52 protein-coding genes (2 of these 52 cut by a window edge) are annotated in these 56,580 nt (G+C 71.9%); 26 read left to right on the top strand and 26 right to left on the bottom strand.

Annotated features, from left to right (window positions below):
* Positions 1–15, bottom strand: the beginning of a protein-coding gene (locus tag AB0K52_RS10375) for an arabinogalactan endo-1,4-beta-galactosidase (protein ID WP_363529112.1). 1,101 nt of this gene lie to the left of the window's left edge; 15 of the gene's 1,116 nt are visible here — the first part of the coding sequence; it begins with the start codon at positions 13–15; its stop codon lies beyond the left edge, outside the window.
* A gap of 67 nt (positions 16–82) precedes the next feature.
* Positions 83–2,062 carry a beta-galactosidase gene (locus AB0K52_RS10370; RefSeq protein ID WP_363529110.1) on the bottom strand — a complete coding sequence of 660 codons (1,980 nt, stop codon included), beginning with the start codon at positions 2,060–2,062 and terminating at the stop codon, positions 83–85.
* Between the two features lie 276 nt (positions 2,063–2,338).
* Between AB0K52_RS10370 and AB0K52_RS10365 the strand changes: the two genes are divergently transcribed.
* From AB0K52_RS10365 to AB0K52_RS10325, 9 genes are all read left to right on the top strand, one after another.
* On the top strand, positions 2,339–3,688 hold the full coding sequence (locus tag AB0K52_RS10365) for an extracellular solute-binding protein (RefSeq protein WP_363529107.1): 1,350 nt from the start codon (positions 2,339–2,341) through the stop codon (positions 3,686–3,688).
* Between the two features lie 21 nt (positions 3,689–3,709).
* The gene (locus AB0K52_RS10360) at positions 3,710–5,083 is read left to right on the top strand and encodes a sugar ABC transporter permease (RefSeq protein ID WP_363529104.1); all 1,374 of its coding nucleotides are present in this window, start codon (positions 3,710–3,712) and stop codon (positions 5,081–5,083) included.
* 2 nt (positions 5,084–5,085) lie between these two features.
* On the top strand, positions 5,086–5,982 hold the full coding sequence (locus AB0K52_RS10355; RefSeq protein ID WP_363529102.1) for a sugar ABC transporter permease: 897 nt from the start codon (positions 5,086–5,088) through the stop codon (positions 5,980–5,982).
* Positions 5,983–5,986: 4 nt separating this feature from the next.
* The gene (locus AB0K52_RS10350; RefSeq protein WP_363529099.1) at positions 5,987–7,108 is read left to right on the top strand and encodes a glycosyl hydrolase 53 family protein; all 1,122 of its coding nucleotides are present in this window, start codon (positions 5,987–5,989) and stop codon (positions 7,106–7,108) included.
* Between the two features lie 190 nt (positions 7,109–7,298).
* A complete protein-coding gene (locus tag AB0K52_RS10345; protein WP_363529096.1) occupies positions 7,299–8,300 on the top strand; it encodes a LacI family DNA-binding transcriptional regulator in 1,002 nt (333 codons plus the stop codon).
* 347 nt (positions 8,301–8,647) lie between these two features.
* Complete coding sequence (locus tag AB0K52_RS10340) at positions 8,648–9,142, top strand: flavin reductase family protein (RefSeq protein WP_363529093.1); 495 nt, start codon at positions 8,648–8,650, stop codon at positions 9,140–9,142.
* A complete protein-coding gene (locus tag AB0K52_RS10335) occupies positions 9,139–10,791 on the top strand; it encodes an AMP-binding protein (protein ID WP_363529090.1) in 1,653 nt (550 codons plus the stop codon). Before AB0K52_RS10340 ends, AB0K52_RS10335 begins: the two co-directional genes overlap by 4 nt.
* Positions 10,788–12,266 carry an FAD/NAD(P)-binding protein gene (locus AB0K52_RS10330; protein ID WP_363529087.1) on the top strand — a complete coding sequence of 493 codons (1,479 nt, stop codon included), beginning with the start codon at positions 10,788–10,790 and terminating at the stop codon, positions 12,264–12,266. Before AB0K52_RS10335 ends, AB0K52_RS10330 begins: the two co-directional genes overlap by 4 nt.
* A 9-nt stretch (positions 12,267–12,275) precedes the next feature.
* Positions 12,276–13,094, top strand: coding sequence for a class II aldolase/adducin family protein (locus AB0K52_RS10325; protein WP_363529084.1), 819 nt, complete (start codon positions 12,276–12,278; stop codon positions 13,092–13,094).
* A gap of 48 nt (positions 13,095–13,142) precedes the next feature.
* Here the strand turns inward: AB0K52_RS10325 and AB0K52_RS10320 are convergent, their stop codons facing one another.
* Both AB0K52_RS10320 and AB0K52_RS10315 read right to left on the bottom strand, forming a co-directional pair.
* A complete protein-coding gene (locus AB0K52_RS10320) occupies positions 13,143–14,051 on the bottom strand; it encodes a pyridoxamine 5'-phosphate oxidase family protein (RefSeq protein ID WP_363529082.1) in 909 nt (302 codons plus the stop codon).
* A 2-nt stretch (positions 14,052–14,053) separates the two neighbouring features.
* On the bottom strand, positions 14,054–14,977 hold the full coding sequence (locus AB0K52_RS10315) for an AraC family transcriptional regulator (RefSeq protein WP_363529079.1): 924 nt from the start codon (positions 14,975–14,977) through the stop codon (positions 14,054–14,056).
* Between the two features lie 210 nt (positions 14,978–15,187).
* Between AB0K52_RS10315 and AB0K52_RS10310 the strand changes: the two genes are divergently transcribed.
* Complete coding sequence (locus AB0K52_RS10310; RefSeq protein ID WP_363529076.1) at positions 15,188–15,757, top strand: CGNR zinc finger domain-containing protein; 570 nt, start codon at positions 15,188–15,190, stop codon at positions 15,755–15,757.
* Positions 15,758–15,827: 70 nt separating this feature from the next.
* Here AB0K52_RS10310 and gap read toward each other — a convergent pair whose 3' ends face one another.
* The 10 genes from gap to AB0K52_RS10260 form a co-directional block, all read right to left on the bottom strand.
* Positions 15,828–16,826, bottom strand: a complete 999-nt coding sequence (gene gap, locus AB0K52_RS10305) for a type I glyceraldehyde-3-phosphate dehydrogenase (RefSeq protein ID WP_363529073.1) — start codon at positions 16,824–16,826, stop codon at positions 15,828–15,830.
* A 48-nt stretch (positions 16,827–16,874) separates the two neighbouring features.
* Entirely contained in the window at positions 16,875–17,645 is a 771-nt protein-coding gene (locus AB0K52_RS10300) for a class I SAM-dependent methyltransferase (protein WP_363529070.1), read from the bottom strand.
* A 10-nt stretch (positions 17,646–17,655) separates the two neighbouring features.
* Positions 17,656–18,894, bottom strand: a complete 1,239-nt coding sequence (locus AB0K52_RS10295) for a multidrug effflux MFS transporter (protein ID WP_363529067.1) — start codon at positions 18,892–18,894, stop codon at positions 17,656–17,658.
* 19 nt (positions 18,895–18,913) lie between these two features.
* Entirely contained in the window at positions 18,914–19,552 is a 639-nt protein-coding gene (locus tag AB0K52_RS10290) for an NAD(P)H-binding protein (protein ID WP_363529064.1), read from the bottom strand.
* Positions 19,553–19,580: 28 nt separating this feature from the next.
* The gene (locus AB0K52_RS10285; protein WP_363529061.1) at positions 19,581–21,113 is read right to left on the bottom strand and encodes a 4-hydroxyphenylacetate 3-hydroxylase N-terminal domain-containing protein; all 1,533 of its coding nucleotides are present in this window, start codon (positions 21,111–21,113) and stop codon (positions 19,581–19,583) included.
* Between the two features lie 154 nt (positions 21,114–21,267).
* A complete protein-coding gene (locus tag AB0K52_RS10280; RefSeq protein WP_363529058.1) occupies positions 21,268–21,735 on the bottom strand; it encodes a hypothetical protein in 468 nt (155 codons plus the stop codon).
* Between the two features lie 131 nt (positions 21,736–21,866).
* Positions 21,867–22,688: a hypothetical protein gene (locus AB0K52_RS10275; RefSeq protein ID WP_363529055.1), complete on the bottom strand. Its 822-nt coding sequence runs from the start codon at positions 22,686–22,688 to the stop codon at positions 21,867–21,869.
* Positions 22,681–24,534 carry a 3-oxoacyl-[acyl-carrier-protein] synthase III C-terminal domain-containing protein gene (locus tag AB0K52_RS10270; protein WP_363529052.1) on the bottom strand — a complete coding sequence of 618 codons (1,854 nt, stop codon included), beginning with the start codon at positions 24,532–24,534 and terminating at the stop codon, positions 22,681–22,683. Before AB0K52_RS10270 ends, AB0K52_RS10275 begins: the two co-directional genes overlap by 8 nt.
* Positions 24,535–24,642: 108 nt before the next feature.
* Positions 24,643–25,281 (bottom strand): response regulator transcription factor, encoded by a 639-nt coding sequence (locus tag AB0K52_RS10265; RefSeq protein ID WP_363529049.1) that lies wholly within the window; start codon positions 25,279–25,281, stop codon positions 24,643–24,645.
* Entirely contained in the window at positions 25,256–26,398 is a 1,143-nt protein-coding gene (locus tag AB0K52_RS10260; RefSeq protein ID WP_363529046.1) for a DUF5931 domain-containing protein, read from the bottom strand. Before AB0K52_RS10260 ends, AB0K52_RS10265 begins: the two co-directional genes overlap by 26 nt.
* Before the next feature lie 98 nt (positions 26,399–26,496).
* Between AB0K52_RS10260 and AB0K52_RS10255 the strand changes: the two genes are divergently transcribed.
* Entirely contained in the window at positions 26,497–29,010 is a 2,514-nt protein-coding gene (locus tag AB0K52_RS10255; protein ID WP_363529043.1) for an Hsp70 family protein, read from the top strand.
* Positions 29,011–29,169: 159 nt separating this feature from the next.
* Here AB0K52_RS10255 and AB0K52_RS10250 read toward each other — a convergent pair whose 3' ends face one another.
* Entirely contained in the window at positions 29,170–30,105 is a 936-nt protein-coding gene (locus AB0K52_RS10250; RefSeq protein WP_363529041.1) for a DUF4349 domain-containing protein, read from the bottom strand.
* A gap of 311 nt (positions 30,106–30,416) precedes the next feature.
* On the opposite strand from AB0K52_RS10250, the gene def reads away from it, so the two are divergent.
* Positions 30,417–30,980, top strand: coding sequence for a peptide deformylase (gene def, locus AB0K52_RS10245; protein ID WP_363529038.1), 564 nt, complete (start codon positions 30,417–30,419; stop codon positions 30,978–30,980).
* Here def and AB0K52_RS10240 read toward each other — a convergent pair.
* The gene (locus tag AB0K52_RS10240; RefSeq protein ID WP_363529035.1) at positions 30,977–31,447 is read right to left on the bottom strand and encodes a hypothetical protein; all 471 of its coding nucleotides are present in this window, start codon (positions 31,445–31,447) and stop codon (positions 30,977–30,979) included. The genes def and AB0K52_RS10240 overlap by 4 nt on opposite strands.
* Before the next feature lie 100 nt (positions 31,448–31,547).
* Between AB0K52_RS10240 and AB0K52_RS10235 the strand changes: the two genes are divergently transcribed.
* The 3 genes from AB0K52_RS10235 (at position 31,548) to AB0K52_RS10225 (ending at position 34,036) form a co-directional block, all read left to right on the top strand.
* Complete coding sequence (locus tag AB0K52_RS10235) at positions 31,548–32,165, top strand: class I SAM-dependent methyltransferase (protein WP_363529032.1); 618 nt, start codon at positions 31,548–31,550, stop codon at positions 32,163–32,165.
* 116 nt (positions 32,166–32,281) lie between these two features.
* Positions 32,282–32,818 (top strand): tetratricopeptide repeat protein, encoded by a 537-nt coding sequence (locus AB0K52_RS10230; protein ID WP_363529029.1) that lies wholly within the window; start codon positions 32,282–32,284, stop codon positions 32,816–32,818.
* 57 nt (positions 32,819–32,875) lie between these two features.
* Complete coding sequence (locus AB0K52_RS10225; RefSeq protein WP_363529026.1) at positions 32,876–34,036, top strand: NUDIX domain-containing protein; 1,161 nt, start codon at positions 32,876–32,878, stop codon at positions 34,034–34,036.
* Between the two features lie 55 nt (positions 34,037–34,091).
* On the opposite strand, the gene AB0K52_RS10220 is transcribed toward AB0K52_RS10225, so the two are convergent.
* The 3 genes from AB0K52_RS10220 to AB0K52_RS10210 all read right to left on the bottom strand — a co-directional run bounded on the left by AB0K52_RS10220 (position 34,092) and on the right by AB0K52_RS10210 (position 36,337).
* On the bottom strand, positions 34,092–34,652 hold the full coding sequence (locus AB0K52_RS10220) for a hypothetical protein (RefSeq protein WP_363529024.1): 561 nt from the start codon (positions 34,650–34,652) through the stop codon (positions 34,092–34,094).
* A gap of 211 nt (positions 34,653–34,863) precedes the next feature.
* On the bottom strand, positions 34,864–35,652 hold the full coding sequence (locus AB0K52_RS10215; protein ID WP_363529022.1) for an oxidoreductase: 789 nt from the start codon (positions 35,650–35,652) through the stop codon (positions 34,864–34,866).
* 109 nt (positions 35,653–35,761) lie between these two features.
* The gene (locus tag AB0K52_RS10210; RefSeq protein WP_363529019.1) at positions 35,762–36,337 is read right to left on the bottom strand and encodes a TetR/AcrR family transcriptional regulator; all 576 of its coding nucleotides are present in this window, start codon (positions 36,335–36,337) and stop codon (positions 35,762–35,764) included.
* A gap of 162 nt (positions 36,338–36,499) precedes the next feature.
* On the opposite strand from AB0K52_RS10210, the gene AB0K52_RS10205 reads away from it, so the two are divergent.
* The 4 genes from AB0K52_RS10205 (at position 36,500) to AB0K52_RS10190 (ending at position 41,983) form a co-directional block, all read left to right on the top strand.
* Positions 36,500–37,318, top strand: coding sequence for an HAD family hydrolase (locus AB0K52_RS10205; RefSeq protein WP_363529016.1), 819 nt, complete (start codon positions 36,500–36,502; stop codon positions 37,316–37,318).
* A 191-nt stretch (positions 37,319–37,509) separates the two neighbouring features.
* The gene (locus AB0K52_RS10200) at positions 37,510–39,540 is read left to right on the top strand and encodes a translation factor GTPase family protein (protein ID WP_363529014.1); all 2,031 of its coding nucleotides are present in this window, start codon (positions 37,510–37,512) and stop codon (positions 39,538–39,540) included.
* 157 nt (positions 39,541–39,697) lie between these two features.
* The gene (locus AB0K52_RS10195; RefSeq protein WP_363529011.1) at positions 39,698–41,023 is read left to right on the top strand and encodes a M14 family zinc carboxypeptidase; all 1,326 of its coding nucleotides are present in this window, start codon (positions 39,698–39,700) and stop codon (positions 41,021–41,023) included.
* Between the two features lie 144 nt (positions 41,024–41,167).
* Positions 41,168–41,983, top strand: coding sequence for an HAD hydrolase family protein (locus AB0K52_RS10190; RefSeq protein WP_363529008.1), 816 nt, complete (start codon positions 41,168–41,170; stop codon positions 41,981–41,983).
* A 237-nt stretch (positions 41,984–42,220) separates the two neighbouring features.
* On the opposite strand, the gene AB0K52_RS10185 is transcribed toward AB0K52_RS10190, so the two are convergent.
* Both AB0K52_RS10185 and AB0K52_RS10180 read right to left on the bottom strand, forming a co-directional pair.
* On the bottom strand, positions 42,221–43,000 hold the full coding sequence (locus AB0K52_RS10185) for a methyltransferase domain-containing protein (RefSeq protein WP_363529005.1): 780 nt from the start codon (positions 42,998–43,000) through the stop codon (positions 42,221–42,223).
* A 195-nt stretch (positions 43,001–43,195) separates the two neighbouring features.
* Positions 43,196–43,891 carry an alpha/beta hydrolase gene (locus AB0K52_RS10180; protein WP_363529002.1) on the bottom strand — a complete coding sequence of 232 codons (696 nt, stop codon included), beginning with the start codon at positions 43,889–43,891 and terminating at the stop codon, positions 43,196–43,198.
* 143 nt (positions 43,892–44,034) lie between these two features.
* On the opposite strand from AB0K52_RS10180, the gene AB0K52_RS10175 reads away from it, so the two are divergent.
* Entirely contained in the window at positions 44,035–44,925 is an 891-nt protein-coding gene (locus AB0K52_RS10175; protein ID WP_363528999.1) for a LysR family transcriptional regulator, read from the top strand.
* Between the two features lie 136 nt (positions 44,926–45,061).
* On the opposite strand, the gene AB0K52_RS10170 is transcribed toward AB0K52_RS10175, so the two are convergent.
* A complete protein-coding gene (locus AB0K52_RS10170) occupies positions 45,062–47,539 on the bottom strand; it encodes an autotransporter-associated beta strand repeat-containing protein (RefSeq protein ID WP_363528996.1) in 2,478 nt (825 codons plus the stop codon).
* 154 nt (positions 47,540–47,693) lie between these two features.
* Between AB0K52_RS10170 and AB0K52_RS10165 the strand changes: the two genes are divergently transcribed.
* Positions 47,694–48,374 carry an NAD(P)-binding oxidoreductase gene (locus tag AB0K52_RS10165; RefSeq protein ID WP_363528993.1) on the top strand — a complete coding sequence of 227 codons (681 nt, stop codon included), beginning with the start codon at positions 47,694–47,696 and terminating at the stop codon, positions 48,372–48,374.
* Between the two features lie 72 nt (positions 48,375–48,446).
* Positions 48,447–49,373 (top strand): aminoglycoside phosphotransferase family protein, encoded by a 927-nt coding sequence (locus AB0K52_RS10160; RefSeq protein WP_363528990.1) that lies wholly within the window; start codon positions 48,447–48,449, stop codon positions 49,371–49,373.
* Between the two features lie 116 nt (positions 49,374–49,489).
* Here the strand turns inward: AB0K52_RS10160 and AB0K52_RS10155 are convergent, their stop codons facing one another.
* On the bottom strand, positions 49,490–49,738 hold the full coding sequence (locus AB0K52_RS10155) for a hypothetical protein (protein ID WP_363528987.1): 249 nt from the start codon (positions 49,736–49,738) through the stop codon (positions 49,490–49,492).
* Positions 49,739–49,968: 230 nt separating this feature from the next.
* Here AB0K52_RS10155 and AB0K52_RS10150 point away from each other — a divergent pair, with 230 nt between their 5' ends.
* Complete coding sequence (locus AB0K52_RS10150; protein ID WP_363528984.1) at positions 49,969–50,271, top strand: hypothetical protein; 303 nt, start codon at positions 49,969–49,971, stop codon at positions 50,269–50,271.
* 6 nt (positions 50,272–50,277) lie between these two features.
* Here AB0K52_RS10150 and AB0K52_RS10145 read toward each other — a convergent pair whose 3' ends face one another.
* Positions 50,278–50,727: a MarR family transcriptional regulator gene (locus tag AB0K52_RS10145; RefSeq protein WP_363528981.1), complete on the bottom strand. Its 450-nt coding sequence runs from the start codon at positions 50,725–50,727 to the stop codon at positions 50,278–50,280.
* Between the two features lie 163 nt (positions 50,728–50,890).
* Here AB0K52_RS10145 and AB0K52_RS10140 point away from each other — a divergent pair, with 163 nt between their 5' ends.
* Genes AB0K52_RS10140 through AB0K52_RS10130 form a run of 3 tightly spaced genes read left to right on the top strand, consistent with a single transcriptional unit; the run spans position 50,891 to position 53,609 of the window.
* Positions 50,891–51,766: an NAD(P)-dependent oxidoreductase gene (locus AB0K52_RS10140; protein ID WP_363528977.1), complete on the top strand. Its 876-nt coding sequence runs from the start codon at positions 50,891–50,893 to the stop codon at positions 51,764–51,766.
* A gap of 32 nt (positions 51,767–51,798) precedes the next feature.
* Complete coding sequence (locus AB0K52_RS10135) at positions 51,799–52,491, top strand: type 1 glutamine amidotransferase domain-containing protein (RefSeq protein WP_363528974.1); 693 nt, start codon at positions 51,799–51,801, stop codon at positions 52,489–52,491.
* A 29-nt stretch (positions 52,492–52,520) separates the two neighbouring features.
* Positions 52,521–53,609 carry an NADH:flavin oxidoreductase/NADH oxidase gene (locus tag AB0K52_RS10130; protein WP_363528971.1) on the top strand — a complete coding sequence of 363 codons (1,089 nt, stop codon included), beginning with the start codon at positions 52,521–52,523 and terminating at the stop codon, positions 53,607–53,609.
* A gap of 296 nt (positions 53,610–53,905) precedes the next feature.
* Here AB0K52_RS10130 and AB0K52_RS10125 read toward each other — a convergent pair whose 3' ends face one another.
* On the bottom strand, positions 53,906–55,483 hold the full coding sequence (locus AB0K52_RS10125) for an ABC transporter ATP-binding protein (RefSeq protein ID WP_363528969.1): 1,578 nt from the start codon (positions 55,481–55,483) through the stop codon (positions 53,906–53,908).
* 172 nt (positions 55,484–55,655) lie between these two features.
* Positions 55,656–56,580, bottom strand: the 3' portion of a protein-coding gene (locus tag AB0K52_RS10120) for an ABC transporter permease subunit (RefSeq protein WP_363528966.1). Its footprint extends 809 nt past the window's final position; 925 of the gene's 1,734 nt are visible here — the last part of the coding sequence; its start codon lies beyond the right edge, outside the window — the gene reads right to left on this strand; the stop codon is at positions 55,656–55,658.

Below are 56,580 nucleotides of genomic sequence, written 5' to 3'. Positions count from 1 at the left end.
TGTCCTTCGCTTCATTGCGATCACGTCCTTCAGAGGTGGGTCTTGCACTAGGGGCGGCGGCCCCGCGGGGCCGCCTCGGGCGCTAGGGGTGCGCGAGGACGACGACCTCCCCGGCGGGTACCGGGACGCCGCCCTCATAGGCGGCGCCGGTGAGGGCGTCGGTGCCCCGGAGATCCGGGACGTGCTGGTCCTGACCGGTGTGGTTGATCAGGAAACTCAAGGGGCCGCGGCGGACCGCTTCGAGTCCGTCCGGGAGGCCCTGCGGCCGTTGGACTCCGGCCGCGTCGAGCACTTCGGCGAGGAGGTCGCGCAGGCCGGTGGCGTCGTCGAGCGCGGTCGCGGCGTACCAGGCGGTGCCGGCGCCGACGCGGTTGCGGGTGATCGCGGGGCGGCCCGCGTCGGGGCCGTCCGCGAAGGCCGCCAGGACCTCGGCGCCGTCGAGGCGCACGTGCTCGGACCAGATGCGGCCGACCGGGCCCGAAGCCGAGTTCGGCGCCGCTGAGGTGAGGGCGAGCCGGGCGCCCTCGTGGAGCGGGTGGAACTCCTCGACCCACAGGCCGAGGGTCGCCTGCAGCACGGAGGCGTGCGCGCCGGGATGGACCGAGTCGTGCTCGTCGACGATCCCCGAGAAGTAGGAGACGAGCAGGTGGCCGCCGCCTTCGACGTACCCCTGCAGGTTCTTCGCCGCCGCGGCCGTGAGCAGGTACGAGGACGGCGCGATCACGGCCTTGTAGCGGCCGAGGTCGGCCTCGGGGTGGGCGAAGTCGACGGTGACGTGCTGCTTCCACAGCGACCCGTAGTAGGCCTCCACGCGCTCGCGGAACTCGAGCTCCACCGAAGGGCGCCATTCGAGTTCGAGCGCCCACCAGGACTCCCAGTCCCACAGGACCGCGACGTCGGCGTGCACGTCCGAGCCGACGACGCCGGCGATCTTCCCGAGGTCGCGGCCGAGGGCGACGACGTCGCGCCACACCTGGGTGTCGGTGCCGCCGTGGGGGAGCATCGCGGAGTGGAACTTCTCGGACCCGGCGCGGGAGGCCCGCCACTGGAAGAACATGAGGCCGTCGGCGCCGCGCGCGACGTGCGAGAGGGAGTTGCGGCGCAGTTCGCCGGGGGTCTTGGCGATGTTGCGCGGCTGCCAGTTCACCGCGGAGGTGGAGTGCTCCATGACCATCCACGGTCCGCCGGCGACGGCGCGGGTGAGGTCGGCGCTCATCGCGAGCTCGATCTCGTGCTCCTCGCGCTCGGCGATGAGGTAGTGGTTGTTGGAGACGACGTCCACGTGCTCGGCCCAGCGGAAGTAGTCCATATCCTTGCAGTTGGGCACCATGAAGTTCGTGGTCGCGGGGGCCTGCGAGTATCGGGCGATGATGTCGCGCTGCAGCTTGTAGTTGGCGATGTGCGCGTCGTTGGAGAAGCGCATCCAGTCGAGCCGCAGGGCGGGGTTGACGCCGGGCGGGGCGATCGCGGGGGCCTCGACCTGGTCGAAGTCGCGGTAGGTCAGGCCCCAGAAGGCGGTGCCCCAGGCCTCGTTGAGCGCGTCCACGTCGCCGTACCTGTCGGCGAGCCAGCGGCGGAAGTGGGCGGCGGAGACCTCGCAGTAGCACTGGACGTTCGCCCAGCCGTACTCGTTGTGGAGGTGCCACATCTCGACGGCGGGGTGCGAGCCGTAGCGGGCCGCCAGCCGCTCCACGATGGAGGCGCACGCGTCGCTGTAGACCGGGTGCGAGGGGCACACGCCGTGGCGCGAGCCCGCTGCCATGGCGCGGCCCTCGAAGTCGACGAGGCGGATCTCGGGGTGGGCGCGGCGCAGCCACGAGGGCGGGGCGGAGGTGGGGGTGCCGAGGTCGACGCCGATGCCGTTGCCGTGCAGCAGGTCGACGACCTTGTCGAGGCCGGTCCAGTCGTATTCGCCGGGGGCGGGTTCGATGAGGCCCCAGTTGAAGATCCCGAGGCTGACGAGGTTCACTCCCGCCTCGCGCATGAGGCGGACGTCCTCGTGCCAGACCTCCTCGGGCCACTGTTCGGGGTTGTAGTCGCCTCCGTAGCGAATGGTCTGCACCGTGTCTCCTGTGAGGTTCCTTGCATCAATGCCTGTGAACGTGCACAGTACTCGACGTATGACGATGGCGCAACCTGAGGTTCTGTCGATGGCTGTTTCAAAATTGTGATCGTTTCATGAAGAATCTTTGTTCTAAAAGCCGACATTTAGCGCATTGGTTGGTTGCTAACTGCATCATGAGTCGCTAGATTCGTGTAAACGTTCACAGCCCGGTGGCGCGATTCATACCCCCCAGTGCCGCAGCGGGCCCACCACTCACCGAGACAAGGACTTGACATGCGCAGCAACGGTGCTCACGCGGGACCCTCCATGAACCGCCGCAACCTCCTCGCCCTCGGCGGCGGCGTGGCCGCGGCCGGTACCCTCGCCGCCTGCGGCGGCCCCGAGGAAGACGAGAACACCCAGAGCGGCGGCCTCGAGTGGGACGCCGACGCCCAGCAGTACGTTATGGAGGAGGACGTCGCCTCCGGCAAGGCCGCCCTCAAGGTCTGGTTCGAGACCGACACCGTCGCCGAGGCGATGATCGCCGCGTTCACCGAGCAGTTCAAGGGCGTGAAGGTCGAGTACGAACTCGTGCCCCAGAACGACGCCGTCGAGAAGATGACCACCGCCGGCGAGGCCGGCAAGGGCGCGGACGTCTACCTGTCCTTCTACGACCAGCTCGCGCGCGCCATCGACCAGGGCGTGGCCGCCCCCCTCGGCGAGTACGAGACCGTGCTCAAGGGCCGCATGAGCGACACCTTCACCGGCGTCGTCTCCGGCGGCGAGGACGGCTCCATGCACGCCGTCCCGATCACCACCGAGTCGATCGCGCTGTTCTACAACAAGACCCTCCTCAAGGAGCTCACCGGCTCCGACGTCCCGGCCGCCACCTGGGAGGACATCAAGGCCCTCGCCGCCGAGTACAACGACGCGGCCAAGAACCAGTGGACCGTCCAGTGGACGCCCGGCGAGATCTACCACGCCTACTCGATCCTCTCGGCGACCGGCTGGCAGCTCTACCCCGACCTCGACCCGGCGAAGCCGAACTTCGACGACCCGAAGCTTGTCGCCGCCCTCGAGTACTACGCGGGCCTGCGCGAGGTCTTCGACGTCCCCGCCGCCGACGCCACCGAGGAGAACATCCGCCAGGAGTTCGCCGCCGGCAAGACCCCTTACGCCATCAACGGCCCCTGGGCCTTCGCCGACTCCGACGCCGGCGCCGAGGCCAACGGCTTCGAGTACGGCGTCACGGTCCTGCCCAGCGTCGAAGGCGGCGCCCCCGCCAGCTCCTTCGCCGGCATGCACATCGCCGTCGTCTCCGGCTACACGAAGTACCCGGCCGCCGCCCGCGTCTTCGCCAACTTCCTGGCCTCCGACGCCGGCGCCGCCGCCCTGTACGCCATCACCGGCCAGATCCCGGCCCTCAACGCCGACCTGCTCGCGGGCATCGAGGGCCTCTCCGAGGACCCGCACGTCGCCGGCATCGTCGAGCAGTCCGCCCAGGCCGACCTCATCCCGCAGGTCCCCGAGTACTTCTGGGAGGTCGGCAACACCCTCGCCGTGGACGTGTGGGACTCGCTGAGCTCCGCCGCCGACGCCCAGACCAAGGCCGTCGACACCTACAACGAGCTGCACGGGCTCTAGGACTCTGGGACGAGCCACGAGATGAGCAACAACGCTCAGAGCGGCAAGCTCCCCGCACTGGTGCCGGGCCTCGCCTCGGCACTGGTGTGGGGGGCCGGCCAGCTGATCAACCGCCAGGCGGGCAAGGCCGCCTTCTTCTTCGCGTTCTTCGCAGGCCTGGTCGGCTGGGAGATCGCCTCCGGCAACTACTACGCCGGAATGGAGTTCACGCCGCGGAGCAACGGCGGCTTCTTCGTCAAGGGCCTGTGGGGCCTGTTCACCCTCGGCACCCAGTCGCGGCAGATGACCCTGACCGGCCTCACCGAAGGGGACAACTCCGTCACCCTCCTCGCCAGCGGCCTCATCGCGCTGCTCGTCCTCGCCCTCCTCGCGGTCATCTGGATCTGGGGCGTCCGCGACGCCGCCGCCTACCGCGCCGCGCTCAACCTGGGCGGCGCCCGCGAATCCTCCGCGGCCTACTGCAAGCGCCTGTGGGAGAGCGCGTTCGCGTACATCATGCTCTCCCCGGGCCTCGTGCTCGTCGTGTTCATGTCCGTGCTCCCGGTCCTGTTCGTCATCCTCGTCGCCTTCACCAACTACAACCGCGACAACCTGCCCCCCAAGAACCTCGTCGAATGGGTGGGCTTCGACAACTTCGGCGCGATCCTCTCCGGCTCCGCCTGGACCGACACCTTCCTCGGCGTCCTCACCTGGACGTTCGTGTTCGCGCTCGTCACCACCGTGGCCTCCTACGCGCTCGGCTTCTTCCAGGCCGTGCTCCTCGCCAACAGGAAGGTCAGGTTCCCGCGCGTGTGGCGCTCGATCTTCCTGCTGCCCTGGGCCGTCCCCGCCATCGTCTCGGCCCTGGTCTTCCGCTCCATGTTCAACGGCCAGTTCGGGCCCATCAGCCAGTGGCTGGTCGACGTGGGCCTCACCGACGACCGCGTCTACTGGTTCACCGACGCCTCCAACCCGAACCTCGCCCGCGCGGTGGTGCTCCTCATCAACCTGTGGCTCACCTTCCCGTTCTTCATGGCCCTCGTCGGCGGCGTCCTCACCAACATCGACGCCAGCTACTACGAGGCCGCCCGCATGGACGGCGCCAGCGCCTTCCAGCAGCTGCGCCACATCACCCTGCCGGTGGTCCACAAGACCGTCGCGCCGCTGCTCATCCTCTCGTTCGTGTCCAGCTTCAACAACTTCGGCGTGGTCTACTTCCTCACCGAAGGCGGTCCCGACAACGCCGACTACCGCTTCGCGGGCAGCACCGACCTGCTCGTCACCTGGCTGTTCAAGCTCACCTTCGAGACCCAGCTGTACAACATCGGCGCCGTGATGAGCCTCTTCATCTTCCTCATCGTCGGCACCATCTCCGTGTGGAACCTCAACCGCTCCAAGGCGATCCGGGAGCTCTGACCATGACCGCCAAGACCGCCGAACGCCCCGCCCCGAGCGGGACCGCCACCCCGCCGCGCCGCCGCAAGGCCCCCCGCGGCGAGGGCCTCACCACGGTCCTCATCCACCTCGAGCTCCTCGTCGTGGCCGCCGTCGTCGTCTTCCCGCTCCTGTGGGTCGTCGGCGCCTCCCTCAGCCCCGGCGACGGGCTCGGCGAAGTCTCGCCGTTCCCCTCCGAGGCCACCATCGCCCACTACGCGGACCTGTTCACCGAGACCGACTACGGCCGCTGGTACCTCAACTCGCTCTACGTCGCCGTGCTCAACATGGCCGGCTCGGTCGTGCTCGCCGCCATCTGCGGATACGTGTTCTCCCGCGTCAAGTTCAAGGGCCGCAGAGCCGGCCTGCTGAGCATCCTCATCCTGCAGATGTTCCCGGCCTTCCTCGCCGCCATCGCCGTGTACATGCTCTTCCTGAACTTCGGCCTGCTCGACTCGCTCACCGGCCTCGCCCTGGTGAGCATGGCGGGCGCCCTGCCGTACAACATCTGGCTCATGAAGGGCTACACGGACAACCTCCCCGCGAGCCTCGACGAGGCCGCCGCGATCGACGGCGCCGGGCGCCTGACGATCTTCGCGCGGATCATCCTCCCGCTCATGCGCCCCATGCTCACCTTCGTGGCGATCACGCAGTTCACGCTGCCGTGGATGGACTTCATCCTGCCCCGCCTGGTGCTGCAGAGCGCCGAGAAGCAGACCGTGGCCCTCGGCCTGTTCAACATGATCAGCTCCGAGTACGCCAACTCCTACACCACCTTCGCCGCCGGAGCGGTGGTGCTCGCCCTGCCGATCACCATCCTCTACATCGTCCTGCAGCGCTACCTGGTCACCGGCGCGAGCGCCGGCGCGGAGAAGGGCTGAGCAGATGAGCACTCCCATCCGCGGCGCCGACGTCTCGATGACCGCCGAGATCGAGCAGCGGGGCGCGGTCTTCCGCTCCGAAGGCGCCACGCACGACCTCTTCGAACTCCTCGCCGCCCACGGCGTCAACTGGATCCGCCTGCGCCTGTGGGTGGACCCGCGAGACGAGGCCGGCGAGCCCTACATGGGCGGCACGAACGACCTGGCGACCACGATCGCGCTGGCCCGCCGCGCCAGGGCCGCGGGCCACCGAGTGCTGCTCGACCTGCACTACTCGGACTTCTGGACGGACCCGAAGAAGCAGTCCACGCCCAAGGCGTGGCGCGGCCTCAGGGGCGCCGACCTCGAAGCGCGCGTGCACGACTGGACCTCCGACGTGCTCGCCGCGCTCGCGGCGGCGGACGCGTCGCCGGACATGGTGCAGGTGGGCAACGAGATCACGAACGGGATGCTCTGGCCCGAGGGCCGGACGCCGAAGTTCATCGACCCCGAGCGCCGCTTCGAGCGCGAGGACCCGGCCGCGTTCGACCGGCTCGCGCGCCTCCTCGCCGCCGGGGCCGCGGCGGTGCGCGCGGCGGGCGGGGCGCGGGTGATGCTCCACCTCGACTTCGGGGGCGCGAACGAGCTGTACCGCGGCTGGTTCGACCAGGCGGTGGCGCGCGGCCTCGACTTCGACGTGATCGGCCTGTCCTACTACCCGTACTGGCACGGCACCCTGAAAGACCTGGGCGCCAACCTGAACGACCTCGCCGAGCGCTACGGCCGGGACCTCGTGGTGGTCGAGACCGCGTACGCGTGGACCGGCGCGTCCCCGGCCGGGCACCACCAGGTGTTCAAGCCGGAGCTGGCGGCGGCCGGGGGCTACCCCGCCTCGCCGGAGGGCCAGGCCGCGTACCTGCGCGACCTGTACGCCACTGTGGACGGCGTGCCCGGCGGGCGCGGCCTCGGGATCGTCTACTGGGAGCCGGCGTGGCTCCCGGTGGACGGCACCACCTGGGCCTCGCGGGCCGGGATGGAGTACGGCGACGACGTGGTCGACGAGTCCGGCAGCTCGTGGGCCAACCAGGCGCTGTTCGACTTCGACGGGAACGCGCTGCCGTCCCTGCGGGCGCTCGGCGGCGGGTGACCGGAGTGCGATGACACGGTTGCGAAGACACCGCCGCGGGACCTGACGCGCGGAAGCGGCGGAGCGGCCGCCGTCCCCTTGGGCGGCCGCTCCGCACCCCGTCCGATCCGGCCGCCGGGCCGGGCCTCGGCCCGGGCCGACGGCCGGGGCGAGTGATAATCGAGTGAGACACAAGGGAGAGCTGAGCATCTTGAACCGGAAACGACCGACGATCCACGACGTGGCCGAGGCCTCGGGCGTCTCGCGCGGCACGGTCTCCCGCGTCCTCAACGGCAAGGCGAACGTCTCGCTGTCCGCGGAGGCGGCGGTGCGGCGCGCGGTCGCCGAGACCGGGTACGTCGTGAACCGGGCGGCCCGGAGCCTGAAGACCAGCCGCACGGGCTCGATCGTCATGGTGCTCTCGGAGCCGCAGGAGCGCCTGTTCGAGGACCCGAACTTCTCGGTGCTCATGCGCGTGGCCACCAACCAGCTCGCCGACCGCGACATGTCATTGGTGCTCATGATCGCGGGGGACGACGGCGGCCGCGACCGGGTGGCCCGCTACCTGCGCGGCGGCCACGCCGACGGGGCGCTGCTCATCTCCACCCACGCGGGGGACCCGCTGCTCGACGAGATCGAGCGGTCGGGCGTGCCCGCCGTGGCGCTCGGCGCGGTCCTCGGCCGCGAGTCCGTCATCCCCTACGCCGCGGCCGACGAGCGCGGCGGCGCCCGCGCCATGGCCGAGTACCTGGTCGAGCAGGGGCGCCGGAAGATCGGCATGATCACCGGCCCGCTCGACACGCCCGGCGGCTCGCTGCGCCTCGAGGGCTTCACGGGCGTCCTCGGCCGCAAGGCCGGGAAGCAGATGGTCGTGCACAGCGACTACACGCAGGCCGGCGGCGAGGAGGCCATGCGCCGCCTGCTGGCGAACGTGCCCGACCTCGACGCGGTCTTCGTCGCCTCCGACCTCATGGCCGCCGGCGCCCTGCAGGCACTGCACGCGGCCGGCCGCCGCGTCCCCGAGGACGTCGCCGTCGGCGGCTTCGACGACTCGGCGATCGCCTCGGCCACCCGCCCGGCCCTGACCACGGTCCGCCAGCCCCTCGCGAAGGTCGCCGAGGAGACGGTCCGACTCCTCCTCGCCCTCCTCGAGGACGAGGAGGTCGAACCGGCGATCCTGCCGACCGAGCTCGTCATCCGCGACAGCGCCTGACCGACGGCAGCGCCTGAGCATCGACGGCGCTTGACGAACGACCATTCCTGAGACGCGATACGACGTAACGACGGCCGCGCGGCAAACGCGCGGCCGTTCGCATTCCCGCCCTGCTCGCAAGGCGGCCGTGGCCTTTGTCTACTTGGTACTGAAATGCACTGCGGGCGTTCGCGATCCGAACAGAGGGCATGCGTGTCCGTGCGTAACCGTTCGGCTTCGCCTGCATAGAGTCTGATCACGCTTCGTACACAACGACAACGATCGCCTCCTCCCCCTGGATCGCGAACCCCGAGGCAGCCCTCTGGCCCCAGTCCCGCTCTCCACCTCGTCAAGGACGGACCATCGCCATGCCACCAGACCACCGCCGCGTCATGCGCCAATTCGTCACCGGCGTCTGCGTCGCCGCCACCTACACCGACGAGCCGGCCGGTCGCCGCCACGACGCCGTCACCGTCAACTCCTTCACCTCGCTCTCGCTCGACCCGCCACTGGTGGCCCTGAGCCTGCGCCACGAGTCGCGCTTCCTCGCCGCGATCCTCTCCAGCCGCCACTTCGCGGTCTCGATCCTCTCGGGGCAGCACGAGGAGATCGCCCGCACCTTCGCGCAGGACCAGGACGCCCGCGCCCGAGCCGTCACCACCATGGGCCGCCCCGGCCACGCCAGCGGCGCGCTCCTCCTCGACGGCCCCGGATGGATCGAATGCCGGCTCGACCGCCGCATCAGCGTCGGCGACCACACCATGATCGTCGGAGAGGTCCTCGCGACCGGCCTCGGCGACAACGACGGCCCGCTCATCTTCGTCGAAGGCGAGTTCCGCAGCCTGGAGGTGGCCAAGCCATGACCAGCGCCAGCCGGACCCGGCCCCGCACGCACACCCCCTCCCGGCTCTGGGGCCCCGAACCGACCGCACCCGACGCCGCGACCCTCGCCGACGTCCTGCTCCGCGCCGCGCGCGGCAGCTCCGGCGGCATCACCTACGTCCGCGACGCCGACACCGAGGAGCGCCAGAGCTACGGCGCCCTCGCGCACGACGCCGCCCGCATCCTCGGCGGCCTGCGCGAACGCGGCGCCCGCCGCGGCGACAAGGTCATCGCGAAAGTCGCCGACGAACCCGACCTGCTCGCCCTCTTCTGGGCCTGCATGCTCGGCGGCCTGACGCCCCTGCCGCTCGGCACCGGTTCCGGCGCGCCGCACCCGGCCGCGCTCGACGAGCTGTGGCAGCCCGGCGACCGCGTCTGGATCGTCGACGACGGGCCGCAGCCCGGACCCGCCTCCGCCCGCGCCGAACGCCTCGGCTCGATCGGCGACCTCCGCGCCGCCGACTCCCGCACCGACTTCACACCCGGCGGCCTCGACGACCTCGCGCTCCTGCTCCTCACCTCGGGCAGCACCGGCACCCCCAAGGCCGTCATGCTCACCCACCGCAACCTCCTCGCCCGCACCGAGGCCACGGTCCGCGCCGCCGGCCTCGACCGGACCATGCGGTCCTTCAACTGGATGCCGCTCGACCACGTCGGCGGCCTCGTCATGTTCCACCTGCGCGACACCTACCTCCAGTGCGAGCAGGCCCACGCCCGCATCCAGTGGATCCTCGACGACCCGCTGCGCTGGATCGACCAGATGAGCCGCCGCGGCTCGACCGCCACGTGGGCGCCGAACTTCGCGTTCGGACTCGTCAACGACAACGCCTCCCGCATGGCCGGACGCGATTGGGACCTCAGCGCCCTCACGTACATCATGAACGGCGGCGAGGCCATCAAACCGGCGGTGCTGCAGCGCTTCCTGCGCCTGCTGCACCCGTTCGCCCTGCCCGCCGACGCGATCTGCCCCGGCTGGGGCATGTCCGAGACCTCCTCGGGCATCGTGGACTGCCGCTTCGAACCCGGCGCCGCGGGGGCCGGGCGCTTCATCTCCGTCGGCCGCCCGCACCCGGGCGTGGGCCTGCGCGTCGTCGACGAGTTCGACGAGGTGCTCCCCGAAGGCGAGCAGGGCCTCCTCCAGGCCTCCGGCGCCCCGGTCTTCGGCGGCTACTACAACAACCCCGAGGTCAACGACCGCACCTTCACCGCCGACGGCTGGTTCCGCACCGGCGACCTCGCGTACATCGAGGACGGACGCCTCACCGTCACCGGCCGCGACGGCGACACCGTCGTGGTGGCGGGCGAGGCCCGCCACGGCCACGAGATCGAGTCCACGGTGGAGGAACTCGACGGGGTCGAGCCCTCCTACACCGTCGCGTGCGCCGTCGACCCGGCCGACGGCGACAGCGGCCTCGCCGTCTTCTACCACCCCCGCGCCGGCGCCGACACCGCGTTGCTGGACAAGGAGATCCGCGACGCCGTCCGCGCCGTCCACGGTCTCGAAGCCCGCCACGTCGTCCCCGTGACCCGCGCCGACGTCCCCAAGACCGGCATCGGCAAACTCCGCCGCACGCTGCTCAGCCGGCGCTTCGAGGCCGGCGAGTTCTCGACCTCGGGCGGGCGGCCATGAGGCTCGCGATCGCGGGAGCGGGCGCCTCGGCCGTCTGCCTCCTCGACGCCCTGGCCCGCAGCGCCGACCGCGTCGACGTCACCGTCTTCGATCCGGCGCCCGCCCCGTGGCGCGGCCGTCCGTACCGCTGCGACCTGCCCGCGGTCCGCGTCAACGCGCCGCCGCCCGAGATGTCGGTCAGGGACGGCGACCACGGCCACTTCGAACGCTGGCTCGACGCGAACGGCGGTGCGGCCGAACCCGATCCGTGGTCCGGCGACCGCTTCGTCCCGCGCGAGCGGTACGGCGCCTACCTCGAAGCCGCCGCCGCCGAGGCGATCGCGGCCATCGAAGGGGCGGGCGGCACGGTGGCGCTGCGCCGCTGCGCCGCCACCGGGGTGCTGCGCACCAGCGAGCAGGTGGTCGTCCGCACCGACGACGGCCGCCTCCAGCCGTTCGACGCGTTCGTCCTCTGCGTCGGCGTCGGCCGCCCCGCCGACCTCTACGGACTCGACGGCGCCACCGGATACGTGCCCGACCCGTACCCGGCGCTGACCGCGCTCGAGCCGGTGGAGGGCGACACCGCCGTCATCGGCTCCGGCCTGACGGCGGTGGACACGGTCCTGGCGCTGGCCGCGACCCGCTCGGAGGGGCGGATCGCGCTGGTCTCGCGCAGCGGCGTGCTGCCGGGGGTGCGCCAGCGGTACACGCCGAGCCGCTTGCGGCACTTCAAGGTCGACCGCATCCGGGAGCTGGCGCGGCGAGGGCCGCTGCGCCTGGAGGATCTGACGGCGCTCATGGCCGCGGAGATCGCGGCGGGCGGGTTCGACGCGGCGGGCGTGGCCCGCGAGCTGTCCTCGCTCGGCCGGGAGGAGCCGCGGGCCAGGCTGGCGCGCCACCTCGCCATGGTCGACGACCCCGACCTCGGCCTGCGGATCCTGCAGCAGGCGGTGCCGGAGACCGGCCCGGACGTGTGGCCGCGCCTCGACGCGCGCGACCGCGAGCTGGTGCTGCAGGAGCACTACCGGACCCTGATGAGCCTGTGCTGCCCGATGCCGCCCGCGAGCGCCGCCACCTTGCTGTCCCTCATGGACTCCGGGCGGCTGGACGTGGTCGGCGGGCTCGCCGACGTGCGGCCCCGGCGCGGCGGGTTCACCGTGAAGGCGGGCGGCCGGAAGCTCCAGGTCGCCACCGTGGTGAACGCGGCGAGCGCGCCGCGCCACCGCGTCCCGCCGGCCGCCGCGCCCCTGGTGGACTCGCTGGTCCGCTCGGGCGCGGCCCGCCCGCACCCGCACGGCGGCCTGCGGATCGACCCGGCGACGAGCCGGGCGGTCGGCCGCGGCGGGCCGGACGACCGCCTCTACGTCCTCGGCGACCTGGCCGCCGGGACGCTCTTCTTCACCTTCGGCATCCCGTCCCTGGTGGACCGCGCCCGGGACATCGCTGCGAGCCTCTCGCTCCAGCGCCGACCCCTCGCCACCCCGGCGAACCGTTAGGAGACCACTGTGAACGACACTGCTGTGAACGACACCGCCAAGCCCTCGTACCTGGCCGACACCGACACCGGCCTGCCGTTGCCGCAGCGGCCGGTGTTCGAGCGGGTCGAGGACGAGCGCCGCCACCGCAAGCAGCGGCTCGCGGCCGCGCTGCGCCTGTTCGGCGAGTTCGGCTACTCGGAGGGGGTGTCGGGGCACCTGTCGGTGCGCGACCCCGAGTACCCGGACCGGTTCTGGGTCAACCCGTTCGGGAAGGCCTTCGAGCGGCTGCGGGTGGCCGACCTGATCTGCGTCGACGCGGCCGGGCGGGTGGTGGCCGGGGAGGGCCTGGTGAACCCGAGCGCGTTCGTCATCCACTACCACATCCACGACCAGCGGCCGGACGCCGAGGCGGCCGCGCACGGGCACACGGTGTACGCGCGGGCGCTGGGGGCGCTCGGGCGGCTGCTGGAGCCCATCGACCAGGAGTCGGCGGCGTTCTGGGAGGACCAGGTCCTCTACAGCGAGTACGACGGACCGGCGGTCGACTTCGAGATGGGGCGGCGCATCGCGCGGCACCTGGGGGACAAGCGGGCGCTCCTCATGGCCCACCACGGGCTCGTCACCGTGGGCGGCTCCATCGACGAAGCGGCGCACTGGTTCTTCACGTACGAGCAGGCCGCGCGGGTGCAGCTCGTCGCGAGCGCGGCGGGCGAGGTGAAGCCGATGAGCCCGGAGCAGGCGAAGCTCGCGCGCGACGGGTTCGGCGACCCCCACCTGGGCTGGTTCTCGTTCCAGCTCCTGTGGGACCAGATCGTGGCCGACCAGCCGGACTTCCTCGAGGAATAGAGCGGTCGGCGCGAGGGGCCCGGCCGTACGGCCTGGCCCCTCGCGGTGCTACGCCACCATGCAGGCGGCGGGCGGGTTGTGCCGGGAGCGGTCGAGCAGCCGCCACCGCAGCGGACTCGCGCCGTCGACCTGCACGACACTGCGGACGGTGAACTCGACGACGCGAAGCGCGCCGGGGAGCGCCGCCGCGGCGGCGGGGTCCCAGTCGACGCGGCAATCGCCGGCGAGCTGGAGCGTCGCGCCGGTCTCCCAGTCCACGAACAGGAGTCCCGCGGCGGGGTTGACCTCGATGTTGCCGAGGGTCATGTAGAACGAGTTGCCGAGGTAGTCGGGCCAGCGGATCACGTTGTCCTCGACGGTGACGAATCCGGGTTCGCCGCCGCGGTGCGAGGCGTCGGCGCCGTGCTCGGGGGAGCGGGAGCCGATGAAGAACGTGTCGGCGGACTCGATCCATTCGCGTTGGGCCGCATCGAGTCCCTTCCGGGCGACGGCGGCGCCCGGCGGGGTCTCGTCGTAGGCCGTCACCTCCCGCACCTGGAGGTACTTGGGGCAGTTGCCGAGCACCTGCTCAGTGCGTATCGCCAGGCCGCCGTCGCGCCGGGTCACGGTCCCGTTGACGCGGATGCGCCGGCGTGTCTGCGGTTCCAGCGCGAGGACGCCGACGTCGGCGCCGTCGCGGAGGGCGGTCCCGAGCGCGTCGCCCCCGGCGGGCAGGGCGTCGACGAGGAGGGTCCGGTGGTCGGCGGCGTGCGCGAAGCCGGGGCGTCCGGCGACCGTGGTCGTCCACATGCGGCCCTCCTCATCCTCTGAGGAGAGGAACAGCATGCACTGGCGCTGCAGGAACTCGGCGAAGCCGCCCGAGAGCGAGGCGCCGAACATCGGCGAGCCCCATCCGGGCCCGCCTTCGCCCGCGCGCTCCTGCACGGCCTGCTCGCCGGGGTGTTCGATCGGTCGCATCATCATGCTCCTTCGGGTTGTGTCGCGGCTCGGATCTGGCGGGGGGTGAGGCCGTACTCCTGGCGGAAGGCCCGGGTGAAGTACGAGGGGGTCAGGAACCCCCAGCAGCGCCCGATCATCGCGACGCTGACGCCTGACTTGAGCGGGTCCTGGAGGTCGGCCAGGCAGCGGGACAGGCGTTCGCGCCGGATCCACTTGGTGGGGCTGAGCCCGTGCTCCTGGAACAGCTTCTGCACGTACCGCACGGACACGCCGTGCTGCCGCGCGAGCGAGGCGAGGTCGAGCGACGGGTCGTCGAGGTGCAGCTTCGCGTAGCCCTGGATGCGCATGAGCATCGCGGTGCGGACTTCGCGGTCGCCGCCGTGCGAGCGGGCCGCTTCGGCCGCGGCGCAGGCGACGAGGTCGGTCAAGTGGTGGGCGAACGGCTGGAACGCCGCGTCGTCGCATTCGTCGATCGAGGCGGCGAGGCCGCCGAGCACCGAAAGCAGTAAGGTCGCCGGGCCCTTGTCGCGGGTCCACCGGCGCCCGGCGACCGCGCGCGCCTCGACCGGGGTGAGGCCGAGCCGGCGGACGGTGAGCGGGATGTGGAGCGCCTTGGTGGCGGTCCGGGTGAAACGCAGTTTGAGCGCCTGATTCCGGTCGGTGGAGACGAGATCCCCTTCCTGGGCCGCGATGCTGCGCCCGTCCTGGACGGCCAGCACCGATCCCTCGGCGACGTACCAGAAGTCGACGATGCCGGTGCCGGGCACGGGAGTGTGGCGGACGGTGGCGGGGCCGGTGCTCAGGGCCGTGGCGTTGACGCCCCCGGGCCCGAGCGGACGGAGGCGCTGGGCGGCGGGGTCGGCATGGGCGACCGTGACCCGACCTCCCAGCAGTCGCTCCCACTCGAGCGGGGGCGCGTCGACGACAGCTGATTCGAAATGCACGAGAAGACTCCCTCGCGTTGCCGGCCGAGCCGACCGGCGCGAGCGGCGGCGTCTCCCCAACGGCCGCCTGGAACGCGGACGCCGCTGTCAGCGCCGCGCTGGCCGGACTCGGACCCAGTGCTGTGGCGGCGCGGAGGCGTCGCCATGGTGTTACCGAAGCGATAGTCCCATCAGAGTCTAATGGGTTCACGAATAGGATACCATTAAGAAGTGAATGCAGTGGTACATCTGACCGGCGACCTGCCGATCGCCCTCGCGAACACCGTCCGGCTCCGCCGCGGCCGCCTCCAGGACGCCATCGAGACCCCCGCGGGCCTGGCGGCCTGGCTCGCCGAGATCGCGCCCTCGCTGCGCACGGCGCTTCCCGAGCACGCCCTGACGGAGGTCGGCGAAGCCGACGCCAGCGAGGCCCGCCACCTGCGCGACGGCATCCGGTCCGTCATCGAGTCCCAGGCGGCGGGGGAGGTCCCCGCCGAAGCGGACCGCGAACGGCTCAACCGGCACGCGGCCGCCGCGCCCGGCTGGCCCCGGCTCGACTGGGACGGCGACCCGGTCATCGCCCGCGTCAGCGCCGCCGCCCCGGTCGCCGCCGCCCTCGCCGAGATCGCCGGCGCCGCCATCGAACTGTGCTGCTCCGAGCAGCGGCACCTCCTGTCGGCCTGCGCCGCACCGGACTGCATCCGCCTGTTCGCCAAGACCGACCCGCGCCGCAAGTGGTGCTCGCCCGACTGCGGCAACCGCGCCCGCGTCAACCGCCACTACCGCAACCGCAACGCCTGAAGGCACGGAAAAGGACTCCGGCCCGGCCCCCTTCGCGGGGACCGGGCCGGAGCCTTTATCGGGAGGCGGGCTAGCGTCCGATGAGGCCGGTGACGTCGACGAGGCGGTTCGAGAAGCCCCACTCGTTGTCGTACCAGGCCACGATCTTCACCTGGCGGCCCACGACCTTCGTCAGCCCGGCGTCGAAGATGCACGAGGCCGGGTCGGTCACGATGTCCGAGGACACGAGCGGGTCCTCGGTGTACGTCGCGTACCCCTTGAGCGGCCCCTCGGCGGCGGCCTTGAGCGCGGCGTTGACCTCCTCCACGGTCGTGTCGCGCAGGACCGTCGCGGTCAGGTCGGCCGCCGAGCCGGTGACGACCGGGACGCGCATCGCGAACCCGTCGAGCCGGCCGTCGAGCTCGGGCAGCACCAGGCCGATCGCCTTGGCCGCGCCGGTCGAGGTGGGGACGATGTTCATCCCGGCCGCCCGCGCCCGCCGCAGATCCGAGTGCGGCCCGTCTTGAAGGTTCTGGTCCTGCGTGTACGCGTGGACCGTCGTCATCAGTCCGGTCTCGATCCCGACCGCCTCGTGCAGCACCTTCGCCATGGGCGCCAGGCAGTTCGTCGTGCACGACCCGTTCGACACCAGGTGGTGCTCGTCAGGGTCGTACACGCCGTCGTTCACGCCCATGACCAGCGTGACGTCCTGGTGCTTCGCGGGCGCGGTGATGATCACCTTGCGGGCCCCCGCGTCCAAGTGCGCCTTGGCCTTGCGCGCATCGGTGAACGCACCGGTGCTCTCGACGACCACGTCGACGCCCAGCTCGCCCCAAGGGAGCCGGGAGGGGTCGCGCTCGGAGAACGCGCGCAGCCGGTGGCGGCCGACGCGGATGCCGTCCTCGGTGCGCTCGACCGGTTCGCCGAGCTTGCCCAGCACCGAGTCGTAGGCGAGCAGGTGCGCGCAGGTCGCCACGTCGCCGAGGTCGTTGAACGCGACCACTTCGACGTCCTCGCCGCGTTCGAGCACGGCGCGGAGGTAGTTACGGCCGATCCGGCCGAAGCCGTTGATCGCCACTTTCACGGGCATGGGGTCTCCTTCGTGTCAAGCTCTCGGACCGGGTCGCGACGAAGCGACTCAGCCGTCGAGCGCGGCGACTTGGACCAGCGGGCCCTTGCCGAACGGCGGCGGCGGCGCGTCGCGGAAGCCGCCGTGCTCGGCGACGACCCGGAACCCGGCGGCGGCCAGCGCCCCGCGGATCTGCGGGGCCGTCAGCACCCACTGGTCGAAGCCGTTCTCGTGCATCGAGACCGCGCCGTCGGGGTCCCGAGCCAGGATCGTCTCCTCATTGCGCCAGCACGCGGTGTGGCCGTTCACGCTCGTGTGGACCATCCGCGTGAGCAGCACGCCGTCGCGCTGGTGGTGCGCGATCATCGACGGCTGGTACGTGTCGACGAAGCCGAGCAGGTGCGCCGCGTCGAGGACCAGGTGCCCGCCGGGCGCGAGCCGCCCGCGGACCTGCCGCAGCAGCGGCACCAGCGCCTCGGGCGGCACCATGTTGAGCGTCGCGAAGAGGCAGACGACCAGGTCGAAGGGCTCTTCGGTCGCGAACTCGGCGACGTCCAAGTCGGTCAGGTCGGCCCGCACGTACTCGAGACCGTCCCCGCCGGCCTCGGCCGCCCAGGCGATGAACGTCGCGCTGGCGTCGACCCCGACGCCGCCGTGGCCGCGCGCGGCGAGCGCCCGCAGCGTGGTGCCAGTGCCGCAGCCCAGGTCGAGCACCCGTCCGCCGGTCGTCTTGCCGCTCTTGGCCAGCCAGTCCGCGAGGTACGCCGTCTCGGCGTGCACGTCGCGCAGCGTCCCGCGAATGACCTCGTAGTACTGCCCGGGGAATTCGAACGCCCTCATCGCGGGCCCCCTACCCGTTCGCCGCGACGGGCGCGTCGGCCGCGACGGCCGGCCCGGTCCGGGACAGGACCGCGAGCGACGCGAACCCGGCGACGGCCAGGGCCGCGATCGACGCGGCCATCGGCAGGGCGTTCGCGGCGCCCGCGACACCGGCGAAGGGCGCGGCGAGCCCGCCGAAGAGGTGCGTGGCGAGCCCGATGAGCGAAGCGGCCGCCCCCGCGTTGTCGCCGTTGTCGGCCAGCGCCAGCGCCATCGAGTTCGGCATCACCAGGCCCACGGCCGAGACGACGACGAAGATCCCCGCCAGCAGCACCGGCAGCCCGGCGTCGGCGAGCACCCCGGTCAGCACGACCACGCCGCCCACCGCGGAGCTCGCGGTGCCGATCCGCAGGAGTCGCAGCGGACCGGTCTTGTGCACGATGCGGCCGCTCACCTGCGCCGCGATCACGAGGCCGAGCGCGTTGACGGCGAACACGGCGCTGAACATCTGCGGCGACATGCCGTGCAGCTCCTGGAGCACGAACGGCGAACCGGCGATGTAGGCGAACATCGCGCCGAATGCGAACCCGGCCGCGAGCGTGTACCCGAGGAACCGCCGGTCGCCGAGCAGACCCGCGAACACCCGCGGCGTGGCCGCGAGCCCGCCGGTCTGGCGGCGTTCGGCCGGCAGCGACTCGCGGAACCCGAAGCCGACAGCGAGCAGCATCAGCGCCCCGCACGCGGCCAGCGCGATGAAGATCCCGGGCCACTCCATGACCCGCAGCAGCTGGCCGCCGCCGACGGGGGCGAGGACCGGCGCGATCCCGGTGACGAGCATCAGCGCCGCGAACAACCGGGCCGCGTCCGCGCCGTTGTACTTGTCGCGCCCGATCGCGGCGGCGATCACGATGCCCGTCGCGCCGCCGATCCCCTGCAGGAGCCGCAGGCCCACGAGCGTCCACACGTCGGGCGCGACGGCGCACAGCACCGAGGTCGCCACATAGAGCGCGAGCCCGGCGAGCAGCGGGACCTTGCGGCCCAGGGCGTCGGAGATCGGGCCGGCGATGACCTGGCCGAAGCCGAGGCCGACCAGGCACGCGGTGAGACTGAGCTGGACCGCCGACGCCGAGGCGCCGAGGTCGGCCGAGAGCTGCGGCCAGCTCGGCAGGTAGGCGTCGTTGGACAGCGGGCCGAGCGCGGTGAGCGCTCCCAGCACGACCACGAGCCAGGCGTACGCGGCCCGCGAAGGCGGGCCGTCCAGGCGTTGCATGGGCAAGTCTCCAATTCCCTCAGTAGGCGACGCAGATGCGGCGCTGGAAGGTCCGGGCGTCCTCGATCGCGTCGGCGAACGCCACGGCGTAGTCGGCGATCGAGACGCGGCTCTTCCCCTCCCCGTCCTTGAGGAGCCGGTCGCCGCCGACCCGGAACTCGCCCGTGCGCGGTCCCGGTTCGATCAGCGCCGCGGGCGACACGAACGTCCAGTCGAGGCCGCCGACCGTGCGGTACAGGTCGAGCGCGGCCGACTGCGCGAGCGCGTTCGCCTTCCACTGCGCCGGGAACTGCGGCGTCGACACGAGCGTCACGCCGGGCGCGACCTCCAGGCTCCCGGCCCCGCCGAGCACCACGAGGCGGCGGACGCCGGCCGCGGGCAGGGCCTCGATGAGGCTGCGGGCCGCGCCGAGGATCGTCTTCTCGTCGTTCTCCACGCCGACCTTCGGGCCTACCGCGCTGGCGACCGCGTCATGGCCTTTGGCAAGGGCCGCAACGGCCTCGGTGTCGAGCACGTCGCAGGCCTCCCAGGACAGGCCGTGCAGGTCGGGGCCGGTTCCGGTGCGGCTCGCGGCGGTGATCTCGTGGCCGCGGGCGAGCAGCTCGTCCCGGATGGCCGAGCCGATGTGGCCGTTTGCGCCGAACAGGAGGATCTTCATTGGACGGTTCCTTCTTCTCTGGTTGGGTTCACTCGGACCAGCGGCCGCGGGTCCAGCCGTTCAGGTCGTAGTCGGCCATGCAGCGGTCGACCAGGTCGCCGTAGTCGTCGAGGAGCCCGGCGGCGCGCGACCACGCGAGGGTGTCGAGCCGCACCTGGTCGGGCCCGCCCGCGTAGTTCAGCTCGTACAGCTCGTGGCGGCCGCCGAACTCGGTGCCGAGGGCGTCCCACGCGAGCTTGAACAGGCGCACCCGCTCCTCGCTGGACCCGGCCGAGCCGCGGTAGAAGCGGTCGAGGAGGGGCCGCAGTTCGCCGTTGAGCATGTCCGCGCCGCTGGCCGGGGTCATGATGAGCGCCGCTGCCAGGTGCTCCTCGAAGAACCGGTGCGTGCGTTCCCACGACAGCGGCGCGAGGGCCCGGTATCCGGCGGCGTACGCCATCTTCGGCAGCACGGTCCCTTCCGGGCCGGGCTCGGGGTCGGCGGCCATGGCGGTGGTGACGGCCTCGGTGACGTGCCGCCAGGCGAGGAGCTCGCCGAGTCCGGCCTGCACGCCGCGGAAGGAGTGGGTGCCGTTCAGCCGCGTGCCCTTGTCGAGGATCCCGGCCATGAACTCGAGTTTCACGGCCATGCGGATGGCGCCCTGGAAGAACCCGCGCGAGAGCAGTCCCGAGCGCGGGAAGTACTCGTGGACCTTCTCGGTGTCGCGGTAGATGAGGACGTTCTCCCAGGGGATGAACGCCTTGTCGAAGATGAGCACCGAGTCGTTCTCGTCGAAGCGGCTCGACAGGGGGTTGTCGTAGGGGCTGTTGGCCTTCATCTCGTAGGAGGGGCGGCACACGACCTTCATGCCGGGGGTGTTCATGGGCGCGATGAACGCCAGCGCCAGGTCCTCGGCCTTGCCCTTCTCGAGGTTCGCGAGGTGGATCTGGCCGACGAACGCGGCGTGCGTGAGCGCCGAGGCGGTGGCCATGAGTTTCGCGCCGTCCACCACGATGCCGCCGTCGCGCTCCTCGACCACGCGGACGTACACGTCGCGCACGTCGTGGGCGGCCTTGTTGCGGTCCACCGGCGGGTTCACGATGGCGTGGCTGATGGACAGGCCCTGCTTCGCGTACCGCTCGTACCAGCCGCGGGCGCTGTCGCCGAACGGCTCGTAGAAGTCGTGCGTGACCGCGAGCCCGGCCATGAAAGAGGCTTTGTAGTCGGGGGTGCGGTTCATGAACCCGTAGCTCATCCGGGCCCACAGGTCGATGGCCTCGCGGGCCTTCATCAGGTCCTCGGCCGATCGCGCGGGCGTGAAGAACCGGTGCACGCGGTTGCCGGTGTGCGGGTCGACGGTGGTCATCGTGTCGGCGGTCTTCGGGTCGTGCAGGGCGTCGTAGAGGTGCGCGGTGGACCTTGCGGCCTGCTTGAACGCCGGGTGGTCCACGACGTCCGCGACGCGCTCGCCGTAGAGGTACACCTCGCGGCCGTCGCGGAGGCTTTCGAGGTAGGCGTCGCCGGTGAGCAGTTCGTTCGGCGCTTCCTGCGCCTCCGCCTGCGTCCGTTCCGCCTGCGCCATGTCTACCAAGGTCGTTTCCCTTCGCTCGGGCCCGGCGCGATCGCGCGGGAGGGGTGCGTCCGGGAAGCGTATGTGCGGCGGGGGCACGCGAATGGCCGATTCGCGCACGGCGAATCGGCCATACCCGCGCAGGCGGGCGGGGGTTCGTGACTCCTTAGAGCGAGGCCTTCCCGGTCCGGTGGGGGACCGGGGCCGGTTCGGGGATGTTGGCGGCGAGCGCCATGACCGATCCGGCCGCGAGCAGGAGCAGCCCGATCGCGGCGGCGACCTCGCCCGAGGCGAGCGAGCCCGCCGGGAGGTCTTCGCTGATGCGCAGGTCGCTGCCGTACAGGATCATCGCGCCCGCGAGGCCGCCGAAGGCCCACACGGTGCGGGTCTCGTGGGTGTGCAGCGTGAAGTACAGGGCGCACCACACGACGAGCAGCAGCATGAGGCCGAGGGCCAGCAGGTGGGTCCGGGTGTCCGGCTGGACGCCGGCGACGCCGGAGAGGTGCCAGTAGTCGAGCGAGCCGCCTCCGGTGTCGACCCACGGCATGAACATCGAGCCGACCATGAGGGCCGAGCCGCCGAGGGCGGCCAGGCCGCCGATGCGGGAGTACGGGGTCGAGGGCGTGCGCTCCATCTTGCACCTCCGGGAGAGATCCGCTGGTTTCTCAAGCGCACCACCGCGGGACGCCCTCGTCAACGTTCTTGACGCGTTATTGACGCCAAAGGGACGGATCTGTCGGCAACCGGACAGATCGGTATCGAGGTTCATCTATTCGCGGCGAGTCTGACCAGGTGCGCGTGGGCGTACTCGCAGACCACTGCGTGGCGGTAGACCGCGTGCGGCACGTCGGTGTTGGAGTCGGCGCGGATTGAGAGGTCGCCGTTCTGCCAGCGCAGGAACACCGGGTCGCCGGTGAGGTCGGCGAGGATGGCGAGGATCGAGTCGTCGAACCGCATGGAGTGCACGGCGCGCCGGTACTCGTCGGGGGTGAGGCAGGCGGCGAACGGGAGGTTCATGAGGCACAGGGCGGTCTGGATGTCCAGGCGCAGCAGCCGGAACCGGTGCGCCTCGGGGTCGAGCGGCGGCATGTCGAGGTCGGAGAAGTCGAGCGGGCCGACGCGGGTCATGTCGAGGGCGGCGAGGACCTGGTAGACGTTGATGTCGTGTTCGATGACGGCCCGGTCGCCGAGCCCGGCGAGGTTCACCGGGCGGAGGGCGACGGGGTCGATTGCGGTGGCGGTGTTGCGGACGATGAAGTTGAGGAGGTTCGTCTCGATCACGAAGTGGCGGATGAGGAGTTCGACCGCCAGCGGGGAGACGAAGCGGCGCAGGAACCACAGGCAGAGCCGGTCCATGAGCCGGTGCGCGGTCCAGCGCACCGGCGTCAGGCGTTTGAGGGCGACGATGACGAGCGCGAGCACCCGCGAGACGGGCCGCAGGACCGGGTAGATCCAGGTGCGGGTCCACTGCCGCTGGTCGTCGGTGACCATGCGGGCGACCTCGGGTTCGAGCGGCATAGCGGGGTCGCGGACCATCGCGTCCCACATGGGAGGGTCGGCGAGCGGCCCGCCTGGCGGCTCAGACATGGTCGAGTTCTTCGAGTTGGAGGGCGTAGAGGCGGGCGACGGTCTTGGCGGTCTTGACGATCGCGTCGGCGGACGCGGCGTCGATGCGGGGCGAGTCGAGGATCGCCTGGAGCTTCGCGAAGTGGTCGTCGTCGGCCTCGCCGTGGTAGGAGAGGAAGCTGACCTGGTCGTCGCGCAGGCCGAGGGTCGCCTTGAAGCGGGCGGCCCAGCCGGAGGCCTTGCCGGTGCCGAGGCCTTCGATGATGAACATCGCGCCGAGGAGCCCGATCGGGTCGGGCTGGCTCGCGGTGTGGAACATGTACGCGGACAGCGCTTCCGAGCCGATGTTCTTCTCGCCGGCGCGGATGTCCTCGATGGAGCCGCCGCAGGCGGCGTAGTCGCGTTCGATCATCATGAAGTCGCGGTGCTCTTCGGCGGCGTGGCCGATGGCGGCGCTGCGCAGGTCGAACAGGTCGACGGAGAAGTTGGAGGCGGCGCGGGAGATCCAGCGGGCGCCGTCGGCGACCTGCTGGCGCAGGTTGAACAGGAGCCGCCGGTAGTCCTCGAGCGTGGCGGTGCCCTCGCTGAGGCGGCGCATGACGGGCACCTGGTCGAGCCGCTGCTCGAACTCCTGCCAGACGGCGTCGAGCCGGTCGTGGAGGCGCTCCGACCGGGGCGCGACGCGGGTGACGGCCGGCGCGGCCTCCTGCGCCGCGACGGGTGCGGCGACCGGCGCGACCGCCGGAGCCTCCGCCGCCGCGCCGTCCACACAGGTCAGATGCGCGAAGCCGAACGAGAACCGGCCCGATTCGGGCACGGCCAGGAGCACGGTCTGGCCCGGCTCGAACCGGCCGGTCCGCCAGCACTCCTCGAGGGCGATGAAGATCGAGGCCGCGCCGGTGTTCCCGCGCGTCTCGAGGTTGGAGAACCACCGGCCCGTGTCGATCTGCGCCCCGGCGGCGGCGAGCTGGTCGAAGACGATGTCGCGGAACGCGTTCGTCGAGTAGTGGCAGAGCACGTGGTCGAGCTTGCCGAGGTCGATGAGGCCCTCGCGGGCGAGCGCCTGGAACTCGCGGAGCCCGGCCTCGGCGAGGGCGCCGAGGGCGCTGGTGTCCTGGCGCAGCAGCATCATCCCGGCCTGCTCGGCCGCGGCGGCGCTGCCCATGTCCTGCCAGGTGCGGCCCGCGACGGGCGCGGCGCCCTCGCCCATCCCCGCGCGCATGCACACCGGGTGGGCGTGGGCGAGCGAGACGGTGCGGACCCAGTCGACGTGCAGCGAGGGCCGGTCGGGGCGCGGCCGCCCCTCCACGAGCACGGCCCCGGCGCCGTCGGAGAGCATCCAGCGCAGGAAGTGCGCGTCGCCGTCGCCGCCGCCGTTGAACCGCGAACTGCGCAGCCACCGGCTGGAGAGCTCGCTGCCGACGACGGCCGCGCGCCGGCGGTCGCCCAACCGCACTTTCGCCACGGCCGCATCGAGGGCGGCGAGGCTCGAGGAGCACACTCCGGCGGCCGAGAGCACCTGCATCGGGCCGCCTCCCAAGCGGCCGTGGACCATCGACGCGAACCCGGGGACGAGGAGGTCGCCCTGGGTGGTCGCGGTCGCGAGCATGTCGAGGTCGGCCGCGCCCAGGCCGCGCTCGTCCAGCGCCGCGTGGAGCGCGTTCGCGGCCAGCTCCTCGTTCAGCTCGGTCGTGCGCCCCTGCGCGTCGAGGGCGTAGTGGCGCTTGGCGATCCCGTTGGCGGCGAGGATGCGGCGGCGCAGCCGGTCGCCTCGCTCGTCGACGCCGCCGAGGCGCGCCGCGATCTCGTCGTTGCCGACCGGGGGACCGGGGAGGTACGCGCCCGCGGCGGTGATGTAGGCGTTCATGCCCTCCATTTGACAGCGCCGCAAGCGCATCGCGCATCGGCGCTTCTACTCAAAATGAGGGGCCGAAAGTACTCAGCGCCGCCGGGGTCGCCGGCCGCCGCGGCATGCTCAGTCGCCGTCGATGCCCTGCTCGATCGCGTACCGCACCAGCTGCGACCGGTTGTGCAGCTGGAGCTTGGAGAGGATGTTCTGGACGTGGTTCTGCACGGTCCGCGGCGACAGCGTGAGCCTCGCGGCGATCTCCTTGTACCCCAGACCCTTCGCGACCAGCCGCAGGACCTCGGTCTCCCGTTCCGACAACTGCGGCCGCTCCTCGGGCTCGGGCGCGTTCGCCAGCCGCCGGTACTCGCCCAGGACCAGGCCGGCCAGGCCCGGCGTGAACACCGCGTCCCCCGCCGCCACCCGCTCCACCGCGTCGGCGAGCTCCGCGGGCGACGCCGACTTCACCAGGTACCCGCGCGCCCCGGCTTTGATGGCCTCCAGCACATCCGTCGACTCTCCGCTCGCCGACAGCACCAGGACCGCGGTGGGGCAGTCCTCGCCCAGACCCTGGAGCACCCCCACCCCCGAGAGCCCCGGCAGCTGCAGGTCCAGGATCGCCACGTCCGGTCGCAGCGACCGGATCCCGTCCAAGGCCGCCCGGCCCTCCCCGAACACCGCGAGCACCTTGTGCCCGGCCCCGGTCAGGTCCCGGCCGATCGCCTCTCTCCATATAGGATGGTCATCGACCACTACGAGCGTCGCCACGGGCACCTCCCGCCTCAGTCTCGACGCGCGGCACCCGCATCTCCACCTCCGTGCCCTCCCCGGGCGCCGAGACGATCTCGGCGCTCCCGCCCAGCTCCCTGATCCGGCCCCGGATCGATTGCGCCACACCCAGGCGGCCCTCCGCGGCCGCCGCCGCCAGCCGCTCGGGCGCGAACCCCGGCCCGTCGTCGCGCACGCTCACCGTGACCGCCTCCCCGTCGTCCTCCAGCAGCAGCCACACCCGCGTCGCCGCAGGGCAGTGCTCCCGCACATTGTCGACCGCGCTCGCCACCGCCGCCGCGAACTGCCGCGCGGTCTCGGCCGGCAGCAGCACCGGCGTCGCCGGGGCCGCCACCGTCACGTCCGGCCCCTCGTGGCGCCCGAGGAGCTCGCGCAGGTCCCGCTGCCCGTCCAGCGGCCGCCGGTACGACGCGGACCGGATGAGCGCCCGCAGCGCCTCCTCCTGGCGCCCGGCGAGCCGCCCCAGTTCGGCGGCCTCGCCGCCGATCTCGCTGCCGCGCCGCTGCACCAGCGCCAGCACCTGGAGCACCGAGTCGTGGATGTCCCGCGCCAGCCGCTCGCGCTCGCGCGCGGCCGCGTTCCGCTCGGCGGCCTCGCGCATCCGCTGCTCGGCGACGACCCCGAGCCGCACCAGGTGCCCGGCCGCGAACCCGGTGAGCACCAAGAGGACCGCCTCGTTCACGGTGCTGGAGTGGACGCCGCCGCGGAAGGCCATCCCCGCGACCGCCACCACCGCGCCCGCGATCGCCCCCGACCGCCTGCCCCAGGCCGCGGCCCACGCCAGCACCGCCCCGGCCATCCACGGCCCCACCGACACCGGCACCTCGCCCCCGGCCCGCGCCAGCGCCCACGATGACGCCGCGACGGCCGCCACGGTCACCGCCAGGTCCGCGTACAGCGCCTTCGGCTCGTACCCGCGCCGCCGGTACCACTCGGTCGCCGCCCACGTCCAGACCAGGAGCACCACGACCAGCAGCGCCCCCCAGACCGGGCGCAGGAGCGAGTCGAACGCGAACGCGCCCAGCAGGATCGGGTAGCCGAGCGCGACGAACCGGAACACCGTGTTCGCCCGCCGCAGCTGCACCTGAATACCCACCCGCGCATTCTCCCAGGCGCCCCGGAAGCACACGGGTCCAAGCGGAACCGCGGTTCCCTACATCCCATCCGCTGGACCCAGGTCACTACAGTTGCGGCATGTCCTTCTCCAGCCCCCGACCCGCCTCGATCAGCGTCGACTTCGGCACCTCGCACACCGTCGCCACGATCCGCCGCGCCGACGGACGCGTCCACCAGCAGCTGTTCGACGGCTCCCCGCAGCTGCCCTCCGCGGTGTTCATGAACGACGAGGGCGGACCGGTCGTCGGCGCCGACGCCGTCCACTCCGGCCGCCGCAAGCCCGACCGGTACGAGCCGAACCCGAAGCGGCGCATCGACGACGCCCAGATTCTCCTCGGCGACACCGAAATCCCCGTCACCAGCGTCATCGCCGCGGTCCTCTCGCGCGTCGCCCGCGAATGCGAGCAGACCCTCGGCGCCCTCGGCCCCGTCACCGTGACCGTGCCCGCCGCGTGGGGGCCGACCCGCCGCCATGTGGTCGCCGACGCCGCCACCGCCGCCGGACTGGGCACTGTGGACCTCGTCGCCGAGCCCGTGGCCGCCGCCAGCTACTTCGTCGAGACCCTCGGCGCCCATGTGCCGCCCGGCTCCGGCGTCGTCGTCTACGACCTCGGCGGCGGCACCTTCGACGCCACGGTCCTGCGCCGCGCCACCACCGGCTTCGACGTGCTCGCCGTCGACGGCGCCCCAGATCTCGGCGGCCTCGACTTCGACCAGGCCCTCGCCGAGCACCTCGCCAAGTCCGTCCAACCGGACGACGAGCGCTGGCGGCGGCTCACGAGCCCCGCCGAGCCCGCCGACCTGCGCCACCGCACCGCATTCATGGACGAAGTGCGCCAAGCGAAGGAGCGGCTGTCCCGTTCGGCCTCGACCGAGCTCACGATCCCGCTCCTGGACATCGACGTCCACCTCACGCGCGACGAGCTGGAGGAGGTGTGCACGCCGCTGGTCGAGCGCACCCTGCGCGTCACCCAGGGCGTCATCCGCGAATCGGGCCTCGCCAAAGAGCAGGTCGCGGCGTTGTTCCTCGTCGGCGCCGCGAGCCGGATGCCGCTCGTCGCGAGCCTGCTGCACCGCGAGCTCGGCATCGTCCCCTCCGCGATCGAGCAGCCCGAACTCGCCGTCTCCGAAGGCGGCCTGGTCGCCCAGCACACGGTGAGCACCCCGATCTCGGTCCCGAGCCCGGCCCTGCCGCCGCAGACCGCCACCCCCATGGCGGTCCCCGCGCCCGCCCCGACCGGGCAGACGATGCGCCTGCCTCATCCCTCGGCGCCGCCATCGCAGCCGACCCCGCAGGCGGTGGCCGCGCCGCCCCCGCCGCGCACCCAGCCCCACCCCGGCTCGCCGGTCGCGCCGAGCCACATGACCGGTCCCGTCCCGGTCCAACCCGGCTACCCGACCGGGCCGGTCCCGCCGACCGAGAAGGGCCCTTGGATCAAGTCCAAGCAGGGCGTCATCGTCCTCACCGCCGTAGCGGTCGTGGCCGTGCTCGCCTTCGCCGCCATCGCGATCCCAGCGGTCCTCGGCGAACGCCGCGACGGCCAGGACTCCGCGCTCGAGGACGCCCAGAGCACCACTGGTGAGGCCACTCAGGACGGTGCCGAGACCACCGGGGACGAGACCGACGGCTCGGCCTCCACCGGCGACGACGACGGCCTCGTGGCGCTCGCCGAAGCCGCGCAAGGCGACCTCGTCGCTCGGATGTCCACCCAGCACGTGGGGGCCATCACCCAGCTCGAAGTCGCCCAGCTCGAAGGGAGGCCGGTCGTCCTCACGGGCGGCGAGGACGCCATCGTGCGCATCTGGGACCCCGCGAGCGGCGAGCTGATCGGCCAGTACCGCGGCCACGAAGGCGCGATCCAGAGCCTCGGGGTCGTCCCCGACGCCGACGGCCGCGTCGCCGTCTTCTCCAGCGACGGCACCACGGACGACACCTGGTACCTCGACGACCCCGAGACCGCCGTCGCCGACCGCGAATCCCAGTACGACACCATCTACTGGTACGGGCTGTGGGACGGCACCCCCGCCTACGCGACCGACTACGAGGTGAAGCAGCTGTTCACCGGCAACGTGATCACCGACATCTCGACCTCGTACGGCTACGGGCTCGCGTTCTGCGAGGTCGACGGCAACTTGCGCGCCGTCAGCCACTACGAGAACCGCGTGGTCGTCACCGACCTCGCCAGCGGCGAGCCCGTCGGCGGCACCTTCGACCAGCTCGCCTACGAGATCATGGCGCTCGCCGCCGGCCAGGCCGCAGGCAAGAGCCTCGCGGTCACCGTCACCGGCGAAGGCACCGTGCAGGCGTGGGACCTCGCCGCCGCCGAGCCCTACGGCGTCGCCGCGCAGGAGCTCTACCAGACCGTGAGCGGGCTGCGCGTGATCGAGATCGACGGCAAGGCCGCGGTGCTCGCCTCCGGCGACCAGGGGTTGAGCCTGTTCGACATCGAGACCGGCGCCCAGATCGGCGAGAGCTTCGCCGAGCACTCCGGCGATGAGGCGCTGACCGCCGCCGAGGTGCTGGAGATCGACGGCCACCAGGTCGTCGCCACCGGCACCGGCATGGGCCAGATCGAGGTCTGGAGCCTCTAGGGCCCGTCCTGCGAATCAGACCGACTTCACGCGCAGCAGGTCCTCCAATGCCTCCTCGGCATCGGGAGGACCTGCTGCGGTATCGGTGGAGCGAGCAAACCCTCGCGTAGCGGGCGAACGGCTCGGCGGTCACCGTCCGCCGGCCCCTCGCCTCGAGTCTCACTGCTCCGGCGGCGTGACCGGCAGCGGCGGAGCGGCGGGCACGGGTGACGCCGGACGGTCCGGTCGCGCCTGGCGGCGCTTGCGCGCCAACCGGATCGGCACGATCACGGCGGCGGCCGCGAGCGCCGCGACCGGCAGGAACGGCAGCAGCACCCCGATCACGACCGAGACCGCCACGAGGACGCCCCACGCGCCCTTGGCGCCCACGACCAGGCCGTCCCAGAAGTTCGCCGGACCGGCGTAGCCCTCCTCGCGCTCGTCCGGCACCGACGGTGTGACCACGGTGAAATCGATGGTGGACAAGGCGACCCGGTCCTGCAGGTCGGCCAGTTGCGACTCCAGGGACGCCAGCTCGCCCTCGCGCTCGGCGAGCTCGGACTCCAGATCGAGGATGGCGCTCACCGAGGTCGCCTCGGACAGCAGCGCGCGCACCCGCTCGACGCTCGCGGTCTTCGTCGCGATGTGCGCCGCGAGGTCCACTGTGGCTTCAGTGACGTCCTCAGTGGTCACCGACCGGTACCGCTCCTTCTCGGCGAGCCCTGACAGGCCGTCCATCGCGGCGTCGAAATGCTCCGACGGCACCCGCAGGACCAGGTGGGCGCTGCTGTACGACGCCTCCTCCCCGGTCGCTCGGTCCCGCTCGTCGGCGGTCACGAACCCGCCGAACGACTCGGCGAGGTCCCAGGCGTGCTCGGCGACGCCCTCGGCGTCCTCGTCCTCGACATCGAGCACGGCCTGGTAGATCACGGCCCGGTTGTCCGTGTCGACCTGCGGATTCGCGACGCCGCCGGGCGCCTCGGGCTCGACGGCGTCGGCCGCCTCCGGTGCGGCCATGTCGTCGCTCTGCACGCCCGATTCGCCGCCCGCGCTCGAGCAGCCGAAGAGGAACAGCGCGGCCGCGACGAGCACGGCGGCGGGTCTGAGGAGTCGCATGGCAAGCCTCGCAAGGGGTCAAGGGGTGGAGCGGCGGCGCCGCCGGTGTCTCCAATGCTCGTCCCGCCGCGTCACGAAACGACTACGGCAACCTCTCGAACGGTGACGGGCGGGCATCAGTGCCACTAAGACGCCCGGCGACCGCCGCGCGTTCCCTCCCGCGCGGAACCTGCTCCCCGGAAGCGCCGCGAATCGCCGAGTCTGCTGCAATAGACTTGCAATAACGGGGCGGATGTGTGACATGTGATATGCCACCGCCCCGGGCGGAACGACCCCAAGAGGGAGACCGATTGGCGGACAAGGAGACACCGGTGACCGACCACGAACACGACGCCCCCGCCGACGCGACCGGCCCCGTGCCCGGCGAACGCGGCCGGGCGCACCCGATCACGCGGTACGGCGAGCCCGTGCTGCACCGCGCCTGCGCCCCCGTCGAGGCCTTCGACGACGCGCTGGCGGAGCTGATCGAGGACATGTTCGCGAGCATGTACGCGGCCAATGGCGTCGGCCTGGCGGCCAACCAGATCGGCGTGGACGCCCGCGTGTTCGTGCTCGACTGCGAGGACGCCCAGGGGGAGCGCCACGTGGCAGCCGTGGTCAACCCGGTGCTCCACCTGCCGCCCGCGCCCCGCGAGCTCGTCGTCGACGACGAGGGCTGCCTCTCGGTGCCCGGCGCGTTCGAGGACACGCCGCGCTCGGCCACGGCCGTCGTCGAGGGCTTCGACGGCGAGGGCAAGCCGGTGCGCATCGAGGGCACCGGCACCCTCGCCCGATGCCTCCAGCACGAGTACGACCACCTGGAAGGCACCGTCTACGTCGACCGCCTCCCGAAGAAGGCCCGCAACCGCGCCCTCGCCGAGGCCGGCCTCGGCTAGGCCCCGAAGCGGAACCAGCGGTTGGCGGCGGGCGTGAAGAGGCATGCGGCGGCGGCGATCGGCAGCGCCACGAACTGCAGCAGCCAGACGCCCGCCATCGCCATGTCGCCGTTCTCGCGGTAGAACGGGTCGGTCGCCATCGGCGCCAGGTACGCACTGAACACCAGGGCGCTCGCGGCGCAGACGGCGAACGCCGCCAGCCGGGCGGCCCAGCCGCGCCTCCCCACCCGGAACGCCAGGAGCGGCAGGCTCACGACCGCGAGGTTGAGCACTGCCGTCCCGGCGACCATGTCGAGCCTGAACACATGGTCCTCAGGCGGGAAGAGGGACGTGTAGAGGTAGGGCCCGAAGGTGCAGAGCCCGGCCGCGAACAGGACCCACAGGAGCGTCTGCGCGGCGGTGACGGCGCTTGGTCTGGCGGCGACCCCGGAGTCGTTTTCGATTGCGGCAGTGGCACTCTCTGTCACAGGTAGCCCTCTCGTCGACAGCTGTGCGGCGGTCCGGGCCACGATAGTGAAGCGGTGCCAGCGCCGCCGCCCGTCGCACCCCTCTGGCATCATCGGTCGTATGGACTACCAAGAGGTCAAACGGGATCTGCGCCGCTCCTACGACGCCGAGGCAGACGCCCGCGCGGGCATGGATGACACACCCTGGAAGGCCTTGGAGCGCCGCCGGTTCGCCGGGCGCCTGCGCGAGACGGACGCGGCGAGCCTGCTCGAGATCGGCGCGGGCCACGGCATCAGCGGCCGGTACTTCGCCGACGAGGGATTCAAGGTCACCTGCGTCGACCTCTCGCCCGAGCTCGTGTCGCACTGCCGCGCGAACGGCCTCGAAGCGGCGGTGATGGACTTCAGCGACCTCGAGTTCGCGGACGGCTCCTTCGACGCCGTGTTCGGCATGAACTGCCTGCTGCACGTGCCGAAGTCCGAGCTGCCCGGCGTGCTCGCCGAGGTGCGGCGCGTCCTCGCCCCCGGCGGCTGGTTCTACTGGGGACAGTACGGCGGCCAGGACCACGAAGGGGTGTGGGAGACCGACCGGTACGAGCCGAAGCGGTTCTTCTCGTTCTTCACGGCCGCCGCCATCGAGAACCTCGCATCCGAGCACTTCGACCTCGTGGAGGCGAACTACACCCCGCTCGAGTCCGCCGTCGACCAGTACCAGGGGCTCATCCTTCGCAGGCGGTGAACCCGCCGAGCTACGGTTGATGCAGGGCTTGGGGCTGGGCAAACGCCCGGCCCCGCTCTATCCTCGCCACAGGCCGCCTCGCGGCCCATCCCAGGCGCGGAACGGGGGACACGCCATTGTCTGCTGAGCAGCAACAGATCGCCGAACTCATCGCGACCGGCAACGACGGGCGCATGTACGCGACCGAGCCGGACCGCCTGCGCCGCCTCGTGCGGTACGAGCTCGCCCGCGAGGAGCGGCTCTCCCAGCCCGAGCTGCGGCAGGCGGGCGTCGGGCTGATCGCGCTGGGGGAGTACGCCGAGGCGCAGCGGGTCCTCGCCGAAGCCGTGTCCCGAGCCGCGACGGCGCACCAGCGCGTCGCGGCCCTCATCAACCTCGGCGACGCCTACCGCTACCCCGGGGAGCTCGCGGAGGCCGAGCCGCTGTACGAGCGGGCCATCGAGATCGCGCAGGCCGAGAGCCCTCACACCCTCCACTTCGCGCTGCAGCACTACGGGAAGCACCTCATCGACGCCCGCCGCCCGCACCTGGCCGTCGAGGTGCTCGCCGAGGTGCTGATCATGCGGCAGAAGCTCGGCGACCCGGCCCTGATCGCCTCGACCCAGGACGCCTTGAGCGCCGCCCGCGCGGCCGTCGGACAACGTACGATCTGAGGCGCTGCCAGGCAGCGTACGATCTGACACTCCGCACCGCCGAAGCAGAGGAGCGCCATGACGACGACCCCGACCACGGACGCACGCCCGGAGGCGATCGGCCTCGCCCGCCTCGCCGACATGCTCCGGGCCGAAGCCGCGAACGGCCTCTACTGGGGTTGCGGCCCTGATGAGGAGGCCCGGCTGCGCGCCGTGCGCGAGCACGCCGCGGCACTGCTCGCTCTGGTCGACCACCGGCCGTCCGACGAGATCCGGGCCATCTTGGCGTCCGACACCGGGCTGCGGACCCCGATCCCCGGCACCGAGTTCCGCATCGAGTGCGGCGACGGCAGGCGGCTGGTCCACCGCCGCCGGTTCCGCGAGGACACCCTCGCCCAGCGCCTCGCGGCGGCGGCCGCCGCGCTCGGCGCCGACGTCCCCGACCGGCCGGTCGCGATCGCCGACACCGACCTCGCGGACCTGCCGTGCCCGCACACCTACCTGCTCGTCTACGAGTTCGCGACCGGCCTCGACGCCGACGCGGCCGAGAAGCTGCTCGACCCGGCCGACCCCGACCTCGCCGGCGAGCTGCCGACCTTCGCCCCGGCCGACAGCGCGGTCGCGCGCGACCGCGGCCCGCTGCGCGTGTCGCGGGACGCCAAAGCGATCCTCGACAAGGTCGCGGCGGTGGCCCGGGAATCCCTCGCGTCCGAGACGAGTCCCTATTCGATCGAGCGGCACCACCGGATCGCCGCGCACTGCGCGCGCGCCGTCGCGGCCGACCTGGCGTACCTGCGGATCGACTGCGGCGACCTCGCCGCCTTCGGCATCGCGACCGGCGCGGATGCCGTGATCTTCGACGACGAGGGCCGCGTCCTGGTCATCGAGCGCACCGACACCGGCCAGTGGGCCGCGCCCGGCGGCGGCACCGAGGTCGGCGAACCCGTCGCCCTCGCCGCGATCCGAGAGGCCTTCGAGGAGACCGGCCTCGACGTCGAGCTCACCGGACTGTCGATGGTGTTCGACAAGCGGGACACCGCGCTCGGCGACAGCCGGATGCCGATGATCATGAGCTTCACGGCGCGCCGGACCCGCCCCGGCCAGGAGATCCGCCTCGCCGAACTCGAAGCGTCCGACCACCGCTGGATGACCGAGGCCGAAGCGGCCGAAGCGGACCTGTTCAAGGGCCACGAGCTGCGACTCCCGGTCGCCTTCGCGGGCAACCGGTCACAGGTGTGAGACGAGGGCGGGTCCGGAGCCGACCGGCTCCGGACCCGCCCTCGACGCGCCGCCCCTAGAAGATCAGGCCGTCGCAGGAGACGTCGAGGGCCTCGAGCGCCGCCGCCTCCTCGTCCGAGCCCTCAGGGGTGCTGTAGTACTCGTTGAGGTCGTCGATGCACGCCCGCAGGGTCTCCGCCTCGGCGGCGGGGCCCTCCAACTCGGCCACCTGCGCTTCGGCCGCCTCCAGGTCGTCCTGTAGCTGCAAGATCTGCTTGTCGCGGTCGTCGACCCGGGCCTCCACGTCCTCCAGGTCGCCGTTGGCCTTGAGCCACAGCGCGATCGAGACGGCGGCCGCGGCCAAGCCCACGGCCATGAGGGTCGCGAACAGGATCACCGCCGGCGACTTGCGCGGCGCGGCGGGCGGGGGCTGCAGCAGCGGCTGCGTCCCGAACGCCGGCTGGGCGGGCACGCCCGGGGCCGGTGCGCTGGGCTGCGCGGTCATCGGGGGCGGGCCGTACCCTTCGGCGTACGGCTGCTGCGGCTGCAGCGGGGAGTACGAGGGCGGCACGCTCTGGGGCGGCTGGGGATCGCTCGGACCGCCGAGGTGGTAATGCGGGGGCGGGTCGTAGGCCATGATGGGCTCCTTCAAGGGAGGGTCGGGGTCCAGGGTAGAGCGGCCGTGCGAATCGGACGGCACTACCAGTGTGACGACAGGGAACCGTGACCGGTCACCGCCGTTACCCAAACTTGACATCACGGACCTGCAACGGCTGGGTCCTGAGTGGCGGGAGCGGGCGCGGGTCCGCCCGCGCCCGCTCTGATCCGCAACAGCGGCCGTTCGACCGCTACGCGACCTTGAGGGTGCCGCCGTCGATCACGTGGTCGGCGCCGTGGATGTTCGCCGCCCGGTCCGAGAGCAGGAACGCCACCAGGTCGGCGACCTCCTCAGGTTCGCCGATGCGGCCCGAGGCGATGCCGATCTGGCCCGGGAGCGCGTCGAGGAGGTCGCGGTGCGCGACTCCGAACGCCTCGGCCATCTTGCCGCCGAAGCGCTCCTCGTCGCGCCACAGCGAGGAGCCGATGACGCCGGGCGAGACCGTGTTGACCCGCACGCCCTGCGGCGCGAGCTCTTCGCTGAGCCGCTTCGAGAAGCTCGTCAGCGCGGCCTTGGCCTCGCTGTAGCCGACCGGGCCGATCGCCGGCAGGTGCTTGTTGACCGAGGAGACGTTCACGATCGCGCCGCGCCGCTCGACGATGCCCGGCAGCGCCGCCTTCGTGGTCCACACCGCGCTGAACAGGTTGAGGTCGAAGACCGTGGCCCACTGCTCGACGGGGACGTCGAGGAAGCCGCCGACGGCCATCCGGTCGGCGTCGCCGCCGCCGACGTTGTTGACGAGCAGGTCGATCCCGCCGACCGCGTTCACCGCCTCGGCGACGATGCGCTCGGCGCCCTCCCTGGTGGACAGGTCGGCGCTGACGGTCGCCGCGGCGGCCTTCTCCAGCTCGGGGGTGATGGTCCGGGCGGCGCCGACGACGCGGACGCCTTCGGCCGCCAGGGTTTCGGCGATCGCGAGGCCGATGCCGCGGCTGGCGCCGGTGACGAGGGCGGTCTTGCCGGTGAGTCCGAGTTCCATGTGGATGCCTTTCCGTAGTTCTTGAACTTGAGGTCAAAAATAAGGGCGAAAAGAAGGCCCTCTCGCGAGGGCGCGCCGCGCTCAAGGCGGCATCGTCACCGCGCCGGGGTCACAGGCCCGCCAGCGCCGTGTCGATGATGCGGTGCAGCACCGCTCTGTCGTGGGTCTGCGTCATGACGCGCAGCCCGACGACCGTGTTCATCAGGAAGTGCGCCTGTGCCTCCGCGTCGATCTCCTTGGCGACGTCGCCGTCGCGCTGGCCCCGGCGGAGGCGCTCGGCGAACAGCCGGATCGTCTCGTTCGTCATGCGCCGCACCGACTCGGTCGCCTCAGCGTCCTTGCCGCCCAGCTCGAGGGCGGTGTTGGCCGCGAGGCAGCCGCGCGGCGCCGGGAGGCTCAGGTCGGTCTCGATCAGGAGCACCAGGTAGGCGCGGATGCGCTCCTTCGCGGTGCCCGGCTCGTTCAGGAAGGCCTCGGTCATCGCCGACCCGGCCCGCCCGTACAGCTCGAGCGCCTGGCTGAACAGCTCCCGCTTGGAGCCGAACGCGTGGTACAGGCTGCCCTTGCCGACGCCGGTGGCCTCGGCGAGGTCCGCGGGGGAGGTCCCCGCGTAGCCCTTGGTCCAGAACGTCTCCATCGCCTGCGCGACGGCCGCGTCCGGTTCGAAGTTCTTCGGCCTGCCCATGACCGGAACCCTACAGCATTCTTGACCCAGCGGTCAACAACGGGGTCGGGTGCGGCGTTCCGCGGCGGCGAACGCGCTGGCGCGCAACCGGTCCGAAGGTAGCGGTGATCGTGCCGCTTCGTACGGTTGCCGGGGGTTGCCGGTCCGGGCGATACTGGTCGCGTGCTCAAACCCCTCGTCATCGCCTCCGATCTGGACGGCACGCTCCTCTCCCCGGGAGGCGCGCTGTCCGAGCGGACCCGCGACGCCCTCGCGGCCGCCCGGGCCGACGGCATCGCCGTCGTCGCCGTCACCGCCCGCACGCCTTACGGCGTCGACATGCTGCCGGACCTCCTGCCGCACCTCGACGGCGCGGTCTGCGCGAACGGCGCGATCGTCTACGACCCGGCGGCCGGCCGCATCCGCATCCTCCGCTCGATCCGCCTCTCCCAGGGCCGCAAAGTGGCCGCCGTGATCGCCAAGCGCCTGCCCGACGCGGTGTTCGCGGTGGAGACCGGCATCGGCATCGTCGGCGAGGAGCCCTACCGCGCCCTCGTCGGCGCCTCCAACTGGGAGTTCGCCCCCAATGCGGACGGCGTCTTCAAGCGCGTCAAGCGGGCGGTCAAGATCAAGGTGTACTGCGCCGAGCGCACCGGCGAGGAGATGGCCGCCGCCGTCGAGGGCGCCGACCTCGGCGGGCTCGCCATGTGCCACTGGGGCGACTTCGGGATGCTCGACCTCAACGCCCGCGGCGCCGACAAGGCCTTCGGCCTCGCGACCTGGTGCAAGGAGCGCCGGGTCGGGCCCGCCGCGGTGATCGCGTTCGGCGACATGCCGAACGACGCGCCGATGCTCGCCTGGGCGGGCCGTTCGTACGCGATGGGCGACGCCCACCCCGAGGCGATCGCCGCCGCGACCGACCGCACCGCCACCAATGGCGAGGACGGCGTCGCGCAGGTCATCGAAGGCCTGCTCGACAGCGACACGGCGGCAGCCGCCTGACCCGCGCGACCCCGCGCCCGAAATAACCGTTTGCACTCCTTTGGCCGGTCTGCTGGAATGTGCGGATCGCGGCAGCGCGCGGCCTCCGGGCCGCCCCCGCCCGCCGCGCCCACTTCGAGAAGGAGCCGGAATGCGCCAACAGTTCATGTCACTCAGGAACCGTCACCACGATTTCAAGGACATGACCGCTGTTGCGCACGCTCAATCTCGGGATCCTCGCCCATGTCGACGCAGGTAAGACCAGCCTGACCGAGCGGCTGCTCCAGGCCGCCGGGATCATCGACGAGGTCGGCAGCGTCGACGCGGGCAGCACCCGCACCGACTCGCTCGACCTCGAACGCCGCCGGGGGATCACCATCAAGTCCGCGGTGGTGTCGTTCACGCTGGGCGGCACCGGTGTCAACCTCATCGACACGCCCGGCCACCCCGACTTCATCGCCGAGGTCGAACGCGTCCTCAACCTGCTCGACGGCGCGGTGCTCGTCGTCTCGGCAGTCGAGGGCGTCCAGGCCCAGACCCGCGTCCTCTACCGGGCCCTGCGCCGCCTCGGCGTGCCCACGGTCGTGTTCGTCAACAAGATCGACCGCGCCGGCGCCCGCACCGACGAGCTCGTGCGCGACCTCCGCGCGAAACTCGACCCGGCGATGGTCGCCGTGGACGCTGTCGACGGCCTCGGAACCGCCGCGGCCGAGAGCAAGCCCCGCGGACGCGACGCCGCGTACACCGAGGACCTCCTCGGGGCCCTGCTCGACAGCGCCTCCGACGCCGAAGCGGGTCGCGTCAACGACCTCCTGAACGCCTATCTCGAGGAAACGACCCCCGCCGGCCCCAGTGGCATGTCACATGTCGCGCGTGACGCGGCACTGGACGCGGCCTTCGCCGAACGCGTCGCGCTGGCGCGGGCCCACCCGGTCCACTTCGGTTCGGCGATCACCGGCGCCGGCATCGACGGCCTCGTCGCCGGGCTCAGCCGCTGCCTTCCCGGTTCGGAGGGCGACCCCGCCGGGCCGCTGTCCGGCACCGTGTTCAAGGTCGAGCGCGGTCCGGCGGGGGAGCGGATCGCCTACGCCCGCCTGTTCTCCGGCGCGGTCGCCGTCCGCGACCGGGTCCCGGTCGGCGACGGCCGCGAAGGCAAGGTCACCGGCATCAGCGTCTTCGAGGACGGCGACGACCATGCCCGCTCCCGGGCCGAGGCGGGCCAGATCGCCAAGCTCCGCGGTCTGGGCGAGGTCCGCATCGGCGACGCGATCGGCCGCCCGCCGAAACTGCGCACCGAGCACTTCCTGCGCCCCGCACTGGAAACGGTCGTCGCGCCCCTCCGCGACCGCGACCGGCCGGCCCTGCACACCGCTTTGACGCACTTGGCCGAGCAGGACCCGCTCATCGGCCTGCGCCACGACGAGTCGCGCCGCGAACTCTCCGTCTCCCTATACGGCGAGGTCCAGAAGGAGGTCATCGGCGCGACCCTCGCCGAGGAGCACGGCCTCGAGGTCGACTTCCGCGAATCGACGGTCATCTGCGTCGAACGCGTCACCGGCAGCGGCGAAGCGGTCGAGGTGACCGCCAAGGCCCCCAACCCGTTCCTTGCCACCGTCGGGCTGCGGATCGAACCGGGCCCAGGCATCGACTTCCGGCTCGGCGTCGAACTCGGCTCCATGCCGTTCGCGTTCTTCAAGGCCGTCGAGGAGACCGTCCACGACACCCTCCGCGAAGGCCTGCACGGCTGGCAGGTCGAAGGCGCCACGGTCACCATGACCCGCTCGGGCTACTGGGCCCGCCAGTCCAGTGCCCACGGCGGCTTCGACAAGAGCATGTCGAGCACCGCTGGCGACTTCCGCAGCCTCGTGCCGCTCGTGCTCATGGACGCCCTCCGCCAAGCGGGCACGGTCGTCTGCGAACCGCTGCACCGCTTCAGGATCGAGCTGCCCGCCGCCGACCTCGGCGGCGTCCTCGGCGCGCTCGCGAAGCTCCGCGCCGTCCCCGAGCCGCCTGAGATCCGCGGCTCCCGCTGCGCGCTCGAAGGCACGATCCCGGCCGGGGCCGTCCACGGACTCGGCCAGCGCCTGCCGGGCCTGACCAGCGGCGAAGGCGTCCTCGAGAGCGTCTTCGAGCGGCACGAACCGGTGACCGGCCCGGTCCCGTCGCGGCTGCGGACCGACGCCAACCCGCTCGATCGCGAGGCCTACCTCCTCGCGCTCACCCGCCGCGTGACCGGCGGCTGAAGCGCACGAGCTCGCAAAGTCCGAAATGGAATCCATTGTGTCCCAATATGTTGCCTATTTGAGGATTTGGACCGCAAATGTATGATTAGGTTCCCTTGACCGCCCCTTCGTCCCGTCGGCACCCCCGGCGGCACGAGAACAGAACGGACACAAGCGCATGAAGCGAAGGCTCGTCACCGCGAGCGTCGCGCTGGGGGTCGTCGTGGCCGCCACCGGCGTCGCCACCCTGACCGCCCAAGCCGATCCGATCGAACCGGCAAGCGACGAACTCGCCACCTGGTCGGTCGACCGACTCACCCCCGAGCAGGCCGCCGAACTCGAGCGGCTGGGCTTCACCCTCGCCCACGACCACGGCGACGAATCCCACATCATCGGCGACCAAGCCCTCGCCGACGCCGCCCGCGACCTCGGCTACGACCCCGAATTCCTCGACACCGTCTACAAGGACGTCCCGCTCGCCGCCGAGCAGGAGGGCACCTACTACGGTGGCTACCGCACCGTCGACGCCTACGAAGCCGACCTCAAGGCCCTCGCCGACGCCAACCCCGACCTCGCCAGCCTCCACGACATCGGCGACTCCTGGCTCAAGACCCGAGGCGAGGGCGGACACGACGTCTACGCCATCTGCCTCACGAAGATCAGCGCCGGCGACTGCGAGACCGACCCCGACTCAGCCAAGCCCCGGTTCTCCCTCATCGCCCAGATGCACGCCCGCGAGATCGCCACCGGCGAGGTCGCCTGGCGCTGGATCGAGAAGCTCGTCGACGGCTACGGCACCGACGCCGAGGTCACCGAACTGCTCGACACCACCGAAGTCTGGGTCGTGCCGGTCGCCAACCCCGACGGCGTCGACATCGTCGCCTCCGGCGGCGACGACCCGATCCTCCAGCGCAAGAACGCCAACGACGCGAACGGCAACTGCGGCGACCGCCTCGGCGTCGACCTCAACCGCAACGCCACCTTCGAATGGGGCGCCGACTCCACCAACCCCTGCTCCGAGACCTTCCAAGGCCCCACGGCGGGGTCCGAGCCCGAGACGCAGGCCGTCGAGGACTGGCTCCGCGCCCTCCACCCCGACCAGCGCGGCGAGAACCCCGCCGACGCCGCTCCCGCCGACGCCCGCGACGTGTTCATCACCCTGCACTCCTACGGCGAGTACATCATCGTCCCCTGGGGGTACACCAGCGACCTCGCCCCGAACGACGGCGCACTCCGCGCCCTCGGCGAGGCCATGTCCCAGTCCAACGGCTACTTCGTCGGCACCAACGACGACACCGTCGGCTACAGCACCAGCGGCACCACCGACGACATGGCCTACGGCGAACTCGGCGTCGCCTCCTTCACCTTCGAGATCGGCCCCGACACCGGCAACTGCGGCGGGTTCTTCCCCGCCTACTCCTGTGTGGACGACAGTCTCTGGCCCGAGAACGAGGGCGCGCTCATGACCGCCGCCCAGGCCGCCGCCGCGCCTTACGCCGGCTAGCGGCGCGGGTCCCGGCGGTGGGGTGACACGGCCGGGACCCGCAACCACCCCATGCGCCCGCCCTGTCGCCCGGACCAACCCGCGCAATAGGACCGCACCGTTTTCGGGGTTGCCCCGCCTTTCGCGAACCCCGATACTCATCCGGTGCCCCTACCGAAACTCATCGCCACCGACCTCGACGGCACCCTGCTCGACCCGCAGGGCCGACTCTCCGCACGCAACCAGAAGGCCCTCCAAGCCGCCCGCGAGCACGGCATCCTCACCCTCGCCGTCACCGCCCGGCCGCCCCGCGCCGTCCACCGCGTCCCCGAACTCGCCGCCGTCCTCGACGGCGCGATCTGCAGCACCGGAGCGATCTGGTACGACACCGCCACCCGCACCGCCGACCTGCGCCACCCCGTCCCCCTCCCGACCGCCCGCAAGGTCCGCGACCTCCTCCGCAGCGTCCTCCCCGGCGCGATCTTCGCCGTCGAGACCGGCGAGCGCCAGATCGCCGAATCCGCCGACATGCAGGCGGGCATCCACTACGGCGACCCCTGGACGATCGTCGAACCCGGCGCCGACGTCTTCGACCACGCCGACACCGTCGCCGAACTCATCGTCCGCGTGCCAGGCTCCACCGGCACGGCCATGCACGAGGCCACCCGCGGCATCGACGTGCCCGGCGTCGAACTCTGGCACTGGGGCAGCTTCCCCGAGATCGAATGCACCGCGACCGAAGCGACCAAAGGCGCCGCGCTGGCCGCCTGGTGCGCCTCCCGCGGCCTCGACGCCCGCGACGTGATCGCCTTCGGCGACATGCCCAACGACGTCTCCATGCTCGCCTGGGCAGGCCGCTCCTTCGCCATGGCGGCCGCCCACCCCGACGCAATCGCAGCCGCCACCGACCGAGCAGCCCCCGCCCCTGAAGACGGCGTCGCCAGGGCAATCGAAGCCATCCTCGACCACCACCGCACCTGACCCGCAACAACCCGAAACGTCAGACCCGCGTGGGACCGTGGTCCTTATCGGCTGGACGGAAGGCGGATGCGGGTGGGAAGGGGCACGCCCTACGCGGCCGCGCGGCGGCGGCCCACGCCCGCCGCTCGGTCGTCCTCCAGCCCGAGCCTCGCGCCAGCGCTCCGGCCCGAACTCACGCCGTGCGGGGCATCGCACCGGCCCGTCGAAAGGCCGCCCGGTCGTCCGGCTGCTCGCCGCCTAACGACACCGGTAGAAGACGGTCGCCTTCTCGAACTCGAAGACCTCATGCTCAGCGAAGTGCGCGTCCAATTCCGCCGCAGCCGTTTCGAGAATGCGCTCGAACGCCGCGTCGTCGCCGTCCACGTAGGACCTGATCGACTTGAGGTAGTCCATCAGCGGGCCGGGCTCGGGGACCGAGACGAGTCCGCGCTCCTCGAACCGTTCCACCGAGTCGAACGCCGCCTCCAGGTAGCCCGGGGCGTTGGCGGAGTCGAACTTGGCGACCTCGTCGCCGGGGAAGAACGTCTCGGCGCCCAGGACCGAGCGGATCGCGCGGGCCCAGTGGGCGTAGGGCTCGGCCATGTCGTCGTGGGAGTTCGTGGACACCAGGAGCGTGCCGCCGGGCTTGAGGACGCGCCGGAACTCGTTGACCGCCTTCGCGATGTCCGGCACGTGGTACAGCATGTGCATCGCGAGCACGGTGTCGGCGCTGTCGTCGGGGTAGGGGATCGCCTGGGCGTCGGCCACCATGACCGGCGGCTCCACTTCGGCGAGCATGCCGGGCGCGGCGTCGATGCCGACGATCGTCGCCCGGGGGTGGTCGGCGCGCAGGCGCTCGAGGTACCGGCCGTACCCGCACCCGACGTCGAGCGCGAACCGCAGGTCGGACGGCACGAGACCGGCGGCGATGTCGACCAGGTCGATCTGGGGCTTGCGGTGGTCGTAGAGGCTGACGCGGGATTTGAGGTTCCCGGCGTGCACGTAATTGCCCTTGGTGCGTTCGACGTCGACTGTCATGCGATGCCCCTCTCCTCATGGGACGCCGACACAGCGCCCCGGCTGAGCGCGGCGGCGTGGGCGCTGCCGCGAGCGGAGCCGCAGAGTCTAGCGCAGTCGATGCGGCACGCTCGCGCTCAGGCCGACACCCCTCGTCGCGGCCGCGGCGCCATGGCAGAGCGGGTCGAGCGCCCGAACCCGGGCGCTCGCGGCGTGCTACTTCGTGTTCGCCGCTTGCTGTTCGGTCCAGAATCGGTGCAGCCTCTCGGCCAAGGCCCGAGGGTGTGACAAGGCGACCATATGGCCGCCGTCGATCTCGTCGGGGACGATGCCGAGGCGTTCGGCGACATGGGCCCTGGTGAACTCCGGTGGGAAGCAGTGGTCTTCGCGGCAGAGCAGGTACCGGGTCGGCACGCTGGGCCAGGCCGCGAGCGGCGAGGGGGTGTCCCATCCGCCGTTGTGCTCCCGCTCGTGCTCGTACGAGGCCTCGACCAGTGGGGCGGGCACCCCGTTGTAGAAGACCTCGAGCTCGTCCTCCCTGGTCGAGAAGGAGATGCCGAGTTCGTGGTAGCGGGTGGCGCCCCACCACTCGTTGGCGGTCTCGGCCGGCTTCGGGATCATCGCGGCGAGGAGCACCAGCAGTTCGGCGTCCATACGTGAACAGACGACCGGAGCCACCAGCCCGCCGAAGGAGTGGGCGACCACGACCGGTCGCGGGCGACCGGCCGACGCGGCGACCACTGCATCGGCGAGCTCGCCGATCCCGTTGCCCGCGTCCTCGAACGGCAGGTCGACGGCGATCACGTCATGTCCGAGCTCCCGCAGCACCGGATCCACCAGGTGCCAGTCCCACGAGCTGCTCGCTCCACCGTGGATCAGTACGAACGTGGCCGGCTCGGATGCGGATGGCATCGCGTTCCCCCTTCATCTGGCAGCGCGGCCCGACCGTGCTGCGGTCATGGGCCCGACGCTAGCCGCTGAACATCATCGTGAAAAGCGATGATCATCGATCGAGTCGATCGCTCAGCGCGATCATCAGGGTTAGGCTGCGGGGCATGGCCGAATTCGATCTGCGGCATCTCGCCGCACTGGCCGCCGTGGTCGACGAGGGCTCGTTCGGCCGGGCGGCCCTCCGGCTGGGATACACCCAGTCGACCGTGAGCCAGCAGATCGCCTCGCTGGAAAAGGCCGTCGGCGGCGTCGTCTTCGACCGACCGGGCGGGCCCAGGCCGGTCCTGATCACGCCTCTCGGCCAGATCGTGCTCGCACACGCACGCGAGCTGTTGGCGAACGCCCAGGCGATGAGGACCGCCATCGCGCGCTTCAACGCCGGTGCCGGCCGAATCGACATCGGCACGTTCCAGAGCGTCTCCAACGTGCTCCTGCCACCGCTCGTACGGCGGTTGCGCGACGAGCATCCAGGGTGCGACATCGGCATCGTCGAGGACGAGAGCGAGCACCCGCCTGTCGCCGAGGTCGACCTGATGTTCTTCGACGCCCCTCTCGGCGGCGGCATCGAGCACCGCAAACTGCTCGCCGACCCGTACGTACTGGTAGCCCCGCGCGGCGCGTTCCCGGAGGGTCCCGTGCGGTTCGCCGACCTCGACGAGACCCCGATGGTGGCCTGGCCTCCGACGTGCGACCAGCCGCGGGTGGAGCGGGCCTTCGCGAGCAACCACGCCCGGCCGCGAATCGTGTTCCGCGCCAGCGGGAACGAAGCGGTGTTGGCGATGGTGCGCGCCGGGATCGGCTCGGCGGTGCTCCCGAAGCTCGTCGTCCGCGGCGCCGCCGCGCTCACCGATGACATCCTCACCGTCCACGAGCTGCTGCCGCGGGTGCCCCCTCGCGAGATCTACCTGCTCTGGCAGTCCGGCCGCACCCGGTCCCCCCTCGCGGATCGAGCGATCGAGATCGCCGTCGACATCGCGGCGACCTACCGCGACTGAGGAAGGACGCTGCGACGCGTGCGCTGACGCTACGCAGCGTCCTTCCTCAGCCCGATCCGCCGACGCTCCGGCACGCTCCCAGACGCTCCCGCGCACGCACTTCCTTGAATCGGCTTCAGGTGGTTTCAGCTCCGGTTCAGGTTCGCGCCTTCAGAATTGGAAGCTCCATCGTGGCATCGTCGGCCACCGCGCCCCGGCGACGCCACCGGAACCACGCCAGCAGACCGAAACCGACGAGCAGGAGGACTATGCACCCACCGATCACATAAGCCCACCAGGGCAGCCCGGCCGCGTCGGAGCCGTCGCCCGCCGCTTCGGCGGCCTCCTTCGGCTCGTCGGTCCGGAGCACGACCCGGTCGGCCTCGTAGGCGATCCGGTAGCTCGAGCCGCCGATCTCGACCTCGGCGTCCTGAGCGAGGTTGCCGAAGGTGCCGGAGACACCGCCTGCGGCGGTGACGACGGGGATCTCCTCGGGGAGCGCTGAACCCTCCTCGTAGGCGACCGCCAGCGTCCCGTCGAGCGTCGCCGCGCCCCCGACCGTGAGCCCCCCCTCCGAGCCCACGGTCAGGGTCGAAGCCGCGCCGAGCGACAGGTCGCCGCCGACGCCGCTCGGAGCGTGGACCGTCAGGCCCTGCTCCACGCTCAGATCCCCGGCGAGCTCGGCGCCGCCCGCTGCCGGGGCTTGACCTGTGGCGTCGCCGTCAGTGCTGTCGGCGGAGTCGCCTTGGCCGGAGCCAGAGGCGGAGCCGCCGTCGACGCCCGCGTCGGCGCCGCCTTGGCCGGTGCCGCCGGATGCGTCGTCAGTGCTGTCCTGCGCGGTGCTGCCGGCCGTCGCGGTGCCGAATGCCAGCACGCCTTCGGTGACGGTCCACGCGCCCGTGGCGCTGCTCGTGCCCGTGTACGTCCACGTGCCGGCGCCGGATTTCACCAGGCCGCCTTCGCCTTCGACGCCACCCGCATAGGCGGTGTCGTTCGCGCTGGCGACCGTGAGGCCGTCGGCGGGGACCAGCACGGTCGCTCCGGCGACGCCGCTGAGGTCGTTCACCGTCTGGCCTTCGACCTGCGAGAGGTCGAGCACGGCCGCTGCACCGGAGAGCTCGACGTGCTCCGAGGCCGAGAGGTCGCCGCCGGTCAAGGCGAGCGTGCCGCCCGAGACGGTGGTCGCGCCGGTGTACTCGATGCCGCCGGTGAGCGTGAGCGGTGCCGACCCGGCCTGTTCGAGGCCGCCCGCGCCGCTGATGTCCTCGAGGGCCGTCTCATGCTCGACGTTGTCGACCACCAGCGCGCCCTCGTCGACGATCGCGGTCTGGTCGCCGCCGGTGAGGAGCCAGCCGTCGGCGCCGTCCTCGCCCGCGCCCAGCCGCAGGACGGCGCCCGCTTCGATCGTGGTGACGCCGTTGTAGTTCTGCTGGTCGGCGAAGGTCACGTCGTTCCCGGCCGTGCCGGCGATCGTCACGTCGCCTTGGCCCTGGGCGCTCATCGTGTCGTGGTAGATCCCGCCCGAGATCGGCGCGCTGAGGGTGACCGGCCCGTTGTAGTTGAAGATGAGGTGGCTGCGGATCCGCCGCGCGTGCATGTTGATGTAGACGGTGTCCCGGTTGCCCGGCAGGAAGAACCGGTCGGAAGTGCCGTCCCCCCACTGGACCAGCGCGCCTTCGATGTTGATGCCCCGCTTGTTGTGGTTGTGCGGCACGATCTCGTAGTTCAGGCCCGGGTCGGAGAGCGACGGGTCGTAGTCCGGTCCCTCGTCGGCCCACGAGTACACCCCCGAGACCACGACCTTGCTGCCGAAGATCTGGGAGTGGAAGTTGATGTCGTTGCCCCACTCGCGCGAGTAGAAGTCGACGTCGAGGACCGTGTCGTTGCCTTCCTGGGTGTCGATGATGAACGAGCCCTGGTTGAGCACCGTGTCGACCTCGGGCATGGTCGAGAGGAACTCGCGCTGGCTGTAGTGGATCACGGTGCCGTTGTAGAGGACGCCGGAGAACGTGTGTTTGCCCGCCAGGGAGAGGCCGTCCCAGGTGCCGCGCGGCTGGACGATGAAACCGGACCCGCTGAGGTTGCCCGGGTGGTAGCGGCCGCCGTGCACCGCCACGATGAGGGTGCCGTCGACGTGGTGGTTCAACGCGTTCCACTCGAAGTTCGACAGGTCGTACGGATAGTGTCCGATGAGGCCGGTCGTGCCGGTGCCGTCGCCGTACTGGAGGGTCGCTCCGGATTCGACGGTGACCGCGGGCGGGTCGGGGTTCTCGATCGTGTTCCACCACCACGGCTCGCCGCGCGCCTCGACGGTCTGCGTCTGTCGGTCCTCGGGGATGCTGAAGTCCGAGTTCGCGGTGAGGATGAGGGTGCCCGCGCCGCGGACGGTGAGGGTGCCGACGCCGGAGAAGCGGCCGCCGTAAGTGATCTCCTCGCCGCTGCCGAGGTTGACGACGGCGTCGCCGTCGAGCACCACGTCCTGTCCTGCGCGGATCTGACCGGTGATGTCGTTGGCCGCCTGTGCCGGGGCGGCGGCGAACGGAACGGTCAGGAACGCCAGCAGGGCTGCGAGCAGCAGGCGCGCCCATGCGGTGCCGCGGGCGGGAGGGGGTCCTAGTGCGTGAGAATCCTTCACGCTTCAACAAACTACCCGGTGTTTTTCAGCGGTTCTCGGTGGGGAGCGAGCGTCCGTTCTCTGGTTCGCCCGCGGCGCGGCCGAGGCCGCCGAGTACGGCCCGTGCGGCGCAGAGCGGCCCCGCGCCGCCGCGAGCGGGGTTAGGGTGGGCCGTATGCATGTCGTCATCGCCGGAGGGCACGGGCAGATCGCGCTGCGCCTCACCGAGATCCTGGCCGCCGAAGGGCATTCGGTCACCGGCCTCATCCGCAATCCCGACCACGCCGAGGACTTGACCGCGATCGGCGGCCGCCCGATCGTGCTCGACCTCGAGCGGGCCGATCCGGAGCATCTGGCCGGGCTCCTCGCCTCCGAGATGTACGGGGAGGTGGACGCGGTGGTCTTCGCCGCGGGCGCCGGTCCGGGCAGCGGCGCGGCCCGGAAGGACACGGTCGACCGGGCGGCGTCGGTGCTGCTCGCCGACGCGGCCGAACGCGCGGGCGTGCGCCGGTTCCTGCAGATCTCGAGCATGGGCGCGGACGCCGAGCCCGATCCGAGCCGTGGCGAGGTGTGGGCGGCGTACATCGAGGCGAAGGCCGCGGCCGAGGCGGACCTGCGCGCCCGCGATCTCGACTGGCTCATACTGCGGCCCGGCTCGCTCACGAACGACGAGCCGACCGGCCAGGTGCACCTCGCCGAGCCTCCGGTCGGTCGCGGCGCCGTCACCCGCTCCGATGTGGCCGCTGTCGTGGCCGAGCTGCTGCGCCATCCGACGGTGTCCCGCCTGGTCCTGGAGGTGCGGGGCGGTGACACCGCCGTCACCGAAGCGGTGGAGGCGCTCGTCCCGAAGGACTGATCACACCGGTCCGCTTGCCTCCCATGCGTATGCGGATTGCGGCGGCAAAAGGCGTTGCTCGATACTGTACCGATGCGATTCGGTGTGGTTCCCTCCTCCGTCCGCCGCGACGTCCTCGCCTGGCACGGCAGTGCCGGCCAGGCCTGGCTCGACGGCCTCCCCAAGACGGTCTGGCGTCTGCAGCGGCTGTGGTCGCTGCGGACGGACGGACCGCCCTACGGCGGCGGCAGCCACTCCTATGTGGTCCCGGTCCGGCGCGCGGGCGGCGAGCAGGCCGTCCTCAAGGTCATTTACCGCGACGAGGAGAACGCGGCCGAGCCGACCGCGCTGCGCCAGTACGACGGCGACGGCGCGGTGCGCCTGTACGAGTACGACCCCGAGACGGGGGCGATGCTCTTGGAGCGGGCCGTGCCCGGCAACCGCCTCAAGTCGACCCGCTTCTTCGGCCACCGCACCCCCGAGGCGGCGTGGCGGCGCATCGGGATCGCGTGCGGCCTCTACCGGCGGCTGTGGCGGCCGTTGGCCGATGCGGACGGGTTCCCCGGGCTCCCGGCGGCCACGGACATGCTGCGGGAGTGGAAGGCCGAATACGGCGACGCAAAGGGAAAGGCGCGCCAGGGCCCTGCCGCGCACCGGCTCGACCTCGCCCTCGACCTGTGCGACCGGCTCGCCGATCCTCCGGAGCTCGGGATCGGCAACCGTGACACCCACTTGAGCAACATCGTCTCGGCCGAGCGCGAACCGTGGCTGGTCATCGACCCCAAGCCGTACCTCGCCGAGCGGGCGTTCGACGGCGGCTACCTGCTGTACATGCTGCAGCACCACGGCCCGCACTCCGGCGCCGAGCTGCTGCACGCGGTGGCCGACGGGCTCGGCGTCGACGCCGAGCGCCTGCGCGCGTGGGCGCTCCTGCGCGCCATCGACCTCCTGGACGAGACCGAGGGGGAGCGCGACCTCGCCGCGGCCGAAGCGACCGTGGCCGCGCTCGAGGCGGCGTAACCGCGCCGGCGGCCACCGCGCGCGGTGGCCGCCGCGGCACGTTCGGGTGAAAAGCCCGCGGTCGGATTTCCGACTCCCGGACGAGTCGTCCAGTCGTCGGAGGCTCCTTTCTGGAGCTAGCCGCGCGCGGCGCGGCGGTCCGCGAGGAGTCCGCGGAGACCGATCACGCCGATCGCGACGCCGAGTCCGAACGAGACGACCGCGAGTACCAAGTGGACCCAGAAATAGCCCGTGGGTTCGCCTGCGCCGTCGAACGCCAGGCCGCTGACGTCCTCAAACAGGTTCTTCACGAACGTGGTCCAGACGAACACCGACCACACGCCGAAGGCGAGCAGGAACAACGAGATCGGGCGGCTGAGCTTCATCGCCCCAGTATCCGGCCGGGCGGGGGAGTGGCCATCGGGGGCGGGCCGCGCCGGGCGCCGGTCACGTTCGGCGCCGCTCCGGGCACTCTCCCCTGTACGGTCCGCCGGATGCGCCTACTATCCTGGTCTTTGCAGACCCGGTGTCACTCTGTGCGGCACTTGCGTGCATACCGTGTTCTGCGATGATGGAGACCGGATTGTCATCAATGCATGGAATGGCTGGCCCGGACATGAGTGGACCTGACGACGCCTCGATGCCAGGCGGATACCCCGATCCCGACGTCGTGGGCTGGGCTCGGATTGAGGACCTGGAGTTCGCGGGCCTCCACATCAGAATGACGATCACTCCAGGGGAGCGGATCGTGCAGCTGTGGGAGCTCGTCGACGGCCACCCGGTGCGCTGGTTCGGCAACGTGTTCCGCGTCGACTCCGAGCCGCCGGTCCTCTACATCAACTACCGCTACGAGGCGCACATCAGCCGCCCCCAGCGCGACGTCCTCGCCCGCACGGGCGCCAAGTTCTGGAAGGGCTGACCGCCCTCACTCGGTGCCGATGCGCTCCAGCACTTCGACCAGCGGCGTGAACTCCGGGTTCCGCCGCGCCTCCTCGAGCGCCTCCGCCAACGCCATGTCGTGCGTCGGGGTCGCGTCCGCGAGGAGCTTCCGCCCCGATTCGGTGACGTCGGTGTAGATGCCGCGGCGGTCGTCGGCGCAGATGGTGCGCTGCAGCAGGCCTCTGTCCTCCATGCGGGCCACTAGGCGCGTGGTCGCACTCTGGCTCAAAACGACCGCCTCGGCGACCTGCCGCATCTGGAGATGGCGGCCGGGCCGCTGCCGGTCGAGAACGGTGAGCAGCGAGAACTCGCGCACGGACAGGCCGTGCTCGGCTTCGAGCCGGCGCCCGATGTGGTCGGCGATGCCGTCGTGGAGCGCGGAGAGGGCGCACCAGTGTTGTGCCAGCGCGGTACTGGGGGACGCTGCTGTGCTCACGATGCTCCTCCGGCTCAGTCGATTCGGTATCGATATTAGCGTACAGCGATATCCGTTACACGCCAATAACCGTCGCTTGCATTAGTCGGCGTCTGCAAGTAATGTGGGTGGCGGCAGTTCCGAACCGAGCACGCCCCGAGAGGGGCTGCGGACAGGAGAACCGATGAGCGACAAGCCGACCGTGGCCGTCCTGGGCACCGGCATCATGGGCGCCGCCATGGCCCGCAACCTCGCCCGCGCCGGGCTCGATGTCACCGCCTGGAACCGCAGCCGCGACAAGGCCGAACCGCTCGCCGCCGACGGCGCCCGCATCGCCGACACCCCCGCCGCGGCCGTCGCCGGCGCCGACGCGATCGTCACCATGCTGCACGACGGCCCCGCCGTCCTCGACGTCATGCGTCGATCCGCCTCCTCGCTCCGCCCCGGCACCAGGTGGATCCAGTCCACCACGGCCGGCATCGACGCCCTCACCGAGCTCGCCGCCTTCGCCGCCGAACACGGCCTCGTCTTCTTCGACGCCCCCGTCCTCGGCACTCGCGAACCCGCCGAAGCCGGCAGGCTCACCGTCCTCGCCTCCGGCCCCGCCGACGACGCGGCCGCCAACGCCGTCTTCGACGCCGTCGGCGCCAGGACCGTCTGGACCGGCGAGGACGGCGCCGACGGGTCCGCGACCCGCCTCAAACTCGTCGCCAACAGCTGGGTCTTCGTGCTCACCCACGGCATCGGCGAAGTGCTCGCGCTCGCAGACGGCCTCGGCGTCGACCCGCAGCGGTTCTACGAGGTCATCGACGGCGGCCCGCTCGACGCCGGGTACGCCCGCGTCAAAGGCGGCCTCATCCTCGACCGCGACACCGCCAACACCAGCTTCGGCCTGGACACGGCCGAGAAGGACGCGCGGCTCATCCTCGAGGCCGCCCGCGCGGGAGGCGTCCGCCTCGACCTGGGCGAGGCCGGGGCCGAGCGGTTCCGCCGCGCCTCCGCGCAGGGGCACGGCGGCGAGGACATGGCCGCGTCCTACTTCGCGAGCTTCGACGCATAGCAAGTGCTGCAACGACTACGAGAGGCAAGACCGTGGCGAGGATGCTGTTCATCATGACCGGGGCCGACGAGTGGACGCTCAACGACGGCACGAAGCACACCACCGGGTACTGGGCCGAGGAGGCCGTCGTCCCGCTCGAGGTCTTCAGACACGCCGGACACGAGGTCACCGTCGCCACCCCCGGCGGCGTCGTCCCGCCGGTCGACCCGTCGAGCCTCACCGACGAGGCCAACGGCGCCGCGGAGACCGCCGCGCACTTCCGCACCGTCGTCGCGACGGCCGAGGAGTTCGCCAAGCCCGTCGATCTCGCGGACGTGTCGCTCGACGACTACGACGGGGTGTACGCGCCCGGCGGCCACGGCCCGATGGAGGACCTGGCCGTCGACGCCGACTCCGGACGCCTCCTCGCCGAGGCGCTGCGCGCGGGCAAGCCCGTCGGCCTGGTCTGCCACGGCCTCGCCGCCGTCCTCGCCGCCGAAGACGACGGCGGGAACGCCTTCGCCGGCTACCGCGCCACCGGGTTCACCAACGCCGAAGAGCGCCTGGCGCACCTGGCCGACAAGGCCCCCTGGCTGCTGCAGGACCGACTCGAGGCCGCCGGAGTGGAGTTCGTCGCGGCCGACCCGTTCACCTCGCACGTCCAGGTCGACCGTAACCTCGTCACCGCCCAGAACCCCCAGTCATCCGCCGCGGCCGCCGAAGCCCTCGGCGCCCTCCTCGCCTAGACCCCGCCCGAACCCCGAAAGGACCCATCGTGACCAGCAACCTGTTCACCCCGATCACGCTGCGCGGAACCACCGTTCCGAACCGGATATGGATGGCCCCCATGTGCCAGTACAGCGCCGACGCGACCGGCCCTGAGACCGGTGTGCCGAACGACTGGCACCTCCAGCACTACGGCGCGCGCGCCACCGGCGGCCCCGGACTGATCCTCGTGGAGGCCACCGCTGTCGCACCGGAAGGCCGCATCAGCCCGCTGGACCTCGGCATCTGGAACGACGCCCAGGTCGAGGGACACCGGCGGCTCACCGCGTTCATGCGCGGCCAGGGCGTGGTCCCGGGCATCCAGATCGCCCACGCGGGACGCAAGGGCGGCACCAGCCCCACGGGCGGCGGCACCCTCGCACCGGAAGACGGCGGCTGGGAGCCGGTGGCGCCCAGCGCGATCGCGTTCAACGACGACCACGCCGTCCCGCACGAGCTGACGGTCGAGGAGATCGCCGGCGTCGTCACCGCTTTCGCGGACGCCGCGCAGCGCGCGCTCGACGCGGGCTACGAGGTCGTCGAAGTGCATGCGGCGCACGGCTACCTGCTCCACGAATTCCTCTCCCCGGTCTCCAACCGGCGCGCGGACGAGTACGGAGGGGACTTCGAAGGCCGCGCCCGCCTCCCGCTCGCGGTCGCCGACGCCGTGCGAGCGGTCGTGGGGGAGCAGGTGCCGGTGCTGTTCCGGCTCTCGGCCACCGACTGGATCGAACCCGACGGCTGGACCGTCGACCAGACCGTGCGCCTCTCCGCCCTGCTGCGCGAGCACGGCGTCGACCTCATCGACGTCTCCACCGGCGGCAACCTGCCCGCCGCCAGCATCCCCACCGGCCCCGGCTACCAGGTGCAGTTCGCCGAGCGGGTCCGCCGCGAGAGCGGCATCCCGTCCGCCGCCGTCGGCGTCATCACCGAACCGCAGCAGGCCGAGAAGATCCTCACCGACGGCGGCGCCGACGCCGTCCTGCTCGGACGCGAACTCCTCCGCAACCCCTACTGGCCCCGCCAGGCCGCGCACGAACTCGGCGTCGAGCACCCGCTCCCGCGCCAGTACCGGCGCGCCGAACGCAAAGCCGCCTGAGACCCGATCGCGCGGCGGCCCGCCAGGGCCGCCGCGCGATGCTCGTTGTGGCTGCGCCCGGTGGTCGTACCCGATCGAGAGGTTCGACGGGCCGCGTGTCCTCGCCCGGGCCGCACATTCACCGAGCCGATCGGCCGGGTCGAGGACCGGTGGGGCCCTGCGTGATCGCCGCATCGGCGTTCTTTGGTGCGCCGCCGCCTCAGACCGCTTCGGCAGTCGGCGCTTCGACTGCGCCGAGCTCGTCGCATACCTCCTGCGTCGGCCCGCACCGGACGATGCGGCCTTGCTCGGTCGCCTCAGGCCGCTTCTGCGGTCGGCGCTTCCACCGCGCCGAGCTCGTCGCATACCTCCTGCGTCGGCCCGCACCGGACGATGCGGCCTTGCTCGATGACGCCCGTGCGGTGCGCGAACCCGCGAACCGCCTCGAGGTCGTGGCAGATGAACAGGTAACTCAAGCCCAGCCGCTCCTGCAGGCCGATCAGCAGCTCGAAGATCCCGCGCCGCAGCGGCGCGTCGAGCGCCGACGTCGGCTCGTCCAGCACGAGCAGGCGCGGCTCGCTCGCCAGCGCCCGCGCGATGTTCACGCGCTGGCATTGCCCGCCCGAGAGCTCGTGCGGCCGCCGGTCGGCGAGTTCAGGGTCGAGTCCGGTGAGCGCGAACAGCTCCCGCACCTTGGTCGGGCCGGCCTCGGGGTCCCAGCGGTGCTGCACCCGCAGCGGTTCGGCCACCGCCTCGCCGGCGGTGAGGCGCGGGCTGAGCGAGCCGTACGGGTCCTGCAGCACCGGCTGGAACCGCGGGCGCAGCGCCCGCAGTTCGCGTTCGGCCATGGCGGTGAGGTCCCGGCCCTCGAAGCGGATCGTGCCGGCCGCGGGCTTGAGGAGCCGCAGCACGGCCGCGGCAATCGAGGACTTCCCTGAACCCGAGGGGCCGACGAGCGCCAAGGTCTCCCCGGCCGCGATGTCGAAGGAGACGCCGTCCACCGCGCGGGGGCCGGACCGGCCTCGCCGGTCAGCGCTCGCGCGCGTCCTCCCGCTTGAGCGGCGCCGCCCGACGCCGAGGCGATGGTGAAGCGGCACATGTGACATGTGATATTCCACGGCGAGGTCGCGGACCTCCAGCAGTGCAGGCGCATCGCGGAGTTCCGCGCGCGGCGCGACCGCCGGCCGCTCGGGGGCCGCTTCGGTGAGCAGCCGTCCGTCCTCGATGGCGAGCACGCGGTCGGCGTACTCGTCGACCACCGCCAGGTCGTGGGTGATGATCAGCATTCCGGCACCCGTTGCGGCGCAGCGGTCTCGCAACAGGTCGAGGATCTGCGTGCGGGTGCGCACGTCGAGCGCCGTGGTCGGTTCGTCGGCCACGATGAGCTTGGGCGAGGCGGCCGTGGCGAGGGCGATGACGGCCCGCTGGCGCATGCCGCCGGAGAACTGGTGCGGGAAGTCCCGGGCGCGGACGGCCGGGTCGGGGATGCCGACGATGTCGAGCGCGTCGACCGCGGCCCGCCGCGCGGCCTCGATGCCGACGCCGCGCACGGAGGCGATCGCCCCCGCGATCTGGTCGCCGACCCGGTGCACCGGGCTGAGCACGGCGAGGGCGTCTTGCGGGACGTAGGCGAGGGCGCGGCCCCGAAGTTCGCCGAGGACCGTCCGGTCCGCGCCGATGATCTCGGTCCCGTCGACCGACGCGCTTCCCGACGCCTGCGCGCCGCGCGGCAGGAGCCCGAGGATCGCCTTGGCGGTCAACGACTTCCCGGCGCCCGAGGCACCGACCAGCGCTACGGTCTCGCCGCGCGCAATGTCGAACGACACCCCGCGGACGGCCTCGTTCGGTCCGATCGCGACGCGAAGCTCGCGGACGTCGAGTATGGGATCGCTCACGGGGCCTTCACCTTTTCGAGTGACGCTTGAGGGCACTGGGTTGTCGTACTCGGCCGGCATCGTCGCATCGGGGGGTCCCAGTCTCGGCGAAGCTTGCGGACCGTGAGTGTGCTGGGTCGCCCGATTTGATAGCTGATGCCGGGAACCGCCGGGCGCTCAGGAACGCGGGGGTTCATGCGAAGGCCGCCTTCCGGCGCGGCGCCCTCGCCAGGTTGGCACTCGAGACCGTCAGTGCCGCAAGGCATGCGATCGCGATGGCCGGCGCGAGTGCGGCCGCCGGCGCCACCTCCACATAGGCCCGCGACTCGTCGAGCAGCAGCCCCCATTCGGGCGTTGGCGGCTGCGTGCCGAGCCCCAGGAAGCCCAGCGATGCGATTGCCAGCGCGGTCCCGGGCAGCCGCAGCACCGCGTGCCGTGCCAGCGGTCCGGCCACTTCCGGCAGCACATGTCGGACCGTGATCCAGGCCGGGCTCGCGCCGAGCGCCCGCTGCGCGGTCAGATACGAAGCGGCCCTGGCCTCCTGCGTCAACGCGGCGGCGTGCGCGGTGAGGTTCGGCCAGGACACGAGCGCCACCGCGACGGCCGCGCCCGCGGTCCCCGGGCCGAGCGCCGCCGCGACGAGCACGCCGGCGAGGACGGCCGGCACCGCGTTCGCGACGTCGGCGACGCCCGCCGACGCGCGCGGTGCGAACCCCAGCGCCAGTGAGAGCGCGAAGCCGAACGCGCAGACCGCGACCGCCGATCCGGCAGTGCGGGCCGCGCCGTGGCCGAGGCGGGCGAGCACGTCGCGTCCGAGCGCGTCGGTGCCCAGCGGGTGCGCCCATGAGGGGTGCAGCAGCTTCGCTGTGACATCCACAGTGAGCGGATCGCGGAGCAGGCCCCACACCACGACCAGGGCCAGGATCGCGGCGAGCGCGGCCGGCACCGCGTACTGCCGCGGTCCGGAGGCGCTCCGCGGCGGTGGCGGCGGGCTGAGTGCGGCGTCGCGGAGGCCCGAGCCGAGCATGGCGCGCCGGGCGAGGTGTCCGAGCGCTCCGGCGGTGAGGCCGAGGCACATGAGCGCGAGCACGCATCCTTGCAGCAGCGGCAGGTCCTGG

It is taken from the genome of Glycomyces sp. NPDC049804, from assembly GCF_040674615.1.
Lineage (GTDB): Bacteria > Actinomycetota > Actinomycetes > Mycobacteriales > Micromonosporaceae > Glycomyces > Glycomyces niveus.
Note: the sequence above shows the minus strand (reverse complement) of the source record. Positions and strands in the feature narration are given on the sequence as shown.

What these genes read in the sequence shown, in the direction of transcription:
- AB0K52_RS10365 (WP_363529107.1), top strand. Translation starts at nt 2,339, where the DNA reads ATGCGCAGCAACGGTGCTCACGCGGGACCCTCCATGAACCGCCGCAAC.
- AB0K52_RS10360 (WP_363529104.1), top strand. Translation starts at nt 3,710, where the DNA reads ATGAGCAACAACGCTCAGAGCGGCAAGCTCCCCGCACTGGTGCCGGGC.
- AB0K52_RS10355 (WP_363529102.1), top strand. Translation starts at nt 5,086, where the DNA reads ATGACCGCCAAGACCGCCGAACGCCCCGCCCCGAGCGGGACCGCCACC.
- AB0K52_RS10350 (WP_363529099.1), top strand. Translation starts at nt 5,987, where the DNA reads ATGAGCACTCCCATCCGCGGCGCCGACGTCTCGATGACCGCCGAGATC.
- AB0K52_RS10340 (WP_363529093.1), top strand. Translation starts at nt 8,648, where the DNA reads ATGCCACCAGACCACCGCCGCGTCATGCGCCAATTCGTCACCGGCGTC.
- AB0K52_RS10335 (WP_363529090.1), top strand. Translation starts at nt 9,139, where the DNA reads ATGACCAGCGCCAGCCGGACCCGGCCCCGCACGCACACCCCCTCCCGG.
- AB0K52_RS10330 (WP_363529087.1), top strand. Translation starts at nt 10,788, where the DNA reads ATGAGGCTCGCGATCGCGGGAGCGGGCGCCTCGGCCGTCTGCCTCCTC.
- AB0K52_RS10320 (WP_363529082.1), bottom strand. Translation starts at nt 14,051, where the DNA reads ATGCGACCGATCGAACACCCCGGCGAGCAGGCCGTGCAGGAGCGCGCG.
- gap (WP_363529073.1), bottom strand. Translation starts at nt 16,826, where the DNA reads ATGCCCGTGAAAGTGGCGATCAACGGCTTCGGCCGGATCGGCCGTAAC.
- AB0K52_RS10300 (WP_363529070.1), bottom strand. Translation starts at nt 17,645, where the DNA reads ATGAGGGCGTTCGAATTCCCCGGGCAGTACTACGAGGTCATTCGCGGG.
- AB0K52_RS10295 (WP_363529067.1), bottom strand. Translation starts at nt 18,894, where the DNA reads ATGCAACGCCTGGACGGCCCGCCTTCGCGGGCCGCGTACGCCTGGCTC.
- AB0K52_RS10290 (WP_363529064.1), bottom strand. Translation starts at nt 19,552, where the DNA reads ATGAAGATCCTCCTGTTCGGCGCAAACGGCCACATCGGCTCGGCCATC.
- AB0K52_RS10285 (WP_363529061.1), bottom strand. Translation starts at nt 21,113, where the DNA reads ATGGCGCAGGCGGAACGGACGCAGGCGGAGGCGCAGGAAGCGCCGAAC.
- AB0K52_RS10280 (WP_363529058.1), bottom strand. Translation starts at nt 21,735, where the DNA reads ATGGAGCGCACGCCCTCGACCCCGTACTCCCGCATCGGCGGCCTGGCC.
- AB0K52_RS10275 (WP_363529055.1), bottom strand. Translation starts at nt 22,688, where the DNA reads ATGTCTGAGCCGCCAGGCGGGCCGCTCGCCGACCCTCCCATGTGGGAC.
- AB0K52_RS10270 (WP_363529052.1), bottom strand. Translation starts at nt 24,534, where the DNA reads ATGAACGCCTACATCACCGCCGCGGGCGCGTACCTCCCCGGTCCCCCG.
- AB0K52_RS10255 (WP_363529043.1), top strand. Translation starts at nt 26,497, where the DNA reads ATGTCCTTCTCCAGCCCCCGACCCGCCTCGATCAGCGTCGACTTCGGC.
- AB0K52_RS10250 (WP_363529041.1), bottom strand. Translation starts at nt 30,105, where the DNA reads ATGCGACTCCTCAGACCCGCCGCCGTGCTCGTCGCGGCCGCGCTGTTC.
- AB0K52_RS10235 (WP_363529032.1), top strand. Translation starts at nt 31,548, where the DNA reads ATGGACTACCAAGAGGTCAAACGGGATCTGCGCCGCTCCTACGACGCC.
- AB0K52_RS10225 (WP_363529026.1), top strand. Translation starts at nt 32,876, where the DNA reads ATGACGACGACCCCGACCACGGACGCACGCCCGGAGGCGATCGGCCTC.
- AB0K52_RS10220 (WP_363529024.1), bottom strand. Translation starts at nt 34,652, where the DNA reads ATGGCCTACGACCCGCCCCCGCATTACCACCTCGGCGGTCCGAGCGAT.
- AB0K52_RS10215 (WP_363529022.1), bottom strand. Translation starts at nt 35,652, where the DNA reads ATGGAACTCGGACTCACCGGCAAGACCGCCCTCGTCACCGGCGCCAGC.
- AB0K52_RS10210 (WP_363529019.1), bottom strand. Translation starts at nt 36,337, where the DNA reads ATGGGCAGGCCGAAGAACTTCGAACCGGACGCGGCCGTCGCGCAGGCG.
- AB0K52_RS10195 (WP_363529011.1), top strand. Translation starts at nt 39,698, where the DNA reads ATGAAGCGAAGGCTCGTCACCGCGAGCGTCGCGCTGGGGGTCGTCGTG.
- AB0K52_RS10185 (WP_363529005.1), bottom strand. Translation starts at nt 43,000, where the DNA reads ATGACAGTCGACGTCGAACGCACCAAGGGCAATTACGTGCACGCCGGG.
- AB0K52_RS10180 (WP_363529002.1), bottom strand. Translation starts at nt 43,891, where the DNA reads ATGCCATCCGCATCCGAGCCGGCCACGTTCGTACTGATCCACGGTGGA.
- AB0K52_RS10175 (WP_363528999.1), top strand. Translation starts at nt 44,035, where the DNA reads ATGGCCGAATTCGATCTGCGGCATCTCGCCGCACTGGCCGCCGTGGTC.
- AB0K52_RS10165 (WP_363528993.1), top strand. Translation starts at nt 47,694, where the DNA reads ATGCATGTCGTCATCGCCGGAGGGCACGGGCAGATCGCGCTGCGCCTC.
- AB0K52_RS10160 (WP_363528990.1), top strand. Translation starts at nt 48,447, where the DNA reads ATGCGATTCGGTGTGGTTCCCTCCTCCGTCCGCCGCGACGTCCTCGCC.
- AB0K52_RS10155 (WP_363528987.1), bottom strand. Translation starts at nt 49,738, where the DNA reads ATGAAGCTCAGCCGCCCGATCTCGTTGTTCCTGCTCGCCTTCGGCGTG.
- AB0K52_RS10150 (WP_363528984.1), top strand. Translation starts at nt 49,969, where the DNA reads ATGAGTGGACCTGACGACGCCTCGATGCCAGGCGGATACCCCGATCCC.
- AB0K52_RS10140 (WP_363528977.1), top strand. Translation starts at nt 50,891, where the DNA reads ATGAGCGACAAGCCGACCGTGGCCGTCCTGGGCACCGGCATCATGGGC.